This window comes from Streptomyces roseolus, assembly GCF_014649855.1.
GTDB classification, from domain to species: Bacteria; Actinomycetota; Actinomycetes; order Streptomycetales; family Streptomycetaceae; genus Streptomyces; species Streptomyces roseolus.
Map to the genome: position 1 here is coordinate 666 of NZ_BMTV01000041.1, position 55,681 is coordinate 56,346.

General features: G+C 75.2%; 19 protein-coding genes. 8 read left to right on the forward strand and 11 right to left on the reverse strand.

The window, feature by feature from the left end:
• The 7 genes from IE245_RS33150 to IE245_RS33180 form a co-directional block, all read right to left on the reverse strand.
• Positions 1-7,971 (reverse strand): non-ribosomal peptide synthetase (locus tag IE245_RS33150; protein WP_189954483.1); only part of this gene is annotated, 7,971 nt, incomplete at its 3' end.
• Positions 7,971-14,366, reverse strand: coding sequence for a non-ribosomal peptide synthetase (locus IE245_RS33155; protein WP_189954485.1), 6,396 nt, complete (start codon positions 14,364-14,366; stop codon positions 7,971-7,973). The genes IE245_RS33155 and IE245_RS33150, both read right to left, overlap by 1 nt.
• Positions 14,363-33,193, reverse strand: coding sequence for a non-ribosomal peptide synthetase (locus tag IE245_RS33160; protein ID WP_189954487.1), 18,831 nt, complete (start codon positions 33,191-33,193; stop codon positions 14,363-14,365). Before IE245_RS33160 ends, IE245_RS33155 begins: the two co-directional genes overlap by 4 nt.
• A gap of 112 nt (positions 33,194-33,305) precedes the next feature.
• On the reverse strand, positions 33,306-33,584 hold the full coding sequence (locus tag IE245_RS33165) for an acyl carrier protein (protein WP_189954489.1): 279 nt from the start codon (positions 33,582-33,584) through the stop codon (positions 33,306-33,308).
• A 239-nt stretch (positions 33,585-33,823) separates the two neighbouring features.
• Complete coding sequence (locus IE245_RS33170) at positions 33,824-35,620, reverse strand: fatty acyl-AMP ligase (RefSeq protein WP_189954491.1); 1,797 nt, start codon at positions 35,618-35,620, stop codon at positions 33,824-33,826.
• Positions 35,621-36,822: 1,202 nt separating this feature from the next.
• Positions 36,823-38,709 (reverse strand): CASTOR/POLLUX-related putative ion channel, encoded by a 1,887-nt coding sequence (locus IE245_RS33175; RefSeq protein ID WP_229851921.1) that lies wholly within the window; start codon positions 38,707-38,709, stop codon positions 36,823-36,825.
• Positions 38,710-39,516: 807 nt separating this feature from the next.
• Positions 39,517-39,828 carry a hypothetical protein gene (locus IE245_RS33180; protein ID WP_189954493.1) on the reverse strand — a complete coding sequence of 104 codons (312 nt, stop codon included), beginning with the start codon at positions 39,826-39,828 and terminating at the stop codon, positions 39,517-39,519.
• Between the two features lie 1,014 nt (positions 39,829-40,842).
• Here IE245_RS33180 and IE245_RS33185 point away from each other — a divergent pair.
• From IE245_RS33185 to IE245_RS33195, 3 genes are all read left to right on the forward strand, one after another.
• The gene (locus IE245_RS33185) at positions 40,843-41,655 is read left to right on the forward strand and encodes a bestrophin-like domain (RefSeq protein ID WP_189954495.1); all 813 of its coding nucleotides are present in this window, start codon (positions 40,843-40,845) and stop codon (positions 41,653-41,655) included.
• 699 nt (positions 41,656-42,354) lie between these two features.
• On the forward strand, positions 42,355-42,825 hold the full coding sequence (locus IE245_RS33190) for an RICIN domain-containing protein (RefSeq protein ID WP_189954497.1): 471 nt from the start codon (positions 42,355-42,357) through the stop codon (positions 42,823-42,825).
• Between the two features lie 1,135 nt (positions 42,826-43,960).
• A complete protein-coding gene (locus IE245_RS33195) occupies positions 43,961-44,776 on the forward strand; it encodes an SDR family oxidoreductase (protein WP_189954499.1) in 816 nt (271 codons plus the stop codon).
• Between the two features lie 94 nt (positions 44,777-44,870).
• On the opposite strand, the gene IE245_RS33200 is transcribed toward IE245_RS33195, so the two are convergent.
• Positions 44,871-45,503: a type III effector protein gene (locus IE245_RS33200; RefSeq protein ID WP_189954501.1), complete on the reverse strand. Its 633-nt coding sequence runs from the start codon at positions 45,501-45,503 to the stop codon at positions 44,871-44,873.
• A 127-nt stretch (positions 45,504-45,630) separates the two neighbouring features.
• On the opposite strand from IE245_RS33200, the gene IE245_RS33205 reads away from it, so the two are divergent.
• The 3 genes from IE245_RS33205 (at position 45,631) to IE245_RS33215 (ending at position 47,069) form a co-directional block, all read left to right on the forward strand.
• A complete protein-coding gene (locus IE245_RS33205; protein ID WP_189954503.1) occupies positions 45,631-46,062 on the forward strand; it encodes an Hsp20/alpha crystallin family protein in 432 nt (143 codons plus the stop codon).
• Positions 46,063-46,163: 101 nt separating this feature from the next.
• Entirely contained in the window at positions 46,164-46,559 is a 396-nt protein-coding gene (locus IE245_RS33210; protein ID WP_189954504.1) for a DUF2267 domain-containing protein, read from the forward strand.
• A gap of 72 nt (positions 46,560-46,631) precedes the next feature.
• Positions 46,632-47,069: a DUF2267 domain-containing protein gene (locus IE245_RS33215; protein ID WP_189954506.1), complete on the forward strand. Its 438-nt coding sequence runs from the start codon at positions 46,632-46,634 to the stop codon at positions 47,067-47,069.
• A gap of 307 nt (positions 47,070-47,376) precedes the next feature.
• Here IE245_RS33215 and IE245_RS33220 read toward each other — a convergent pair whose 3' ends face one another.
• Positions 47,377-48,111, reverse strand: coding sequence for a dienelactone hydrolase family protein (locus IE245_RS33220; RefSeq protein WP_189954508.1), 735 nt, complete (start codon positions 48,109-48,111; stop codon positions 47,377-47,379).
• A gap of 1,030 nt (positions 48,112-49,141) precedes the next feature.
• Positions 49,142-50,122: a glutamate ABC transporter substrate-binding protein gene (locus IE245_RS33225; protein ID WP_189954510.1), complete on the reverse strand. Its 981-nt coding sequence runs from the start codon at positions 50,120-50,122 to the stop codon at positions 49,142-49,144.
• A gap of 347 nt (positions 50,123-50,469) precedes the next feature.
• On the opposite strand from IE245_RS33225, the gene IE245_RS33230 reads away from it, so the two are divergent.
• Together IE245_RS33230 and IE245_RS33235 are read left to right on the forward strand one after the other, a co-directional pair.
• Positions 50,470-51,489, forward strand: coding sequence for a hypothetical protein (locus tag IE245_RS33230; protein WP_189954512.1), 1,020 nt, complete (start codon positions 50,470-50,472; stop codon positions 51,487-51,489).
• Positions 51,490-52,072: 583 nt separating this feature from the next.
• Positions 52,073-52,495 carry a DUF5959 family protein gene (locus tag IE245_RS33235; RefSeq protein WP_189954514.1) on the forward strand — a complete coding sequence of 141 codons (423 nt, stop codon included), beginning with the start codon at positions 52,073-52,075 and terminating at the stop codon, positions 52,493-52,495.
• Positions 52,496-54,104: 1,609 nt separating this feature from the next.
• On the opposite strand, the gene IE245_RS33240 is transcribed toward IE245_RS33235, so the two are convergent.
• Entirely contained in the window at positions 54,105-55,445 is a 1,341-nt protein-coding gene (locus IE245_RS33240) for an MFS transporter (RefSeq protein WP_189954516.1), read from the reverse strand.
• Positions 55,446-55,681: the final 236 nt, after the last annotated feature.

Consider the following 55,681-nt stretch of genomic DNA (forward strand, 5'->3'; position numbering starts at 1 on the left):
GGCCACGTCCAGCGGACCGGACAGGCGCAGCGCCAGCGGGACGGTGTAGGTGGCGCTCGGCCCCTCGATCCGGTGGAGGAGCCACAGGCGGAGCTGGGCGTAGGAGAGCGGGAGGCGGCCGGGGCGGGGCACCGCCGGGCGCACGGCGCCGTGACCGCGTCCGGGCCCGTCGAGCCGGGCGGCCAGCCGGGCCACCGTGGGGGCCTCGAAGAGCGCGTCGATGGCCACGTCCACGTCGAGCAGGGCCCTGATCCGGCTGATCACGACGATGGCGAGCAGGGAGTGACCGCCCAGGGCGAAGAAGTCGTCGTCCACGCCGACCGCGGGCACGCCCAGCACGTCGGCGAAGAGCCCGCACAGGATCTCCTCGCGCGGCCCGCGCGGCGCCCGGCCCGCGGGGCGGACCGGCTCCGCCTCCGGCGCCGGCAGCGCGCGCCGGTCGACCTTGCCGTTGACCGTCAGCGGCAGCCCGTCCTCCAGCACCACCAGCGCCGAGGGGACCATGTACTCGGGCAGCACCGCCCGGACCGCGTCCGACACCGCCTCCTTGTCGAGCGCGCCGCTTCCGGCGGCCGGTACGAGGTAGCCGACCAGGCGCTGGTCGCCCGGCTGGTCCTCGCGCAGCACCACCACCGCGCCGCCGACGGAGGGGCAGGCCTCCAGGACGCGGGCGACCTCCGCGGTCTCGATGCGGAATCCGCGCAGTTTGACCTGGTCGTCGCTTCGGCCGACGTACTCCAGCTGGCCGTCGCTCCGCCAGCGGACGAGGTCGCCGGTGCGGTACATCCGCTCCCCCGGCTCCCCGAACGGGCAGGCCACGAACCGTTCGGCGGTCAGTCCCGGCCGGCCCAGGTAGCCCCGGGCCACCCCCGTGCCGGAGACGTACAGTTCGCCGACCGGTCCCCCGGCGGGGACCGGGCGCAGGCCGGGGCCGAGCACGTGGACCCGTACCCCGGCGAACGGGCGGCCGATGGGCACCGGTCCTTCGCCGACCGGTTCTCCCTCCGGCAGTCGGTACTCGGTGCAGTTGACCGTGAGTTCCGTCGGCCCGTAGGCGTTGACGACCCGGGCGTCGGGGTGCCGTTCGAGCCAGGGGCGCAGCCGTCCGCCGGTCAGCGCCTCGCCGCCGAGGATCAGGGTGCCCCCGTCGCGCAGGGCTCCGGGCAGCTCGCTCAGCAGGGGCAGGTGGGAGGGCGTCGCCTTGATCAGGGTGGCTCCGGCGGCCCGGGCGGACTCGTCCAGTTCGCCCAGGCGCACGGCTCCGCCCGCGGTGAGCGGGGTGAGCAGGGTGGTGACGGTGAGGTCGAAGGCGAGCGAGGTGTGGGCCAGCGAGGTCCCGGCCGCGTCGGGGTGGCGGCGGCGCGCGCCGACGACGTACGCGGCCAGGGCGCCGTGGTCGATCACCACGCCCTTGGGGCGGCCGGTGGACCCCGAGGTGTAGAGGGCGTACGCGGCTCCGCCGGGCGTCAGGGGGCGTATCCGCTCGGCGTCGGCCGGGGCCTGGGGGCCGTGTGCGGCGAGGGCGGCCGGGTCCACGGGGAGCACCGTCGCGCCGGACTCCCGTGCGGCGTCGCTCCCGGCGCCCGTGGGGGCCAGCACGAGCGCGGGGCGGCAGTCCTCCAGGACCGTGCGGAGGCGCTCGGCGGGCCACTGCTCGTCGAGGGGGACGTAGGCGGCCCCCGACTTGAGGACGCCGAGGAGGACGGCGAGCACTTCGGGGCGGCGGGGGGCCAGCACGCCGACGCGGACCTCGGCGCCGGCGACGGATCCGGCGCGGTCGGCCAGCCACCGGGCGACGCCGTTCGCCTGCCGGTCCAGCTCGGCGTAGGTGAGGACGCCGCCGGGCGAGAGGACCGCCGGGGCGTCGGGGGTGCGGGCGGCCTGCTCCTCGAACAGCTCGACGTAGGTGCGCGGGGCGTCCTCCGGCGCGGCGCCGGTGCCCCACTCCAGGAGGCGGGCGCGCTCCTCGGCGCCGAGCAGGTCGAGGGTGCCGGCGGGGGCGGAGGGGCGGTCGGCGGCCTCGGTCAGGGCGGCGATCACCCTCTCGGCCAGGGAGCGGGCCCAGTCCTCGGCGAAGAGGTCGGGGCGGTAGTCGACGCGGACGGTCAGCTCGGTCCCGCGCATGGAGCCGACCAGGGTGAGGGGGTAGTGGTTGCGGCTGTGACCGGCCGTGCCCGTCGCGCGGAAGGGCGCCTGCCGGGCGGTGATCTCCGCCGGGTAGTTCTCGAACACCATGGTGGTGTCGAAGAGTTCGGGCAGGCCGCTCCAGCGGTGCAGGGTGGTGAGCGGGACGTGCTGGTGCTCCAGGAGTTCGAGCTGTTCCTTCTCCAGCCGCCGGACCAGTTCCATGAGGGGTTCGGCCGGGTGGAGGCGGACGCGCAGCGGGATCTTGTTCACCAGCATGCCGACCAGGTCCTCGGCCCCGGGGAGTTCCGCCGGGCGGCCCGAGACGGTGATGCCGAACGTGACGTCCGAGCGGCCGGTCTCCTGGGCGAGGACGAGGGCCCAGACGGCCTGGACGACGGAGTTGAGGGTGGCGCCGGCCTCGCGGGCGCGGGTCCGCAGCCGTGCGGAGACGTCCTCGGGCAGGTTCAGCCGCACCGACTCGGGGACGTCTCCGACGCGCGACGCGCCGGGCGCGAGCAGGGTCGGCCCGTCCGTGTCCGCCAGCGCACGCGTCCACGCCTCGCGCGCCGCCTCGAGGTCGCGTGCGGCCAGCCAGTCGGCGTGGAGGCGGTGGCCGGGGGCCGGGGGCAGCGGGTCCCCGCCGTAGAGCGCGAGCAGTTCGCGCAGCAGGATGGGGATGGACCAGCCGTCCACGACGGTGTGGTGGGTGGTGATCACGAACTGGTACCGCTCGGGGGCGGTGCGGGCCAGGAGGAAGCGGACGAGCGGCGGGCGGGTGAGGTCGAACCGCTCGGTGCGTTCGGCCGCGGCCAGCTCCTCCAGACGTCGCGCGGACCCGGCGTCCGCGGGGCCGCCGTGCGGGTCGAGCAGGTCGTGGAAGCGCCACGGCAGCTCCACCGTCCGGGCCACGGCCTGCACCCACTGGCCCGACTCCCGTTGGTGGAAGCCCGTCCGCAGGCTGGTGTGGCGGGCGAGCAGCGCGGCGGCGGCCGCCCGCAGGGCGTCCCGGTCGATCTCTCCGTCCAGGCGGAAGGCGAGCTGGCCGACGTAGACGTCCAGGGCGCGCCGGTCGTACACGCTGTGGAAGAGCAGGCCCTCCTGGAGGGGGGCGACCGGCAGGACGTCCTCCAGGGCGGTGCCGGAGCGGCGTTCGAGCTGTTCGATCTCGGCCTGGCCGAGGTCGGGGACGGCCACGTCGGAGGGGGTGAGGCCGCCCGCTCCGGCGGCGGTGGCGTGGTCGACGACGGCGTGCAGCGCCAGCGACCAGGACCGCGTGAGGCGGCGCACCTCCTCCTCGGTGAGCAGGCCGGTGGCGTAGGTCCAGCGGGTGATCAGCCGGGGCCCGTCCGGGCCCTCGGCCGTGACGACGTTGACCTCGATCTCGTGGTCGAGCGGGGTGTCCGGGTGCAGGCCCGCGGGGCCGCTGCCGAGCAGCGGCCAGCCGTCCTCGCCCGCGCCCTGCTCGGCGGCGAACCGGCCGAGGTAGTTGAAGCCGAAGCGGGCGCGGGCGAGGCCGTGGAGGCGGGGGGCGGTGTCGGGGTTCAGGTGGCGCAGCAGGCCGTGTCCCAGCCCTCCGTCGGGGACGGCGCGCAGTTGCTCCTTGATCCGTTTGATCGCGTCGCCGACGGCCGGACCGTGCTCGGCGAGGTCGGCGGCGGTGACCCTCCCGGCGGCGAGCCGCACCGGGTGGACGGCGGTGAACCAGCCGACGGTGCGGGACAGGTCCGCCCCCGGAACCAGTTCCTCGTTCCGGCCGTGGCCCTCCAGGTCCACCAGGACCGGTGCGTCCTCCTCGCCCCGCCAGTGGGCGACGGCGAGGGCGAAGGCGGTCAGCAGCAGGTCGTTCACCCCGGCGCGGAAGGCCGCCGGGGCGGGGCCGAGCAGGGCGGTGGTGAGGGAGGCGGGCAGTTCTCCGCTGAGGACGGCGGAGGTGGCGACGGTGTCCCGGGCCCGGTCCAGCGGGCGGCTGCCCGGTGCGGGGCCGTCGTCGGCGAGCGTGGCCGTCCAGTGGTCCAGCTGGGCGGTGACGGCCGGGTCGGTGGCCCGTTCGGTGAGCCGGGTGGCCCAGGTGCGCAGCGAGGTGCCGGTACGGGGGAGTTCGGGGCGGCGGCCGGCGCGCAGCGCCCGCCACGCCTCGCGGAGGTCGCCGAGCAGGATGCGCCAGGAGACGCCGTCGACGGCGAGGTGGTGGATCACAAGGACGAGCCGGCCCGGCCGGTCGCCCCGGTCGAACCAGACGGCGGCGACGAGGGCTCCGGAGAGGGGGTCGAGGGACGCGCGCGCGGTGACGGCCTCGGCTGCCTGCGCCCGCGCCAGTTCCTCGTCGGACATCCCGGTCGCGTCGATCCGGCGCAGGCACCGCTCGGCCGTGACCGTGCCGGCCTCCGCCACCCGCAGGTCCCAGAGGCGGCCGGGGCCGGCCGCCGGGGCGGCGTGGACGCGCAGCGCGTCGTGCCGGTCGAGGAGGGCCTGGAGCGCGTCGCGTACGTCGTCGGGCGCGGCGTCCGGCGGGGACCCGAGGACGACCGACTGGTTGTACGCGTGGACCGGGCCGCCGGCCGCGAGGGTCTCGACGACCACGGGGAGCGGCGGCAGCGGTCCGACGGCGAGGGCGGCTTCCTCGTCGCGTGCGGCGTCGGTCCTGCGGGCGGCGGCGGCCAGGGCCGCGGGGGTGCGCAGCTCGAAGACCTGCCGGACGGTGAACTCCAGGCCCGCCCGGCGGGCGCTGCCCACCAGCTGGATGGAGAGGATGCTGTCGCCGCCCCGGCCGAAGAAGTCGTCGTCGACGCCGACGCTCCCGGCGCCGAGGACGTCCGCGAACAGCGCGCACAGCTCCCGTTCCGAGGCGGTGCGCGGTCGCCGGCCGGCGGGGAAGTCCGCGGGGTCGGGGGCCGGGAGCGCGGCCCGGTCCAGTTTGCCGCTGGCGTTGACGGGCAGTTCGCCGATGCGTACGACCGCCGACGGCACCAGGTGGTCGGGCAGTCGGTCGCGCAGGCGTGCCAGCACCTCGGCGGGCCGGAGCAGGTGGTCGTCGGCGTCGGGGGCCCCGACGACGTACCCCACCAGTCTGCGCGTTCCGGGGGTGTCCTCGCGGACGGTCACGGCGGCCGCCGCGACGCCCTCCAGCTCCCGCAGGGCGGCCTCCACCTCGCCGGGCTCGATGCGGAACCCCCGGATCTTGACCTGCTCGTCGCCGCGTCCGACGCAGACCAGGTGGCCGTCGGGAAGCCACCGCGCCAGGTCGCCGGTGCGGTACATCCGCTCTCCCGGCTCCCCGAACGGGCAGGCCACGAACCGCTCGGCGGTCAGCGCGTGCTGCCCCAGGTAGCCGCGGGCGACTCCGGGTCCGGCGAGGTACAGCTCGCCCAGCACGCCGGGCGGGACCGGCCGCAGTCCCGCGTCGAGGACGTAGGCCCGCCAGCGGGGCACGGGCCGGCCGATCGTGCCCGGGGGCAGGTCGCCCAGGACGGTCACCACGGCGTCGACGGCGGTCTCGGTGGGGCCGTAGGTGTTCATCGCGGTCACGCGGGGGGCGGCCGCCCGCAGCCGCTCCCACAGCTCGCCGTCCATCGCCTCGCCGCCCAGGGCGACGAGGGACGGGCAGGGGGCGCCCTCCTCCAGCAGTCCGGCGTCGAGCAGGCTGCGGAAGTAGGTGGGGGTGAGGTCGACGTAGTCGATGCGGCGGTCGCGGAAGTAGGCCACCACGCCCGGCGGGTCGAACCGCAGGTCCTCGTCGATCATGTGCAGTTCGTGGCCCGCGACCATCGCGAGCAGCGGGTCCCACGAGGCGTCGAAGGAGAAGGAGGAGACGTGGGCGGCGCGGCCGGGGCCGCCGGCGGAGGGGCGGACGCGGGAGAAGGTGACCCGGCGGTGCGCCTGGAGCAGCCGCGACAGGCCCCGGTGGTCCACCACGACCCCCTTGGGCCGGCCGGTGGAGCCCGAGGTGTGGATGACGTACGCCGCGTGCCCGGGCAGGAGGGGCGCGGTGCGGTCGGCGTCGGTGACCGGGCCCGGGTCCAGGGCGTCGATCGCGGCCCGGGTGCCGGGGTCGTCCAGGACGAGGACGGGGGCGGCGAGTCCGGCGACCGCGGCCTCGGTGGCGTGCTCGGCGAGGACGAGGAGGGGGGCGACGTCGCGTTCGACGGCGGCCAGGCGCTCGTGCGGGGAGCGCGGGTCCAGCGGTACGTAGACCGCGCCGCTGCGCAGCACCGCCAGGACGGTCGTCGGCCACAGGGCGCCGCGGTCCAGGCAGACGGCGACGCGGACCTCGGGGCCGGCGCCCCGGGAGATCAGCAGCCGGGCCAGCCGGGAGACGCTGGCGTCGGCCTCGGCGAAGGTGAGCGCGACCTGGCCGGCGACGACGGCCAGGGCCTCGGGGGTGGCCGCCGCCTGGCGGGCGAAGGCGTCGCACACCGCCTCCGGTCCCTCGCCGGCCACGGACTCGCCGGCCACGGCTTCGGCGGCCGCGGGTACGGCGGCGAACTCCTCCAGCACGCGCCGCCGTTCGTCGGCGGAGAGCAGGTCGATGGAGAGCAGCCGCGCCTCGGGGTCGGCGGTCCCGGCCTCCAGGAGGCGGACGAGGCGTTCCCCGATCCCGCGGACGGTGGCGGCGTCGAAGACGTCGGTGGAGTACTCGACGGTGCCGGCGATGCCGTCCGGGCGGCCGTCGGGGCCGCGCTTCTCCAGGAGGTCCAGGGACAGGTCGAACTTGGCCGCCCGCCATCCCGTGTCCAGGGGGGCGATCTCCAGACCGTCCAGGAGGGCCGTGTGGTCGGTGGCGTGCTGGAGGCTCAGGCTCACCTGGAAGAGCGGGTGGCGGGCCAGGGAGCGCTCGGGGGCGAGGGCCTCCACCAGCCGCTCGAACGGCACGTCCTGGTGGGCGTAGGCGTCCAGGGCGCACGCGCGGGCCCGTTCGACCAGTTCGTCGAAGGTGGGGTTCCCCGAGGTGTCCGTGCGCAGCACGAGGGTGTTGACGAAGAAGCCGATCAGCCCCTCCAGCGCTTCGTCGGTGCGTCCGGCGACCGGGGTGCCCAGGGGGATGTCGGTGCCCGCGCCCAGCCGGGACAGCAGGCCGGCCAGGGCCGCCTGCACCACCATGAAGGTGGTCGCGCCGTGGCGGGCGGCGAGCGCGGCGATCCGCTCGTGGGTCCGGGGCGGGAGGGCGAAGGGGACGGTGTCGCCGCGGTGGCCGGCGATCGGCGGGCGAGGACGGTCCAGGGGCAGTTCGATGGCGTCCGGCAGGCCCGCGAGCCGCTGCTTCCAGTGCGCCGTCTGGCGGCTGAGCAGGCTCTCGGGGTCGTCCTCCGAGCCGAGGAGTTCGCGCTGCCAGAGGGTGTAGTCGCCGTACTGGACGGGGAGCTCCTCCCACCGCGGGGCGTGTCCGGCGCTGCGGGCGGCGTAGGCGGTGGCGAGGTCGCGGGCGAGCGGGGTGCGCGACCAGCCGTCGCTGGCGATGTGGTGGATCACCAGGCAGAGCACGTGTTCCCGCTCGCCGAGCGCGAACAGCTTCGCCCTGATCGGGACTTCGCGGGCCAGGTCGAAGGCGTGGCCGGCCTCGCGGGCCAGGGCGGCGGGCAGCTCGTCCTCGGTGGACCGGGTGACGGCCAGCTCGACGGCGGTCCCGTCGGCGGGCAGGACGTGCTGCCGGGCACCGTCGTCGGTGTCGGGGAAGACGGTGCGGAGCGTCTCGTGGCGCCGTACGAGGTCGCGCAGGGCCTCGCCCAGCGCGGCGACGTCCAGCGCGCCGGTCATCCGCAGCGCCGTGGGGATGTTGTAGGTGGAGCTGGGGCCGTCCATCGTGTGGAGGAACCACAGCCGCTGCTGGGCGAGGGAGAGGGGAAGCATCACAAGTCCTCCGACCGCGACATCCGTCGCAACGCGGGGCGGGTGTCAGGGCGGCCGGTCCGCAGCCGGGCCGCCAGCGCGGCGACCGTCCGGGCCTCGAACACGGTCCGTACGTCTAGTTCTTCGGCGCGTTCGGCCCGGATGCGGTTGACCAGCCGGGTGGCGAGCAGGGAGTGGCCGCCGAGCGCGAAGAAGTCGTCCTCGGCGCCGACCTCGGGCAGGCCCAGCACCTCGGCGTAGATCCGGCACAGGTCCCGCTCGCGCTCGTCGCGCGGCGGGCGGCCGCCCCGCGAGCGGTGCGCCGGGGCGGGGAGTGCGCGCCGGTCGAGCTTTCCGTGGGGCGTGGTGGGCAGTTCGTCGAGGACCACGACGGCGGAGGGCACCATGTAGTCGGGCAGGGTGCGGGCCACCGCGCCGCGCAGGTCGTCCTCGTGCGGGCGGGCTCCCGCCGCCGGGACCACGTAGCCGGTCAGCCGCCGGTCGCCCGGACGGTCCTCCCGTACGACGGCGACCGCGCGGGCGACCGACTCCTCGGCGGCCAGGGCGCGCGCCACCTCGGACAGTTCTATCCGGAAGCCCCGCAGCTTCACCTGCTCGTCCGTCCGGCCCACGTACTCCAGTTCGCCGCCGGGAAGGCGGCGGACGAGGTCGCCGGTGCGGTACATCCGCTCCCCCGGCTCCCCGAACGGGCAGGCCACGAACCGCTCGGCGGTCAGGGCGCGCTGCCCCAGGTAGCCGCGGGCCACCCCGGGCCCGGCGACGTACAGCTCCCCGGCCACGCCCGGGGGCGCGGGTGCCAGTGCCGTGTCGAGCACCATCGCGCGGACGCCGGCGAACGGGCGGCCGATCGGCACCGGCCCGTCCGGCACCGGGTCGCCGGGGGCGATGCGGTGCTCGGCGCAGTTGACGGTCAGCTCCGTGGGGCCGTAGGCGTTGACGACCTCGGCGTGCGGGTGGGCGGCCCGCCAGTCGCGCAGGGCCCGCCCGTCGAGGGCTTCACCGCCCAGGACGAGGGTGCCGTGCTCCCCGAGCAGTCCGGGACGCCGGTCAAGGAGCGGCAGGTGGGAAGGCGTCGCCTTGACGAAGTCCACCGGGTGGGCCTCCGCCGCACGGTCCACCTCCCCCAGGACGACGCAGCCGCCCGAGGCGAGGGGGGTGAACAGGGCGGTGGCGGTGAGGTCGAAGGTCAGCGGGGAGTGGAGCAGGGCCGTCGCCGCCGCGTCCGGGTAGCGGCGGACGGCCCCTTCCACGTAGTGCGCCAGTGCCCGGCGCTCCACGCCCACGCCCTTGGGGTGCCCGGTGGAGCCGGAAGTGTAGAGGACGTACGCCAGTGAGCGCGGGTGGCTCCGCCCGGCCGGGAGGGCCGGACCGCCGGTGGTGCGGAAGGCCGGGTCCGCGAGGCCGAGGACTTCGGTGTCCGGGCCGCAGGAGGGGCCGAAGGCGGCCCGGGCGGCGGCGGTGTCCCCCGCTGCCAGGAGCAGGCGCACCCCGGCGTCGGCGGTCACCCGCCGGCGCCGTTCGAGCGGCCACGCCTCGTCGATCGGGAGGTACGCGGCGCCGGACTTGAGCACCCCGAGGAGCGCGGCCACCACGTCCGGGTCGCGCGGGGCGACGACCGCGACCACGTCCTCGGGCCCGAGGGCGCGCCCGATGAGCACGCGGGCCACCGCGTCCGCCTTCCGGTCCAGTTCGGCGTAGGTCAGCCGGCCGCCGTCCCACCGCAGGGCGGGGGCGTCGGGGGCGGTCGCCGCCCACTTCTCGAAGAGTGCCAGCGGTTCGTCCGCGTCTCCCGCCGCGTCCGGTCCGCGGCTGTGCTCCCGCTCGCGCCGCGCCTCGCCGGGCAGGAGCACGTCCACCCGCCCCACGGGGGTGGCGGGGGCGGCGAGCACCTGGTCCAGCACCCGCAGCAGCCGGTCCACGAGCCCCTGCGCGGTCGCGCGGTCGAAGAGGTCGGCGCTGTAGGTGAGGACTCCGGGCATGTCGCCGCCCCCCGGTCCGCCCGGGGCCAGCACGAAGGACAGGTCGACCTTCGCGCCGTCGCGCCGGGTGCGGACCGCCTCGGCGCGCAGCCCGGGCAGTCCGTCCACCGGCGGCGCCGCCTCGTCGAGGTTCTGCAGGACGAGGGAGACCTGGAAGAGGGGGTGGCGGGCCAGGGAGCGCTCGGGGGCGAGCACCTCGACCAGCCGCTCGAAGGGCACGTCCTGGTGGGCGTAGGCGTCCAGGGCGGTGGCGCGGACCCGGCCCAGGAGTTGGGCGAAGGTGGGCGAGCCGCTCAGGTCCGTGCGCAGGACCAGGGTGTTGACGAAGAGTCCGACGACCCCCTCGACCGCGCTGTCGGTGCGCCCGGCGACGGGGGTGCCCAGCGGGATGTCGGCTCCCGCCCCCATGCGGTGCAGCAGGACCGCCAGTGCGGCCTGGAGGACCATGAAGGGCGTGGTGCCGGTGGTTCCCGCCAGCTCCCCGATCCGTGCGGTCACGGCGGCGGGGACGGTGAAGTCCACGTCCTCGCCCCGGTGGGAGGAGACGGCCGGGCGCGGCCGGTCGGCCGGCAGCGCGATCTCCTGCGGCAGGCCGGCCAGCTGCCGCTGCCAGTGGGCGAGCTGGGCGTCGAGCGGGCCGCCGTCCGCGTCGGGGCCGCCGAGCACCCGGTGCTGCCACAGGGTGTGGTCGACGTAGTCGACGGGGATCGGGGCGGGGGCGAAGTCCTCGCCGCGCACGCGGGCGGCGTACGCGGCGGCCACGTCCCGCGCGATGATCCGCAGCGACCAGCCGTCGGCCGCGATGTGGTGCACCACCAGCAGGAACAGGTGTTCTTCCGGCTCCTGGCCCGCGCGCGGGTCCGCCGGGTCCTCGGACCGGGTGAACAGCCTGCACCGCAGGGGCGGTCCGGCCGTCAGGTCGAAGGGCTCGGCCACCGCCTCCTCCGCCGCCCGCAGCGGGTCCTCGACCGGCTCCGGGACCAGGGTGATCAGCCGGGCGGCGGCCGAGGCGTCCCGGACGACCTGGCGGACGCCGTCGGCGTCCTCGTCGAAGACGGTGCGCAGGCTTCCGTGCCGGGCGACCGCGTCGGCGATCGCGCCGCGCAGCGCGGCCGTGTCGAGGCGTCCGGTGAGGCGGAGCGCGAGCGGGACGTGGTAGGCGGCGCTGTGGCCCTGGAGGCGGTGGAGGAACCACAGCCGCCGCTGGGCGAAGGAGAGGGGGACGCGGTCGGGCCGCTCGTGGACGCGGGAGACCGGCGGCCGGGCCGCCCCGGCACGGGCGATCCTGGCGTACAGGGCGGCCACCGTGGGGTGTTCGAAGAGGTCCCGCACCGCCAGTTCGGCTCCGAGGGTGGTGCGCACCCGGCTGACCAGGCGGGTGGCGAGCAGCGAGTGGCCGCCCAGGGCGAAGAAGTCGTCGTCGATGCCGGCCGGGCGTACGCCGAGCACGTCGGCGAACAGTCCGAGCAGGATCGTCTCGTGCGGGCCCCGGGGGGCGCGCGCCCGCGTGGCGTCGCTCCGGTCGGGCGGAGGCGGCAGCGCGGCGCGGTCCCGCTTGCCGTTGACGGTCAGCGGCAGTTCGTCCAGGACCACGAGCGCCGAGGGCACCATGTAAGGGGGCACCTGGCGTCGCGCGTGGTCCAGGACCGCGGCCGTGTCGGGCGTCGTGCCGCGGGGGACGACGTAGCCCACCAGGCGCGGTCCGGCGGGTCCGCCGTCGTGCACGGCGGCGGCGGCCCGCAGGACGTCCGGGTGGGAGGCCAGCGCGGCCTCCACCTCTCCCAGCTCGACCCGGTGGCCGCGCACCTTCACCTGGCCGTCGGCCCGGCCGACCAGGTCGATCTCCCCGTCGGGGCGGAGCCGCCCGAGGTCGCCGCTGCGGTACATGCGGGCGCCGGGCGCGCCGAAGGGGTCGGCGACGTAGCGTTCGGCCGTCGTGTCCGGGCGCTGCCAGTAGCCGCGGGTGACGTGGTCGCCGGCGATGTACAGCTCCCCCACGACTCCGTCCGGCACGGGGCGGAGCCAGGGGTCGAGGAGGTGGATGCGCACGCCGGGCAGCGGGCGGCCGATGGAGGGCGCGCCGTCGTCGGTGCCGTCCAGGAAGCGGGCGGTGACGAAGACGGTCGTCTCGGTCGGTCCGTAGAGGTTGGCCACGCGCGCCCGCGGGAACGCGGCGCGCAGGGCTCGGGCCAGCGGGGCGGGGAAGGGTTCGCCGGCGCAGAGGAAGGTGTGGACGGCGAGCGGCTCGCCGCGCTCGAGGAGCGCCTGCAGCGCCGAGGGGACGGCGTTCAGGAGGGAGGGTTCGCCGCCGGTCCGGTCGGCGACGGCCAGGGTGTTCTCCACGATCTCGATGCGGCCGCCGGTGAGCAGCGGGACGAGGGTGTCGAAGACCGACACGTCGAAGCTCTCCGAGGTGGAGGCCACGGTCCGGTGCAGCCGGTCGGCTCCGACGCCGGTGCCGGCCCAGGACAGCAGGGCGGTCACCTGGGCGTGTTCGACGGCGACCCCCTTGGGCCGGCCGCTGGAGCCGGAGGTGTGGAGGAGGTAGGCGAGGTGGCCGGGGAGCAGTGGCCCGGCCCGTTCGGCGTCGGTCGGCGCGGCCGGGTCGTACGCGGCGAGGAGCGCTCCGGTCAGGACGACGCGCTCGACGCCGCCCGGCGCGGTCTCGGGCCGGTCGTGCCCCGTGGAGGCGGTGTGCCGGGTCCGGGCGGCCTCGGCGTCGGGGTCGGTGAGCAGGCAGACCGGTGCGGTCTCGCGGAGGATGCGGGCGGCGCGCTCCCGCGGCAGCGCGGCGCCCACGGGGACGTAGCAGCCGCCCGCCTTGAGGATGCCGAGCACGGCGACGGGCAGCCAGGCGTTCCGGGAGACGGTGAGGGCGACCCGGCTCTCGGGTCCGACCCCCCGCTCCAGGAGCAGGCGCGCCAGCCGGTTAGCCCGGGCGTCGAGTTCGGCGTAGGTCAGCTCCTCGCCGTCGGCGAGGACGGCGGGGGCCCCGGGGGTCGCCCGCACCCGCGCCTCGAACGCGTCCACGATCGTGGCCGGGGCGCCCGGCGGTGCGGGGCGGGGTACCGGCGGGCGCGCCGCCCGTGCCGTCGCGGGGGCGGCGAGCGCGACGGTCGGGGTGTCGGGGGCGCTGTGGACGGCGGTCAGGGCGCGTTCCAGCAGGTCCGCCGCGTGGCGTGCGGTGACGTCGTCCACGGCGTCGGGGCGGTGGTCCAGGCGCAGGCGGAGCGCCGGGCCGGGGAGCGCGTAGAGGGAGAGGGGGAAGTGGTTGGTGGTGCGGCCGGAGCCTCCCTCGACGCGCAGGCCCGCGTGGTCGGCGGAGCCGACGGCGGACAGGTCGTCGGCGGGGTAGTTCTCGAAGGCGGTGGAGGTGTCGAAGAGCACGGTCCGGTCGGACCAGCGCTGGATGTCGGAGAGCCGGACGTGCTGGTGCTCCATGAGGGCGGTCTGCTCGCACTGGATCCGGACGACGAGGTCGCCGATCGGCTCGGCCGGCCGCATCCGCACGCGCGTCGGCACGGTGTTGATGAAGAACCCGACCATCTCCTCGGCGCCGGGCAGCTCCGGCGGCCGCCCCGAGACGGTCGTCCCGAAGACGACGTCGTCGCGTCCGGTGAGGCGGCCGATCACGGTCGCCCAGGCGGCCTGCACCGCCGAGTTCACCGTCACGCCGCGGGCACGCGCCCACGCGCCGAGGGCGCGGGTGTCCCGCCCGCCGAGCCGGGTCCACACCGACCTGGGAGGCGGGCCGTTGCGGTCGGCGTCCGGGGCGATCAGGGTGGGGCCGGGCAGTCCCGCCAGCGCCTGCCGCCAGGCGTGGGCGCTCTGCTCGGGCGGGCGGCGGGCCAGCCAGTCGAGGTGGTCGCGGTGCGGGCGGACGGGCGGGAGCGCGGAGGGGTCGCCGTCGCTGCCGTACAGCGCGGCCAGTTCCCGCATCAGGATGGGCATGGACCAGCCGTCGAGGACGAGGTGGTGATAGGTCACGGCCAACTGGTGGCGGTCCTCGCCGGTCCTGGCCAGCAGGAAGCGCAGCAGGGGCGGGCGGCCGAGGTCGAACCCGGTGCGGTGGTGCTCGTCCAGGAGCGCCTCCAGGTGCTTGTCCGCCTCCGCCGGGCTCCCCACGGACCGCAGGTCCAGCTCCTGCCAGGGCACCGCGGCGCGGGTGGCGACCAGTTGGAACCACTCCCCCGAGCGGCGCTGGCGGAAGGCCGAGCGCAGCGCCGGGTGGCGTGCCACCAGCGCCTGGGCGGCCCGTCGCAGCCGGTCGGCGTCCAGCTCCCCGGAGAGGGCCAGGACCAGCCGGCTGACGTAGGCGTCGGGGACGTTCTCGTCGAAGACCGCGTGGAAGAGCAGCCCTTCCTGGAGCGGGGTGACCGCCAGGACCTCCTCGACCCTGCGCTGCGGACCGTTCACTGCGTCTCCTCCCAGTCCGCGCCGAGCTCGTCCTCCAGCTCGGCGAGTTCGTCGGCGCTGATGGGCCGCGGGGCGGTGGCGTCGGGGTCCGGCGGGCCGCCGGTCGGTCCGCCCTCGGGTTCCCTGCCTTCCAGGGCCGCCGCGAGCGCGGCCGCGGTGTGGTGCTCGAAGACGTCGCGGGTGGTCAGCGGCAGCCCGTGTGCGCGGGCGCGGCTGACGAGGCGGACGGACAGGACGCTGTCGCCGCCGAGGCCGAAGAAGCTGTCCTGGACCCCGACCCGGGCGAGGCCCAGCAGGTCGGCGAAGAGCGCGCAGAGCAGCTTCTCCCGGGGCGTGTGCGGCGGGCGGCCGGCGTCCGTGCCCGCCGGGTCGGGGTCGGGCAGCGCGTTCCGGTCCACCTTCCCGTTGGCGGTCAGCGGGAGGGCGTCGAGGACGACGACGGCCGAGGGGACCATGTAGTCCGGCAGCCGTTCGGCCAGGTGGGACCGGAGCCGGGCGGCCAGTTCGCGGTGGTGCGACCCGGCGGTCGGGTCGTTCGTCTCCGGCCGGTCCGCGTCCGGCTCGCCGGGCCACAGCTCGGCCGGCGGCGCCACCGGCGCCGCGCCGTCCCCGCCGGCCGGGGCCAGCACGAGGTCCACGGTGTCCGGCGGGCCCTCGGCCGACCAGGTCACCCAGGCGGTGCGTCCGGCGGCGGCCGCGGCGTCGTACAGGTCCTCCGGATCCACTCCGTCGGCGGGGCCCTCAAGCAGCCGCCGCACCTCGGTGACCGGTCGCCCGCCCTCCAGGGCGGCGAGGGCGGCGGTCTCGCGCCGCACGCGGGCGTTGGGGATCGCGGTGACGCGCAGCGCGCCGGGGTGCGCCGCGCAGATCCCGGCCAGCCGCCCGGCGTCGCCGGCCTCCGGCGTCCAGCGCAGTTCGGTGGCCGGGGGCACGGCGGGGGGCGCGGCGCCGGGCTCCTGCTTGGCCAGCAGGACGTCGTAGCGGTAGCGCGTCAGCTCGTTGTACGTCCTTCCGCGCCGGAGGCGCACGTCCAGGAGGAGCGGTTCGCCGGCCTCCCGCCGCAGCCGCGCGAAGTAGCCGGGGGCGATGACGAGTTCGTTCTCCGCGGCCGTCCTGCGGTCGGCGGCGGCCAGCACCGCGGCGGGGGCTTCGGAGACGGCGCTGTTGCCGGTCTCCACCGAGGCGCGGAAGGCGCGCAGCAGGGCCAGGCTGCGGACGTCGCCGACGAAGAGCCGCCCGCCGGGGGCGAGCAGGTCGAGCGCGCCGCGCAGCACGCGGGTGAGGTAGCCGGCGTCGGGGAAGTACTGGACGACGGAGTTGAGCACGATCGTGTCGTAGAAGCCCCGGCGCAGGCCGCCGAAGTCGTGGGCCGGGCGGACGTGCAGCTCGACCTTCTCCTTCAGGGCGGGTTCCGCGTCGACCTGTTCGCGCAGCGTCTCGATCGCCCGTGCGGACAGGTCGGTCCCGTGGTACGCGACGCAGTCCTCCGCCAGCTCCGAGAGCAGCAGTCCGGTGCCGACCCCGATCTCCAGCAGCCGTGCGGGCCGCAGCGCCCGGATGCGGTCCACCGTGGCCGCCCGCCACTGGAGCATCTCGTCCAGGGGGATGGGCCGCCCGTCGTGACTGCTGCGCCAGATCCCGAAGTCGTGGCCGAGGGGGGCGGGCGCGGAGCCGCCGTAGAGGGTGTCGTACGCCTCCCGCCACTCGTCGAGCCGGTTCTGCTCCCGGCTGTCGTCGGGGGCGGCGCGGTGGGGCTCGGGGACCACGTAGGCCACCAGCCGTCGCGGGGCCGGGGCGTCCGGCACGGGGGCCGCGCCGGACGGCGTGCGGGCGACCACGACCGCCCCGGCGACGTGCGGGTGCGCGCCGAGGGCCGTCTCGATCTCGCCCAGCTCGATGCGGAAGCCCCGGACCTTGACCTGGTGGTCGGTGCGTCCGAGGAATTCCAGTTCCCCGTCCGCGCGGCGGCGGACCAGGTCGCCCGTGCGGTACATGCGGCCGCCCGGCGCGCCGAAGGGGTCGGCGGTGAAGCGCTCCGCGGTCAGGGCGCCGCGCCCCAGGTAGCCGCGGGCCACGCCGGCGCCGGCCAGGTACAGCTCGCCGGGTACGTTCTCGGGGCGCGGGTTCAGCCACTCGTCCAGCACGTAGGCGCGGGTGCCGCGCAGTGCCCGGCCGATGGGCGGGGCGCCGCCGGTGACCCGGTCGAGGTGGGCGGCGGTGGACCAGATGGTGGTCTCGGTGGGTCCGTAGACGTTGACGAGTTCGCCGCCCAGGTCGCGCAGCCGGGAGGCCAGGGAGGCGGGGAGGGCTTCGCCGCCGACCAGCTTGCGCAGCCCGCGCAGGGCGTCGGGGGCGGTCTCGGCCAGCAGCTGCCAGGTGGTCGGGGTGGCCTGGAGGAGGGTGGCACCGCTCGCGGTGAGCAGGGCGGCCAGTGTCTCGGGGTCCCGTGCAGCGCCGCGGTCGGCCAGGACCAGTCCGGCGCCGCTGACCAGCGGGAGGAAGAGTTCGAGGGCGGCGATGTCGAAGCTGACCGTGGTGACGGCGACCAGCCGGTCGTCGGCGGTGGGGCGCAGCCGGTCCCGCATGTCGGCCAGGAGGTTGGCGAGGTTGCCCCGGCTGACGACGACGCCCTTGGGGCGTCCGGTGGAGCCCGAGGTGTGCAGGACGTACGCGGCCTGGCCGGGCAGCGGGGCGGGGGGTTCGGGCAGGGGGCCCGCGCCGTGTGCGGCGTCGGCCGCGAGGAGGACGGCTCCGCCGGCGGCGGTCGCGGCCCCGGTGATCGCGGGGCGGCAGTCCGCCGTGGTGAGCAGCGCCGCCGGGCGGGTGTCGGCCAGGATCGCGGCGATGCGCTCGTCCGGGTACTCCGGGTCCAGCGGTACGTAGGCGGCGCCGGCCCGCAGGACACCGAGCAGCCCGGCCACCAGGTCGGCGGTGCGCGGCAGGCACACCGCGACCCGGCTCTCGGGGCCGGCGCCGTGCCCGGCGAGGGCCGCCGCGACCCGTCCGGACCGTTCGTCGAGCTGGGCGTAGGTGAGGTCCTCCCCGGCGCTGCGGACCGCCACCGCGTCGGGCGTCTCGGCGGCGCGGGCGCGGAAGAGGCCGATCAGGTCCTCGGCCGGGCCCGCGGCGGTGGCGTCCCATTCGGCCGTGAGTGCGGCGCGTTCCGCCGCGTCGAGCACGGGCATCCGGCTGAGCCGTGTCGTGGGCTCCTCGACGGCGGCCAGGAGCAGGTCGTGGTAGCGCTCGGTCAGCCGGGCGACGGTGCGGGCGTCGAAGAGGTCGGTGGCGTACTCGACCGCGCCCTCGACGGCGGTCGCCCCGTCGTCCTCGTCCCGGGTCTCCACGAGGTTGACGAAGAGGTCGTACTTGGCCGCCGCCTGGGCGGGGCGTTCGACGGTGACCTCCAGGCCCGGCATGACGGCCTCGCCGCGCTCGTTGTTCTGGAGGGCGAGGAGCACCTGGAAGACGGGGTGCCTGGAGAGGGAGCGGGCGGGGTTGAGCGCCTCCACCAGCTGCTCGAACGGGATGTCCTGGTGGGCGAAGGCGGACAGGTCGGCGTCCCTGACGCGGTCGAGCAGTTCCTCGAAGGTGGGGTCGCCGCCGAGGTCGGTGCGGAGCGGAAGGGTGTTGACGAAGAAGCCGACGAGGTCGTCGGCCGCCTCGTCGCCGCGGCCGGCGACCGGGGCGCCGAGGACGACGTCCCGTCCGGCCCCCAGTGCGGCGAACAGCGCGGCGAGTCCGGCCTGCAGGGCCATGAAGAGGGTCGCCCCCCGGGAGTGCGCCAGGGCACGCAGCCGGTCGCGCAGCGGGGCGGGGAGGGTGAAGCGGTGGATCGCGCCCCGGTGGCTCTCCATCGCGGGACGCGGCCGGTCGGTGGGCAGCTCGATCTGTTCCGGCGCGCCCTCCAGCGTGTCGCGCCAGAAGGCGAGTTGGCGGGCGAAGAGGCTGTCGGGGTCGTCCGCCGAGCCGAGCAGCTCCTGCTTCCAGAGGGTGTGGTCGGCGTACTGCACCGGCAGGGGCCGCCACTGCGGGGCGCGGCCCTCCCGCCGTGCGGCGTAGGCGGTGCTCAGGTCGCGGGCGAGCGGGGCCAGCGACCAGCCGTCGCCCGCGATGTGGTGGAGCACGAGGGAGAGCACGTGGTCGGCGGGGCCGGTGCGCAGCAGCACGGCCCGCAGCGGAAGGTCCTCGGTGAGGGTGAACGCGTGTCCGCGGGCCTCGGCGAGGGCGGCGGGCAGCTCCTCCTCGGTGACGTCCACGACGTCGAGGGCGGGCGCGGCCCGTCCGGGCGCGACCACGTGCTGGTGGGGGTCGCCGTTCTCGGCCGGGAAGACGGTGCGCAGGGCCTCGTGCCGGCCCACCACGTCGGCCAGGGCGGTGCGCAGGGCGTCGACGTCGAGACGGCCGCGCAGGCGCAGGGCGAGCGGGATGTTGTAGGTGGCGCTCGGTCCTTCCAGTTCTCCGAGGAACCACAGCCTGCGCTGGGCGGAGGAGAGCGGGACGCGGTCCGGTCGCCGGCGCGGGAGGAGGCGGGGCCGTCCGGTCCCGGCCGTGTCGAGGCGCCGGGACAGGGCGGCGGGCGTGGGCGCCTCGAAGAGCGTGCGGATGCCGATCTCCACGCCGAGCGCCGACCTGATCCGGCTGATGAGCCGGACCGCCGAGAGGGAGTGGCCGCCCAGGGCGAAGAAGTCGGCGTCGCGGCTGACCTCCTGGACGCCGAGGACGTCGGCGAAGGCGGCGCAGAGCGCTTCCTCGCGCGGTCCGGCCGGGGCGCCGCCGGTGGCCCACGCCGCCCGGTCGGGGGCGGGCAGCGCCGCCCGGTCCAGCTTGCCGTTGGGGGTCAGCGGCAGGGCGGTCAGCAGCACCACGGCGGCGGGGACCATGTAGCCGGGCAGGGCGTCGGCCAGGTGGGCGCGCACCTCGTGCGGGTCGGGGTCGGCGCCGGCGGCCGGCACCGCGTAGCAGACCAGGTACCGGTCGTCCGGTCCTCCGCCGTGCACGGCGGCGGCCGCCTGGGCGACGTCCGGGTGGCGGCGGGCGGCGGCCTCGATCTCGCCGGGCTCGATGCGGTAGCCGCGCAGCTTCACCTGGGAGTCGGACCGGCCGACGTAGTGGAGGCCGCCGTCCCGGGTGCGCCGGACGAGGTCGCCGGTCCGGTACATACGGCCGCCGGCGTCGAACGGGTCGGCGACGAAGCGGGTGGCGCTCAGGCCGGGGCGGCGGCGGTAGCCGCGGGCCAGGCCGGGGCCGGCGACGTACAGTTCGCCCACGACGCCCACCGGCACGGGGAGCAGCCCCTGGTCGAGCACGTGGGCGCGCAGGTCGTCCAGGGGCGTGCCGATCGGGCTGCCGCCGCGCTCCACGGCGGCGTCGTCCAGCTCCAGGTGGGTGACGTGGACGGTGGTCTCGGTGATCCCGTACATGTTGACCAGGCGGACCGGGCGGCCCCGCCAGGGGGCGAGTTGGGCGGTGTCCAGCGCTTCCCCGCCGAAGACGACGTACCGCAGCGCGGCGGTGGTCCCCGGGGGGACGCCGAGGTCGGACTCCGCCCGCAGGAGCTGGAGGAAGGCGGAGGGCGTCTGGCTGAGCACCGTGACGCGTTCGCGGCCCAGCAGCTCCAGGAGGTCGCCGGGTGACCTGGCCACGTCGTGCGGGACGACGACCAGCCGGCCGCCGTGCGCCAGGGGCCCCCACATCTCCCACACCGAGAAGTCGAAGGCGCTGGAGTGGAAGAGCGTCCAGACGTCGTCGGGTCCGAAGTCCACGGCCGCGCGGCAGGCGGTCAGCAGGCGTGAGACGTTGGCGTGGCTGACGACCACGCCCTTGGGCCGCCCGGTCGAGCCGGAGGTGTAGATGGTGTAGGCCGGGTGGTCGGGGAGCAGGGGGGACCGGCGGTCGGCGTCGGTGACCGGCGCGGCCGAGCGGCCGGCCGCCGGGCCTCCGGTCGGGGGCGCGTCGAGCAGCAGCCACGGGACCTCGCCGACCGCCTCGCCGACCGTGCCGTGCAGGGTCTCGCGGACGGCGGTCGTGGAGAGCACGGCGACCGGCCGGCAGTCGTGGAGGATGTACGAGGTGCGCTCGGCCGGGTGGTCGGGGTCGACGGCGAGGTAGGCGGCGCCCGACTTCAGCACGGCGAGCACGGCCACCACCAGGTCCGCCGAGCGGGGCACCGCCAGGGCGACGAAGTCCTCCGGTCCCACGCCGAGTCCGAGCAGGGCCCGGGCCAGGCGGTTGGACCGGGCGTCGAGTTCCGCGTAGTCCAGGGTCGCCGGGCCGTCGGTGAGGGCGGGGGCGGAGGGCGCGCGACCGGCGGCGGCGGCGAAGAGGGCGGGCAGGTCGGCGACGGTGGTGGCGGCGGCGGCCCGCGCCCGTGCGGCGGCGTCGGCCGGCCGCCGGCGTTCCTCGGCGGTGGTGACGTCGAGCTGCCCGAGCCGCAGGCCTGGCTCGCGCGTCACGGTGCGCAGCAGCGCCACGAACCGCTCGGCCAGAGCCGCCGCGGTCGTGCGGTCGAACAGGTCGGGACGGTAGCGCAGGGACGCGTCGAGTCCGTTCCCGTCGGCGTCCGCCGCGGTCTCGGTGAAGGTCAGTTCGACGTCGGTGTGGGCGGTGCCCTCGGCGGTCGGCAGCGGCTCCGCGCGCACGCCCGGCAGGTCCAGGAGGTGGTCGAGCGCTCCGTGGGCGGCGTTGTCGAAGGTGATCATCGTCTGGACGAGCGGGTGCCTGCTGGGCGAGCGGGCGGGGTTGACCGCCTCCACCAGCCGCTCGAAGGGCACGTCCTGGTGGGCGTAGGCCCGCAGGTCGGTCTCGCGCACCCGGTCGAGGAGTTCGGCGAAGGCCGGGTCCCCCGAGGTGTCGGTGCGCAGGACCAGGGTGTTGACCAGGAAGCCGACGAGGTCGGCGGTCTCGGGCCGGTCGCGGCCGGCGGACGGGGTGCCCACGGGGATGTCGGGGCCGGCGCCGAGCCGGTGCCACAGGGCGGCCAGGGCGGCGTGGAGGACCATGAACGGGGTGGCCCGGTGGCGGGCCGCCAGCGCCCGCACGTCCCGGTACAGCCCGGCGTCGACGCGGAAGGAGACCCGCTCGGCGTGGCCGGGGGGTGTCGTGGGGCGCGGCCGGTCGTAGGGCAGCGCGAGTTCGTCGGGCAGTCCGCGCAGTTCCTCGGCCCAGTGGGCGACGCGGCGGTCCACCGGGTCGCCGGCGTCGTCCCCGGCGTCGCGGTGCCGGCCGAGCAGGTGGGCGGGGCCGGGGGCCGGGGCCGGCCAGTCGGGCGCGCGGCCGGCGGCGCGGGCGCGGTAGGCGGCGGCCAGGTCCCGTGCCAGCGGCCCCATCGACCAGCCGTCGGCGGCGATGTGGTGGATGACCAGGAGCAGGACGTGCTCGCCTTCCGGGAACGCGAAGAGGGTGTGGCGCAGCGGGGTGTCGTCGGCCAGGTCGAAGGGGCGGCGGACGGCTTCGCGCACCAGGGCGTCGAGTCGGTGGGCGGCGGTGGGGACGACGGCCGGGGCGGGCGGGGCCCCCGGGGCCAGGACGATCTGGTGCGGCCCCTGCTCGTCCTCGCGGAAGACGGTGCGCAGGCTCTCGTGCCGGGCGGTCAGATCGCCCAGGGCCGCGTGCAGGGCGTCGACGTCGAGGTCGCCGGTGAGCCGCAGCGCGACGCTGATGTGGTAGCCGCCGGCCTCCCTGTCGTAGCGGTTGAGGAACCACAGCCTGCGCTGGGCGGGCGACAGGGGCAGCCGTTCGGCCCGCGCCCCCGGGTCGGGGGCCGGCGCGGGCGGCGCCGGGACGCGTGTGCCGGGGGTCTCCGCGGTGGTCTCGCCGGGCGTCTCGGCGGTGGTCCCCGTGGTGGTCCCGCCGGGGGTGAGCTGGGCGGCGATCTGCGGATCGGCGAGGAGGTCCGCGACCGTGCGGTGGTCGAAGATCGTCCGGATGTCGAGCCGCAGTCCGAGTTCGGCCCGGATGCGGCCGGCGAGCCGGACGGCGAGCAGGGAGTGGCCGCCCAGGGCGAAGAAGTCGTCGTCCAGGGTGAACCCGGGCACGCCGAGCACTTCGGCGAACAGGGCGCACAGGGCGGTCTCGGCGGCGGTGCGCGGCGCGCGTCCGGCGGAGGCGGTGCCGTACTCGGGCGCGGGCAGCGCCCTGCGGTCGAGCTTGCCGTTCTCGGTGCGCGGCAGTTCGGACAGGACCACGATGGCGGCCGGGACCATGTACGGCGGCAGGGCGGCCGCCAGGTCGCGCAGCGCGGCCGCCGGGTCGAAGTCCGCGTCCGGTCCGCCTTCGGGGACCACGTAGCCCGTCAGCCGCCTGTCCCCCGGCTCGTCCTCGCGCACGACGACGGTGGCGCGGGCGACGTCGGAGCGGGCGGCGAGCGCGGCTTCCACCTCGCCCAGCTCCACCCGGAAGCCGCGCACCTTGACCTGGTCGTCGGTGCGGCCCAGGCACTCCATGATCCCGTCGGGCCGCCAGCGTCCCAGGTCCCCGGTGCGGTACATCCGGGCGCCCGGGGCGTCGAACGGGCAGGGCAGGAAGCGCTCGGCGGTCAGACCGGGCCGGCCGTGGTAGCCGCGGGCCACCCCGACGCCGGAGACGTAGATCTCCCCGACGACGCCGACCGGCACGGGCTGGAGCAGGTGGTCGAGGACGAACATGTGGTTGCCGGGCAGCGGGCGGCCGATCGGCAGCAGGCCCTCCGGCACCCGGTCACCGGGTTCGAAGAGCAGGTCGGAGCAGTTGACGCTGGTCTCCGACGGCCCGTAGTCGTTGAAGACCCGGGCCCGCGGGTGGCGGGCGCGCCAGCGCTCCAGCATCTCTCCGGTGAGCGGCTCGCCGCCGAGCACGAGCGTGCCGGCGCGTTCTCCGGTGGCGTCGAGGACGCCGGGCAGCTCGTCCAGGAGGGCGACGTGGGAGGGCGTGCCCTTGACGAAGGTGACGCCGGAGTCCTGGGCGTGTTCGTCCAGCTCCGCGAGGAGGAGGGTTCCGCCGGAGATCAGCGTGGTGAACAGGGCGGTCACCGTCAGGTCGAACGCGACCGGGGAGTGCAGCAGCGACATTTCGGCCGCGTCCGGGTAGCGGTCGCGGGAGCGGACGGCGTGCGCGGCCAGCGAACCCCGGCCGACCGCGACGCCCTTGGGGCGGCCGGTGGAGCCGGAGGTGTAGAGGACGTAGGCGAGGGTGTCGGCTCCGACCGGGCGCGGCCGCTCCCGGTCGGTCACCCTCCGCTCCGCGGCGCGGGCGAGTTCGTCCGCGGGACCGGGCAGGTCGACGCAGAGGATCTGCCGCCCCGGCGCCTCGGGCACCAGGTGGGCGTGGGCGGAGGTGGTCAGGACGAGGGCGGGGTTCCCGTCGTCGAGGAGCAGCCCGATCCGTTCGGCCGGGTAGTCCACGTCCACCGGCAGGTAGGCCGCACCGGCCTTGAGCGCTCCCCACAGGCCGGTGAGCAGGTCGGCGCCGCGCGGGAAGACCAGGCCGACCAGGTCCTCGGCCCCGAGCCCCCGGGCGATGAGGAAGCGCGCCATGCGGTTGGCGCGGGCGTCGAACTCGGCGTAGCTCAGCCCGGCACCGTCACCGCCCTCGATCAGCGCGAGGGCGTCGGGGGTGCGGTCGGCCTGTTCCTCGAACAGGGCGACGGGGCACTCCCGTGCGCTCGCCGCCTCACCGCGCGCCCAGTCGCCCAGCAGCGTGGCGTGTTCGCGCGGCAGCAGGACGTCCAGCCGGCCCGCCGGGGTGTCGCCGGACGTCGCCATGGCGTCGAGGACCTGCTCGAACCGCGCCGCCAGGTCCTCCACCCACGGGGGCGCGAACAGGTCGGGGCGGTGGATGAAGCGGAGCTGGAGGTCGGGGGCGGGGCCGACGGTGATGCTGAGGGGGTAGTGGTTGCCGTCGTGGCCGCGCGCCCCGTGCAGGCGGAGTCCGTCGCCGTCGCCGAGGCCGTCGGCGGGGCCCAGCGGGTAGTTCTCGAAGACGAGCGTGGTGTCGAAGAGGTCGCCCGCCCCGAGGCGCTGCTGCACCTGCGCCAGGGGGAGGAACTGGTGGTCCAGGAGGGCGGCCTGCTCCCGCTGCACGCGCCGGACGAGCGCTTCCAGCGGTTCGGCGGGGTCCAGGGTGACGCGCACCGGCACGGTGTTCATCAGCAGGCCGACGATCTCCCCCGCGCCGGGCAGGTCGGTGGGGCGGCCGGAGGCGGCGATGCCGAAGCTCACGTCGTCCCGGCCGGTGAGCCGGCCCAGGAGGAGCGCCCACGCGGTCTCGACCGCCGAGTTGAGGGTGACGCCCGCCCGGCGGGACCAGGCGGTGAGGCGGGAGACGACGTCGGGGTCCATGGTGCGGTAGTGCGCGAGCGGGGCCGCGCCGTCGCGCGGGGCGTCCGGGGCCATCAGGGACGGCTGGAGCCCGGCGAGCGCCCGTTCCCAGGCGGCGTGGGCCGCGTCGGCGTCCTGGTCCGCCAGCCAGGCGAGGTAGTCGCGGTACGGCCGTACGGCGGGCAGGGCGGCGCCGTCCGTGCCGTACAGGGCCATGAGGTCGCGCACCACCAGCGGCAGCGACCAGCCGTCCAGGATCAGGTGGTGGTTGGTCACGGCCAGCACGTGCCGGTCCGCCGCCGTCCGCAGGAGCAGGAAGCGCACCAGCGGCGGCCGTGCGAGGTCGAACCGGCGGGTGCGCTGCCCGGCCAGCAGCGCGTCGAGGCGTCGCTGCCGCTCCTCCCCGGCCAGGGCGGACAGGTCGTGCTCCTCCCAGGGCACCGGAGTCCTGGCGGCGATCGCCTGGCTCCACTCGCCGGAGCGGCGCTGGAGGAAGGCCGCGCGCAGCACGTCGTGCCGGTCGAGGACGCGCTGGGCGGCCTCCCGCATGCGGGAGGCCGACAGCTCGCCGTGGAACTCCAGCGCCAGCTGGCCGACGTACACGTCCTCCGCCGCGTCGTCGAAGGTGCTGTGGAAGAGCAGGCCCTCCTGGGCGGGCGCGAGGGCGAGCAGGTCGGCGACCTCGAAGTCCGCCGCCGCCTCGCACTCCTCGATCCCGTCCTGGTCCAGGTCGCCCGCGCCGGTCTCCGAGGGGATCAGGCCGGCGCTCCCGGCGGTGCCGGCCAGGGCGGTCAGCTCGTGCAGCGCCTTCTCCCACTCCTGTGCCAGCGCGGTCAGCCGCGCCGCGGTCAGGCAGCGGGCGGAGGCGTTCCAGCGCGCTTCGAGGACCGGTCCCCGCGGGCCGTCCTCCAGGACGACGGTCAGCTCCACCTCGTGCGCGAGCGGCAGTTCGGGCGGTTGCGCGGTGACGCTGTGGCCCGCGAACGCCCAGGCACCGGCGGGCTCGGTGCCCCCGTCGGCGAGGGCTCCGGCCACGGCGACCCGGCCGAGGTAGTTGAAGCCGAACTGCGGGCGGGGCAGCTCACGGCCGCCCTCCTCCGGGGCGGACGCCGCGCCGCCGAGGCGGAGCAGGTCGTGGCCGAGACCGGCCTCCGGCACGGTGCGCAGCCGCTCCTTGGTCTCCTTCAGCAGCCGTGCGGCCCCGGCTCCGGGCCGCAGGCGCACCGGGTGGACGGAGGTGAACCAGCCCACGGTGCGGGACAGGTCGACACCGGGCAGGAGGGCGTCCTGGCGGCCGTGGCCCTCGGTCTCCACCACGAACACGGGCCGGTCGCCCAGGGCCCGCGACGCGGCGAGCGCGTAGGCGGCCAGCAGCAGTTCGCCGGTGTCCGCGCGGAGCGCCGCGGGCGCGGTGCGGACGAGCGCGTCGGTCAGGTCGGGTGACAGGCCGTGCGCGTGCTCGCGCGCCGTGCCGTGGGTGTCGGCGTCGGGGTCGAGCCGCGTCTCCAGGGCGACCACGTCGCCGTCCGGGTCGTCGAGGCCCGCCAGGGTCGCGCGCCAGTGGGGGAGCCGGCCGGTCACGGCGGGCTCGGTGGCGCGCCGGGCGATCCGGGTGGCCCACTCCCGCAGGGAGGTGCCCTCCGGCGGCAGGGCGGCCGCCGTGGCGGGGGCGTCGGCCGGGGTCCAGGCCTGGCGGAGGTCGTCCGCCAGGATGCGCCAGGAGACGCCGTCCACGCTGAGGTGGTGGGCCACCAGGACCAGCAGGCCGCTTCGGTCCTTGCCGCGGTCCAGCCAGGCCGCGCGCAGCACGGCTCCGGTGCTCGGGTCGAGGGCGTCGCGCGCGTGCCCGGCCTCCCGCTCCACCGCTTCCCGCAGCGCCGCGCCGTCGAGTCCGGCGGCGTCGCGGTGGCGCAGCAGGTCGGCGGCGGCGACCGTCCCCGGTTCGGTGATCACCAGGCCGTCCGGCGAGCCGTCCCGGTCCGCGGCGGTCCGCAGGCGCAGCGCCCCGTGGTGGTCGACCAGCGTCTGGAGCACGCGCCGGACGTCGTCGGCCGTCGCGTTCGCGGGGGTGGTGAGGACCACCGACTGGTGGAAGCGGTCGGCGCCGCGGGCGCGCATCGAGCCGGTCCTGGCGACGAGCCGCGCCGCGGCCGGGACGTAGGGCAGCGGCCCGCTCGGGGCGAGCGCCTCCGGCGCGGGTCGGTCCGCGTCCCCGTCCGGTCCGGCGGGCCGGGCGGCGGTCGCGAGACCGGCGGCCGTGGGGTGCTCGAAGACGTCGCGCACGGTGAGGCGCAGTCCGGCTCTGCGGGCGCGGCCGACGAGCTGGATGCTGACGATGCTGTCGCCCCCGAGCGTGAAGAAGCTGTCGTCCGCGCCGACCTCGGGCACTCCCAGCACGTCGGCGAAGAGCGCGCAGAGCAGTTCCTCCTTCGGCCCGTTCGGGGCGCGGCGGCCCGTGTGACGGCCGAAGTCGGGCGCGGGCAGGGCGCGGCGGTCGAGCTTGCCGTTCGGGGTGAGCGGCAGGGCGTCGAGGTCCACGAGGGCGGCGGGCACCATGTGGTCGGGCAACCGGACGCGCAGCCGCTCGAGAAGGGCGGCCTGGCCGGCGGTGGCGCCGACGACGTAGCCGACGAGGCGGGCGGGGGCGGGCGTCCGCCCGGGCGTCCCTTCCGGCCCTTCGACGAGGGCGACGGCCGCCTCCCGGACGCCGGGGAGGTCAAGGAGCGCGGCCTCCACCTCGCCGGGCTCGACCCGGAAGCCGCGCACCTTCACCTGGGCGTCGGCCCGTCCCTCGTAGACCAGTTCGCCGTCGGCGGTCCAGCGCATCAGGTCGCCGGTGCGGTACATCCGCTCTCCCGGCCGCCCTTGCGGGCAGGCGACGAACCGTTCGGCGGTGGCGGCCGGCCCGGCGCGGTATCCGCGGGCGACGCCGGGCCCGCAGACGTACAGTTCGCCCGTGACGCCCGGAGCGACGGGGCGCAGGCGGTCGTCGAGGAGCAGCACCCGTACGCCCGCCACCGGCCGGCCCACCGGCACGGGTCCCGGGGGCACGTCGGCGTCCGGGGCGATCCTGTGCTCCAGGCAGTTGACGGTGGTCTCGGTGGGTCCGTAGCTGTTGAAGACGGTGGTGGCGCCGTGGCGGGTCCGCCAGCGGTCGAGGCGGGCGCCGATGAGTTGCTCGCCCGCCAGGACGACCGTCCCGGGGGCCGTGGAGCCGCCGAACTCCTCAAGGAGCGCGAGGTGGGAGGGGGTGGCCTTGACGAAGGCCGGGCGCTCCCGCTCCCACCGGGCGATCCCGGACTCGTCGAGGTCGCCGGCCCGGACGCACCCGCCCGCGGCCAGCGGCCCGTAGAGGGAGACGACCGTGAGGTCGAAGGCGACCGGGGAGTGCAGCAGGACCCCTCCCCTCAGCGCGTCGCCGTAGGTGTCCAGGGCGCGTTCGACGAACGCGTCCAGCGAGTCCCGGGTCACGACGACGGCCTTGGGGCGGCCCGTCGAGCCGGAGGTGTAGATCGTGTAGGCGGCGTTGTCCCCGGTCACCGGGCGGACGAGGCCGGCGCCGTCGCGCGGCAGGGGGGCGAGGTCCGCCAGCTCCCTCTCGGCGTCCTCCTCGCCCAGGACCAGCGCGGCGCAGCCGGTCGCTCCGGGGAGCGCGCGCAGCCGCTCGGCGTCGGTCACCAGCAGGGCCGGGGCGGAGTCCGAGAGGGCCCAGCGGTTGCGGCCGGCGGGGTGTCCGGCGTCGAGCGGGAGGTAGGCGGCGCCGGCCCGCAGGATCCCCAGCAGGGTGGCGACCAGTTCCGCGCCGCGGGGCAGGAGCACGGCGACGAGGTCCTCGGCGCCGATGCCGCGTGCGGCCAGGGCCGCGGCCACCCGGTCGGCGCGGGCGTCGAGTTCGGCGTAGCTCCGGACCCGTCCGGGCTCGGCCACCGCGGGCGCGTCCGGTGTGCGGGCGGCCTGGCCGGCGATCCTCGCGGCGACCGGTTCCGGGCGGCCGCCACGGGGGCGGGGCGCGCCGGTCCCCCAGGCGCGCACGAGGCGGTGCTCGGCGGCGCTGAGGACGTCGAGGGTCCCGACGGGCCGGGCGGGGTCGTCGACCATGGCGGTCAGGACGTCGAGCAGGCGTTCGGTGAGCCGGTGGGCGGTGGCGTCGTCGAAGAGGTCGGCGGCGTGGACGAGGGCCCCCTCCAGCGCCCGGTCCGGCCCGTCACGGTGGGTGAAGTGCCAGGAGAGGTCGAACTTGGTCTCCCCCGGCTCCACCGTCTCGACGCGGTCGGCCAGTCGGGGGAACCGCGGCCGGGCCCGGTCCTGCTCGGGGCCGTTGAGGATCAGCATGACCTGGAAGAGGGGGTGCCGTGCGGTGGAGCGGACGGGGTTGACCGCCTCCACGACCCGGTCGAAGGGCACGTCCTGATGGGCGAAGGCCTCCAGGTCGCCGTCGCGCGTCCGGGCCAGCAGTTCGGCCGTGGTCGGGTCGCCCGAGACGTCGGTGCGCAGGACGACGGTGTTGACGAAGCAGCCGACGAGTCCGTCGAGCGCCTCGTCCGGGCGGCCGGCGACCGGCGTGCCCAGGGGGATGTCCGATCCGGCTCCCATCCGGCTGAGCAGGACGGCTATCGCGGTCTGGAGCACCATGAACGGGGTGGCGCCGACGCTTCCGGCCAGCTCCGCGAGCCTGGCGTAGAGGGCGGCCGGCACCTCGAACCGGGTGGTCCCGCCCCGGCGGACCGGCTCCTGCGAGCGGGGGCGGTCGGCGGGGAGCCGGATGTGGTCCGGCAGCCCGGCCAGGGCCCGGCGCCAGTAGTCGATCCCCTCGGCCTGCGCGGCGGAGCGCTCCCGGCTCCCCCGCTCCCACAGCGCGAAGTCGGCGTACGTCACCTCGGGCGGCGGGAGGACGGGTGCGCGCCCCGCGAGCCGGGCCGTGTAGGCGGTGGCCAGGTCGCCGATCAGGGGTCCCATCGACGCGCCGTCGGCGGCGACGTGGTGGACGAGCAGCAGCAGCGCGTGCTCCTGCTCGCCGGTGCGGTAGAGCGTGGCGCGCACCGGAAGGTCCCGCGCGAGGTCGAAGACGTGGCCCGCGGCGGCGCGGAGCTCCCCGGCGAGCGCTTCGGGGGCGACGTCGAGCACCGGCAGCGGGGGCCGGTGGCCGCCGGGGGGCGCGACGTGCTGCTCGGGTGCGCCCGACGGGTCGTCGTCCGCCGGGGGCCGCAGGGTGGTGCGGAGCGTCTCGTGCCGGTCCGTCACGTCGCCCAGCGCGGCGTGCAGGGCGGGGACGTCCAGCGGTCCTTCCAGGTGGAGGACGGTCGGGATGTTGTAGGCGGCCGACGCGCCGTTGAGTTCGCCGATGAACCACAGTCGGCGCTGCGCGGACGAGAGCGGCACCCGCTCCGGGCGGGGCCGGGCGGGGCGGACGCGGTCGTCCGTCACGGCCCCGTCGCCCAGTTCCTCCGCGAGGCGGGCGACGGTCGGGGACCGGAAGACCTCCCGTACGGTGACCGCCCTGCCCAGCCGGCCGCGGATGCGGCTCGCCAGTCGGGCGGCCAGCAGGGAGTCGCCGCCCAGGGCGAAGAAGTCGAGGTCGACGCCGACCTCCTCGACGCCCAGCACCTCGGCGAAGAGCGCGCACAGGGCCTCTTCGCGGGCGTCGCGCGGCGCCCGCCCGGCGGTCGGGGGCGGGGGCGCGGGGGCGGGCAGCGCCGCGCGGTCCACCTTGCCGTGGGCGGTGCGCGGGATCTCCGCCAGCTCCACCAGGAGGGAGGGGACGAGGTGGGCGGGGAGCCGGTCGGCGAGCGCGCGGCGCAGGCGTTCGACGTCCAGTCCTCCCCGGTGCCCGGGGGCGGGCGTCAGGTAGCCGACGAGCCTGCGGTCGCCGGGCCGTTCCTCGCGCACGGTCACCAGGGCCTGGTCGACGCCGTCGAGTTCGGCGAGGGCCGCCTCGACCTCGCCCGGCTCGACCCGGAAGCCCCGGATCTTCACCTGGTCGTCGGCCCGGCCGACGAACCTCAGCACGGTGCCTCCGTCGCCGGGCACCCGGCGCACCAGGTCCCCGGTCCGGTACATCCGCTCGCCCGTCCCGGTGTACGGGTCGGCGACGAACCGGTCGGCGGTGAGGCCGGGGCGGCCCAGGTAGCCGCGGGCCAGACCCCTGCCGCGCAGGTAGAGCTCTCCCGTCACCCCGTCGGGCACGGGCCGCAGCGCGGCGTCCAGGACGTAGGCGTCCACCCCGGCCTCGGGGTTCCCGATGTCCGGCGACCGGTCGCCGCCGGCCGCGCACCGCCCGGAGGTGGCCTGGACGGTGGCCTCGGTCGGCCCGTAGACGTTGAACATCCGTCGGCCGGGCGCCCAGCGGGCGATCAGCGCGGGCGGGGGCTGCTCGCCGCCGGTGACCAGGTCGGTCAGGTCGGGGAGGTCGCCGGGGGGCAGGGTGGCCAGTACGGCGGCCGGGGCGAGGGCCGTGGTGACGCGCCGGTCGCGCAGGAACGCGGCCAGCTCGTCGCCGGCGAGGCCGTGCGGCGGGAGGACGAGGCAGCTCCCCGACGTCAGCGCCATCACGAGTTCGGCGACCGCGACGTCGAACCCGAGGGCCGCGAGCTGCGCCACCCTGGAGCCGGGGCCCAGTCGGTAGCGTTCGATCTGCTCGGCCGCCAGGGCGGCGATGCCCGCGTGGGTGACCACGACCCCCTTGGGCCGCCCGGTCGAGCCGGAGGTGTGGACGACGTACGCCGGAAGGTCCACCGGGAGGCTTCCGGGCGGGGGCACGTCGGCCTCGGCGCACCGCGTCCCGGCGTCGAGGAGCTCCTCGGCCGGCACGCGCGGGCAGTCGGCGGCGGGGAACTCGGCCCCGGCCCCGCCGACCAGCAGGGCGGCACGGGCGTCGCGCAGCAGGAAACCGACGCGTTCCGCCGGGTACTCCGGGTCGAGGGGGAGGTAGGCCCCTCCGGCCCGCTGGACACCGAGGATCAGCGCCGCCAGCTCGACGCCCCGCGGCACCGCGAGGGCGACGACGCTCTCCGGCCCCACGCCCCGCGCGGCGAGCCGCCGGGCCACCCTCTCGGCGTGGGCGTCGAGTTGGGCGTACGTCCAGGTGGCACGGTCCGAGGAGACGGCCGGGGCGTCCGGGGTGCGGGCGACCTGCCGGGCGAAGAGGTCGGGCAGGGTCCGGGCGCGCAGGTCGCGTCGGGGGCTGCGCCCGGAGGCCACCGCCCCGGCCTCCTCCTCCGCGTCGAGCAGCCGGGTCCGGCCGAGGGGCGCCTCGGGGTCCTGCCCCGTGCGCGTCAGGAACTCCGCGAGCCGTGCGGCCAGCGAGGCCACCGCGTCCGCCGAGTGGAGGCGGGGGTTGGCGGCGAGGGTGATCTCCAGCTCGCCGCCGTCACCCGGGGTGCCGAGGAGATTGACGACCAGGTCCTCGACCGGTCCGGCCGAGAGCTGGTGCACCGGCGCCCGGCAGTCGCCGAAGTCGAGCACCGGGGCGAACGCCATGACGTTCACGAGGGTGGTGGCCGGCGGCGCGCCGTGGAGTCCGAGCGCCCGCCCGATGTCCTCGGTGCGGTGGCGCTGGTGGCGCAGTGTGGTGCTGATCTCGGCCGCGGTCAGTTCCAGCAGCGCCGCCATCGACATGCCCTGCCGGACGGGCAGGCGAAGCGGTACGACGTTGGCGAGCATCCCCGGCGTGCGCACCGCGGCGGGTGTCGCCCTGGCGGTGACGGGGAGGCCGACGACGACCTCCTCCCCCGGCGCGAGACGGCTCAGGAAGGCGGCCACCGCGGCCGTGGCGTACACGGGCCAGGGGTGGCCGCTCCGGTCCGAGGCGCGGCGCAGCGCGGCGGATCGGGCGGCGGACAGGCGCACCGTGCGCCGCAGTTCGTCGGGCGCGGCGGGCGCGGTGGCGTCGGCGAGGCTGGTGGGGCGCGGGAGGTCCGCGAAGCGGTCGCGCCAGTGGTCGGCGTCCGCGCGGTGACGGGCGGAGCTCCGGTAGGCGCGGTCCTCCTCGACCAGGCGGGCCAGCGGCGCGAACGCGCAGGGGGGCGGTTGCTGGCCGGTGCGCAGCGCGCGGTAGACCGCCGCGAGCCGGTCCAGGTAGAGGGCGGCGCCGTACCCGTCCAGGGCGAGGTGGTGGTAGCGCAGGTGCAGCAGGGCGCGGTCGTCGCCGAGCGGGATCAGGGTGTGGCGGCAGGTGTCGCCCGAGGCGAGGTCCCAGGGTTGTGCCCGCTGCCGGTCCATCCAGTCGAGGGACGCGGAGCGGGAGGGGGTTCCGCCGTTCGGGTCGGCGCGGAAGAGGCGGGTCTGGCTGCTCGGCGGCCGGGCGAGGACGTGCTGCTCCAGTGCGCCGTCCGCGTCCTCCCGGAACGCGGTGCGCAGCGCCTCGGTGTCGGCGACGGCGCGGCGGACCGCCTCGCTCAGCACCTCCTCCACCACGTGGTCGAGTTCGAGGTAGAGGCCGCAGGCGTAGAGCCCGTCGTCCGAGCGCAGACGCTGTGCCGTCCAGATCCCGGACTGGGCCGACGTGGCGGCCACACGGTGTGCCGGGGACTCCAACATGCTTCTCCCGCTCTCGGACTGAAGGGGTGTCGTCACCTCCGGACGCGCGGAGGCGTCCGGGCGCACGCGTGCCGGGGCACGGGCGTGTGTGGTGCGGGGGGGGCGGCGGCCGTCAGCGCACGGTGCGCGAGGCCAGCCGGGAGGTGAGCCCGTCGATCGTCGGCTCCTGCCAGAGCAGTCCCAGCTCGCATTCGACGGCCAGGTGCTCCTCCACCATGCCGCACAGGGCGGTGCCGGTGACGGAGGTCATCCCGTAGTCGGTGAGGGGGACGTCCGTGGCGAGGGAGTCCACGGGGACGCCGAGGCAGTCGGCGCACAGCTCGCGCAGCCGCTGCCGCAGGGCGTCGGGGTCGCGGTGGGCGGGCGGGGAGGGGGGCGGGGACAGGGACATGCGGGGAGGACCTCTGCCTTCGGTGGGCGCGCACGGTCGGTTCTCGGGACGGCGCCAGGGTCGGCCCTCGGGGGAGCGGGCCGGCGCCTCGGGGTTCGCGTTGCCGGGGGGGTCGGAGCAGCCCGCCGCCGGGAGCGGTTCAGGGCGGGGGGACGGTCATGTCAGGGGCGCGGTCATGTGGGGAGGACGGTCATGGCAGGGGGACGGTCATGGCAGGGGGACGGCCGCGTGGGGCGCGGTCATGTGGGGGACGGGAGGGCGCCGTCGCGGTCGTCCGCCTCCCGGAGTGCCGCCAGGAGGCGGTGGGCGCCGGGGTCGGCATGGACCTGGGCGAGTTCCCCGGTGCTGAAGAGCCGGGCGGTCAGACGGCGTTGCACCTTGCCGCTGCTGGTGCGCGGGATGCGGCCGCGGCGCACCAGCACCACCCCGGCCGGGGCGAGGCCGAACTCCCGCGCGAGCGTCGCCCGCAGGGCCGTCACCAGCTCGGGTCCCTGCTCGGGCCGGACGGACGGGCTCACCTCGTGGGTGACGACCACGGCCTCTCCCGACTCGGTGCGGAGGAAGAACGCCGCCCCGACCGTGCCGAGTTCGGGGTGGCGGGCGCGCAGTTCGTGCTCGATGTCGTGGGGGTAGATGTTGCGGCCGTGCACGATGAGGAGTTCCTTGATGCGGCCGGTGACGTACAGCTCGCCCTCGTACAGGGCGCCGAGGTCGCCGGTGCGCAGCCAGGGCCCGGAGCCGTCCGCGTCCCTGACGAACGCCTCGGCGGTCGCCTCCGGTTTCTGCCAGTAGCCCCTGGCGACGCTCGCGCCGCGCACTCTGATCTCGCCCACTCCGTCGTCCGTGACGGGCTCGCCGGTCTCGGGGTCGACGACGCGGATCTCCAGGGCCGGGGGCCGGCCGCAGGACACGACTTCGCGGGAGGGGCGTCCCGCCGCCGCCTCGACGAAGCGGTGGTTCTCCAGTTCCGCGACGTCCACCCGCCGGGTGCGCAGCTCCCCCGCGGACAGGGACACCAGCAGGGTCGCCTCGGCCAGTCCGTAGCAGGGGGTCGTGGCGTTCGGGTGGAGTCCGGCCGGGGCGAACTCCTTGGCGAAGGCGCGCAGCGTCTCGGCGCGGATGGGTTCGGAGCCGTTGGCCGCCCAGCGCCAGCGCGACAGGTCGAGCCGGTCCGTCTCCTCGGGCTTCACCCGCCGCACGCAGTAGTCGTAGGCGAAGTCGGGCGCCGCCGAGAAGACGAGGCCGAAGCGGTCGATCAGCGTCAGCCACTGGGACGGGCGGCGCAGGAAGGCGCTGCCGCTCATCAGCACGGCGGCTCCGCCGCTGAACAGTGCCGGGCTCAGCAGCCCGAACAGTCCCATGTCGTGGTACATCGGCAGCCAGCCGCCCAGCCGGGCGCCGGATCCCAGATCGAAGCCGGTGAGCAGGCTGCGCACGTTGTCGGCGAGCGCGCCGTGGGTGACGACGACCCCCTTGGGGCTGCCCGTGGAGCCGGAGGTGTACTGGAGGACCGCCACGGTGTCGGCCCGGATCTCCGGTTCCCGCCACGTGCCGGGGTCGGCGTCGTCGGGCAGTTCGTCGACGGAGTGGAGGGGCAGTGCGCCCAGGCCCGTGCGGGCCGCCCACTGCCGGACGTCCGCCTCGGTCTCGGAGACGGTGAGGACGGCGCCCGCCTCGGAGTCCTTCGCGATGCCGACGACGCGTGCGGCCTCCAGGGAGGTTCCGGTCGGCAGGGGCGCGGGGACGGCGACCATGCCCGCGTAGAGACACCCGGCGTAGGCCGCCGCGAACTCCGCGGACTGCGGGAAGAGCAGCAGCACGCGTGCGCCCGTGCCGAGTCCGGCCGCGCGCAGGAGGACGGCGACGCGGCGGGCGGTGTCGTCGAGCCAGGCGTAGCTCCGCAGCGCCTCCTCGCCCTCGCGCTCCGGATCCCGGACCAGGCCGACGGCCTTGCGCCCCGGGTCGGCCTCGGCCGTCGCGGAGATCGCGGCCACCAGATGGGGGCCGGCCAGCGGGTCCACCGAAGGACCGCTCACAGCAGCGGCCCTCGTCTCCCGCCGGGACGCGGCCTCGTGCCCGCGACCGACCCGCACGGCGTGCTCCCGTGGCTTCGGGCCGTCCGGCCGGCGGGGTCGCCGCCGCGGACAGCCGGGGTCCCCGGCGGTGCGGGCGGCGGATTCCGGTCCGTCGACCGGGCGGCTAAGTAATACGGATCTTCGTGGTCGTACACTCTCTGCTGACCCCCGTAAAGCGGCGGATTTTACAGGTCGTACGCACGCGCTGATCCTCATGGAAAACCACTCGCCCCGATTCACTCACAGGGAATCGGACCGCTCGACAACACCATACAGGGCTGATCCTCTTTTGAGATCAGGACCGCCCTCTTTTGCTTGAAAGTCCCTGCGGAACGAAGGGAAAAGCCATCCCGCTCAGCAAATCCTTACACCGCCCACCGCATAAGTGCGATAAGGCGACGACTCCACCACGGACAAGGGAAATAACCCTTTATGTCCGCTTTCTCCTTCCCTGTCGCCCCGTGGGGCGCACCAGGAAACCGTATACACGACTTCGATCTCGCCACAAGAGCCCATCGAAGAAAGGCCCCCTTGACAGAAGGGCCACCTCCCTTTACCGGTACACTGCGGCGATTTCACTGGCACCGGTCCATTCTGGACATACTGGATCAATCCTTTCGGAGGGACCGTCTCGTTTTTTCGCCAGGGTCGAGACGTGCGCCCGGAGCGCATTCGACGCACGAGCGCTTCCGAATTACTTCACCGGCAGGAAATGTTCAGTTCAACCCGGGCCGGCGGCAGAAAAGGGATAGTGCTTCCCGGCCGGACCGTTCTACGGCGAAGTCCGAAGACGGTCCACCACGGCGCCCCCGTGCCGGAGCTGCCGGGTGCCGCCGAAGGACCCGCTGAGGAGACGTTCGACGACGCGCACCGGCACGTGGTCGAGGTCTGGACGGAGCACGGCACGCACTCCCCCTGCTGCCGCACCACGCCACCTCCCTGGACAACTGGAACGGGCATCGCCGCGGCCGGCCGACCGCTGGGATCGCACCGCTGTTCCGTGCGGCCTCCGACCGCGCGCCCGCCGGCCGCGTTCCACCGCCCGGCCCACGTGCGCCCCGGCGTCCACCGTCCCGGAGCCGCAGCAGTCGTTCCCCCTGCCGCCCGGGCCGACGACCGGGACCGAGAAGCTCTCCTCGATCCCCACGAAGGAGAGGCACCGATCAGGGGCACAGCCCCGGGAGACGCCCCGGGGTCGGCCCGACGACGATCAGGACGTCTCCGGCGCCCCAATGACGGGTCTCGGTCTTGAGCGGGTTGAGGCGGGGGCGGGGAGCGTCGCGGGGACGGTAGCCGATGGCGGCGGCGCCCTGGCGGGCGGCGGCGGTGACGAGGGAACCGAAGGGGGCCTCGGTGCCGGGCGGGACGAAGTCGGTGGCGGGGCGGAGGCGGACGCCGTCGCCGGTGGCGGCGAAGAGCGCGTCGAAGACAGCCGCGAGGTGGACGTCCTGGGACACCTGGGCGATCAGGAGGGCGGCGAGCCGGCCGGTGAGCAGGAGGTCGGTGCGGGGTCCGGCGGGGGCCAGCCGTCGGTTGCGGGCGTCGGTGAGCTCGGCCACCGTCGACACGCTCCGGCCCGACTCCCGTGCCCTCGCCCGGAGGTGGAGCAGGGCTTCGAGGGCCGGACCGTCGGGGTCGGGGTGCCCGTCGCCGTCCGGTCCCGCGAGGACCACCACGTGGTCGTACGCCTCCGGTGCCGGCGGCCGCCCGGCGCCGTCGTCCCGCACCGCCGCTACGCCGCCCCGCGCCAGGCCCTCCAGGACGCGTTCGCCCCGGCGGTTCCAGCCCAGGACGAGGGCCCGGCGGGGAGCGGCGGCGGTCGGCGGCCGGGTGGGGAAGGGGACGGTGACGGGCGCCGGCGCCGGCGCCGCGGGGAGGACGATCGCCCGGTGGTCCTCGGCCAGGACGACGAGGCCGTCGCCGGGGGCCAGGACGGTCTGCGGGGGCGGGTTGAGGCGCGGGGTGCCGTCCGCGCGGGCGATCCCGACGGCGCAGGAGTCCGGGCAGGCGGCGGCGAGTTCGCCGTAGCGCCGGCCCGGGAGGCCGGGCGGGCGGAGGATGTGGAGCTCCGCGCCGGCGAAGTCCACCAGGTCCTCCAGGACGAGCGCGAGGCCGGGCTCCAGGACGCACTGGACGAGCAGCCGGGCGGCGAGGTCGTCGACGTCCAGGACCACCGCGCCGGGCCCGGCGGCGAGGCGGGCGGTGGCCAGGTGGGCGCCGTCCCTGACGGCCGCCACGATCCGTACCGGACACCCCTCCCCCACCACCGCCCGCAGCGCCAGGAGCGCCCTGGTCACCTGGGCGTCGGCGCCGGGGGCGTCCGGCGGCAGGACGACCACCGCGCCGGCGGCGGCGGGGGTGACCCGGGCCAGCGCGCCGGGGTCGGCGGGGCGGCCCCGGCGGCACAGCAGCCGCACCCGGGCGCGGGACGGCAGGACGTCCCGTAACTCCCGCTCCATCTCCCCCTTGTCGCGGTCCGCGAGGACCACCACGGCACCCCGGCCGTGCTGGGCGTGGGCGGCCAGCAGTTCGGCGACGACGGTGGGGGTCTGCTCGGACCAGCCGAGGACCAGGGTGTGGCCGCGCTCGACCACCGTGGTCTGGCCGCGTTCCAGCTCGGCGAGGCGGTCGGTGAGGGCGGTGGTGACGATGCCGACGAGGAAGGAGACGTACAGCAGGGACACCAGGGCCAGGAAGACCGAGAGGACCATCCGCAGCGGCGGGCCCACCTCGCCGCCGAGGCGGAGGGTCTGGCCGACGGTCCGCCAGACCGTGGCGGCCTTCCCCTGGAGGGTGTCCGGGGCCTTGCTGTCGGTCCAGACGAGGAGGGCGCTGACGGGGGCCACCAGGCCGAGGCAGGCCAGGGCCAGCCAGCCGACGAGGGCGGTCACCCCGCGCACCACGGTCCGGTCGACCCAGTAGCGGGCCCGGGCCCGCAGGCCCGGGCCGGCCACCGGTTGTCGCACCGGCCGGGCGGGCTGTCCGGCGGCGGGCCGGGGACGCCGGGGCGTCCGCTGGGAGGGGACCGTGGACTCGCGCTCCTTACGCACGGCAGCAGGGTGGCGGCGGCCCCGGCGCGAAACGCCGCCGACCGCCGCTGTTCATCCTTTCGGGCAAGCGCGCGGGAGGCAGGCGTTCGAGCGGCGCGCGCCGGGGCGCCACCGGCCGAAGAGCGGCGCGCGGGTGTGGTGCCGCGGACGTCGTGGGGGCCCGGGCAGGGGCCCGGCCGGGGGTGGCTTCGATCCGGCGTGGGGCTCACCGGTGACGGTGAAAGGCGCCGCTGCTCATGTTCTGAGGAGCCTTCGCGGCCGGCCGTATCCAGCGGCGCACCCTGGGGTCCCTGCCGCGTGGGGTCCCCACCGCGTCATCGGGAGGACTCGGAGCAGGTGGCCCGGTGCCTGCGGGCGCCGCGCTCGATTCCTCGGGGCCTGCGGGCGCCGCGCTCGATTCCTCGGGGCTTGAGGTAGCTGCCAAGGCCCCACCTCGCGCTGATGACAGACGAGGGGCCATCCACACGCGGGTGGGGAGCGGGCCTCACCGGTACCGGACCGCAGGGGGTTCTGGGCCCCCGCGCGCGGGAGCAGCCCCCTTCTCAGGGACGGTGATCGATTCCAGCCGCCTTCGGGCCGCTCGACGGAGTCGGCTCCCGGCGCTCCCGGCGACCGGGCGGAGGCCCGCGCCGACGGCCTCAAGAGCGCCTTGCTCGCCGTGGAACCGTCCAGTGCGTCCAGTGCGTCCGGCGCGGAGGTCACGGCGTCCGGCCCTCCCGCGCGACGGCGGGCGGGCCACAACACCGACGCCTGACGAAACCACCAGGTCGGAGCCGTGCGTCCCCACCGCCCTCGCGCACCAGCTCGTCAGTCGGTCTGCTCCCGCGGCGCCGGGGTCCCCGGACCGGCGGGCGGACGGCCCCCGCCCCGCGCCTCGGTGTCCTCGTGCGGCTCGCCGCCCTCGTGCGACTCGTCGCCGGTGCCGCCCTCGTGCGACTCGTCGCCGGCGCCGTCCTCGTCGGACGCGCCGGCGCCACCGGACTCCTGGGACCGGGGGCGCTCGCCACCGGCGCTCCGGATGTCGGGAGCCTTCGGGCCCGGCGGAGGCAGGTCGGGCGTGACGGCGTCCGGTGTCGCCGGGACGGGGTCGGGAAGCTCCGGCTCAGGAGTGCTGTCCATCGGATTCTCCTTGCTCGATTTCCCACGGGTCTCCCTCTCGGCTGCCCTCCTCCGCCGCCCCCATTCCTTCGCCGTCACCCGACGCCGTCCGCCACGGTCCGGCTGTCGTCCGCCGCCGCGGACGGTGGCACCGCTCGAAGCCCGGCCCGCGCGGGGAGAGCCGGCGTCCGGCCGGACGGAGCGGACCCCGCCGATGATCACCAGCGAAACGGAGGGCGGGGAGGCCGCGCGGGGCAGGAGGTCACCGTGTCCTCGAACACCCTCCACCCGCGCCGGAACCCCCGGGGAACCGGCTCGCCGGGATGCGGAGACCCGGGCCGGGCCGATCGGTACGCCGGACGCCGCGCCACTCCTCTCCCGGAAGCCCCGCACGACGCCGCCGACGACCTCGGCGAACGCGGCGCGCGGGCTTCGCTCCCCCGCGTGGAGGCCGAGGTGCGGTCCGTGACCGCCCTGACCGTCCGGGGCACCACACCGGCCGAGTGCGACCAGCACGCCCGATCGACTCAGAGCCGGAGTCACCTGACCGCGAAGTGCCGCTCTTGGCCGCTGTCGTCGGGGGCGGAGCCGGGGGCGGAGCCGGGGAGCGGAGCCGGGGAGCGGAGCCGTCCGCGGCGCTGATCGTCGTATCGGCCGTGAACGTCTCGCCCGGGCGTCTCCTGACTTCTGATCATCGGTGTCGGGACGACCGCCCACCTGGCGCAGGGGGGCGCTCCGCCGCGCTCACCTGGACGCACGTCCGCGCGTCCGGTTCCCGATGGCCGCGTCACGTCCGGTCGCTCACCCGTAATCCGTGGTGTCGAAACGCTTCGGCAGAAGCAGCCGGGTGATCCCCGCCCGGCGCGGTCGGCGATCCGCCCTCGCGCCGCGAGCACCTGATGCGATGGGCCCGGGCAGGGCGTCGGCCCGACGAGGAACCCTGCCCGGAGGCACCTCTGTCGCACGCGGCACGACCCGATGGCGGTCCGTGGGCCACAGCGGTCCGAACAGTCGATCTCCCGGGGTGGCCCGTCCATGACCATGATCCTCACCGTCGTCATCATCGCCACGGCGCTCGCCGTCGGCCTGTTCGCCAACCAGGTCCGGCGCCGACGCCGGGCGGCCGACGGAGGCGACGGCGAGGAGGCGTCCGTCAGCGACCTGGTCAGCCCCCTGGAAACCCTCGCCGTCCTCCTCGTCGCCTTCGTCATCGTCCTGGCGGCCGAGTCGTACGGGGCCGCATCCACCGCCGTCGAGGCCGAGGCCGGTCGGGTCGACCAGCTCTACGAGGTCGCCGACCACGCCCCCGAGCCGCAGCGCGAACGTCTCCAGGCCGCCGCCGTCTGTTACGCGCGCGCCATCCAGGCCGTGGAATGGCCGCTCATGGCCGACGGCGGGGAGAAGTCCCCCGTCGCGTCCGTGTGGTCCAGCGACTTCCGCACGCACTTCAAGGCGCTCGCCCACCGGGACGACCCCACCTTCGACCTGCTCGTCGACGCCGACGACGACCGTTCCAGGGCCCGCCAGACCCGCATCTCCGAGGCGACCCCGGCCATCCCCCCGTCCGTCTACTGGTTCATGGTCGTGGCCCTGGCGGCCACCGTCGGCGCCTTCGCCTTCGGCCTCCCCCGCGACCGTGGACCCTCCCACCTCACCCTCCTGTGCGTGCTCGCCGTGCTGTTCACCGGCTCGCTGCTCCTGATCGAGGACATCGACACGCCCTTCTCCGGCCAGATCAGGATCACCAGCGAGACGATGGCGCAGACCGCCGAGGACATCTCCGAGGACTACGCCACCGACCACCCCGACCACGCCCTGCCGTGCGACGCCGACGGAAACCGGACCTGAGCGCCGCCCGGTTCCGGCATCCACGTGGAAGGTCGCTCAGGCAGCCGTCGTGCGGGAGGTGGGCCCGGTAGCGGCTGGTGGGTCGAGGCAGGGCTCGACGTACAGGCTCGGACGGTGGGCCGGCGGCGCAGACGGCCGCGAGGTCCAGGGCGTGGGCGAGGAGGGCCAGGGCGAGGGAGCCGCGAAGCGGGGCGGGGCCCTGCCGCCCGTTCCACGGGGGAGCACGTGCCGGTGCTCAGAGCCTCAGGTCCGTCCCCGCACACACGGGTGTTCCGTTGCGGCGGCCGTCGTCCGCCCGAACGGTCAGTTGGTCCCCGCTCAAGGCGAACTCCCCCACGGGAAGCACCGCCCTCTACACGTCTGTCCCGAGTGCACGGACGGCAGGAAGGAGTCCGTGCCCCCGTACATCCAGTTCGAAGCGTTCGACAAAGACGGAGAGGAGACGGTCGGCCCGCCCGGGCCGACGCGGCCCCCTCGCCCGCGCCCGGCCCGGGCGGTCCGCTCACCGGTGCCACTGCCATCCGGCACACATCACGAGGTGAGGGTCCGAGACCGGCCAGGGGACGGAGCCCGGCAACCGATCACGACAGCACACAGGCCCGCTGTCACTCCCGCCGATTCCGGGTGCTCCGCCCCGTCCCCGGACTCCTAGTTTGTGTCCCAGCCAGTTCCACGGACACGAAGGAGACGACGGATCACATGCGCGTCGCAACCACGCTTCTGCTCGGCGGAACCCTCGCCCTCACCTCCCTCGCCCCGACGACCGGCGCCCTGGCCGCCGCCCCCGGCCCTGCCGGCCAGGCGAGGACGTACGACGCCGTCCAGTCCTTCAGGAACCAGGCCACGGGCCGGTGCATGGACGACACCAGCAACGGCTTCCGCACCTGGAGCTGCAACGGCTCGAATCCGCAGCAGTGGAACGTGCGCGTCTGGGGCGACGGAACGCGTCAGTTGAGGAACGTCAACACCGGCCGCTGCATCGAGGACACCGACAGCGGCTTCCGCACCGCGGTCTGCAACTCCAGCCCGGAGCAGAGCTGGTGGGTCAAGGTCTGGAACGACGGCACCGTCCGCTTCCAGAACCAGCACACCTCGCGCTGCATCGACGACAGCTCCCTGGGCTTCCGCACCTGGGCGTGCAACAGCCTTACGTACCAGAGCTGGTCCTGAGCCCGATGGCGACGCGCGCCGCGGCACTTGTCGCACGGCAAGCCGGCCCGCGCCGACCACGCACTGCCCGCACCCGCGTCGTGAGAGTGGGAGGACGCGGTCCTGGTGCCCTGCGACCTGCCCGGAGCGGGATCACGCACCCCGCCGGGTCCGTACGCCGGGAGCGATCTTCACGCAAGAGCACCCGGGCGGCGCATCAGGCCTGCACGGCACCCGTTCGCTCGGCATCCGCGCCGATCCGCAGGTAGTCCACCCATGCCGCCCCCACGCGCGTGGGGGTCTGCGGAGGCCGGCAGGTCCACGGCCGCCCGGCGGCCGCCGGGAACATCGCCGGCACGGCCGCCGGTGGCCGGGTCGACCGCCACACCTCCGGCGTCCTGGGGCTCTCCCCGGCAACGGCAGAAGTGGCTTTGCCACCCGGGTACAGGCCGGCGGCGGCCGGGGCGGCTTCAGGGAGCTCGCCGGTGCCCCAGCGACAGCGGCCTCGACCACGACTGACGCCCCGACCTGATCGCGTACGGGCCGGGCAGCGCCTACGCCTCGTACGTCTGTCGCTCCACGGGCCACGTCACCGCACCGCTCAACCGCCGGATCACCGACCTCTTCGGGGCACCTGACCGCTGCCTAGGCGGGTCTGCTTCGTAGCGGTGTTCGTGAGCAGCGCGGGTGGCGGCGGCTTGGGTGCTCGGCAGGCGCGTGGAGTGATCTTCCCGTTCCACGGGCGGGCGGCCTCGGCGGGGCGGTGGGCACGCCGCTCACTCTTTGCCGCCTGGTGCGGGCCTGGTGCGGCAGGGGCTTCCGGCGGGAAGGTGACCGCTGGTCCGCTGCTGCCGGCGCAGGGGCGTCCGGCGGGCCCGGCCCGGCCCGGCGGAGGACCGCCACGTGGAATCAGATCCGACAGCGCGTGGGCCGCCAGGTCACCGTCATGGCGCAGCTGATCTCCCTCTGGGCCCGGCCTCCTGCCCACCGAACGGCACCCGCCTTCACCGGGCAGGTTCCCCTCGCCCGACACGCCGAGCCGCGAAGGCGCCGCCTGCTGTCCGGGGCGGCCTGTCGGCGGGCATGGCCTCGAACCCGCCGGGTAGCCGCCACGAAGGGTCGCGCCGCGGCTCGTACCGGGAGAGGGGAGTCAGTCATGGCCGGATCGAACCTCGCGGGGCGAACGACGCCCGCCGCGCTCGTCACCGGATCCGACTCCGGTATCGGCCGGGCCGTCGCCGTGGCCCTCGCCGCACGGGGCATGGACGTGGGGATCACCTGGCACACCGACGAGGAAGGGGCGGAGAAGACCGCGGCCGAGGTCCGGAGCCACGGAAGGCGCGCCGTCGTGGCGCGGCTCGACCTGACCCGTCTGCCGGACGCCGCCGACGTGATCGACGACCTGGCAGAGCGGCTCGGCCGTGTCGACGTCCTGGTCAACAACGCCGGAACCGGGACCGCGACCCCGTTCCTGGACATCACCCACGACACGTTCCGCGACGTCCTCGACGTCGACCTGACCGGACCGTTCCTGTGCTCCCAGCGTGCGGCGCGCCGGATGATCGCCCAGGGTGACGGGGGCCGGATCGTCAACATCACGTCCGTGCACGAGCACCAGCCGAGGGTCGGGGCCGCTCCCTACTGTGCCGCCAAGGGCGGCCTGGGCCTGCTCACCCAGGTGATGGCCCTGGAACTCGCCGAGCACGGCATCACGGTGAACGCGGTCGCGCCCGGCGAGATCGCCACGCCGATGACCGGGCAGGAGGACGAGGACGTCTCACGGACCGCCCGGCCGGGCGTCCCGCTGGGCCGTCCCGGGGACGCCCGCGAGGTGGCGGCCGTCGTCGCGTTCCTCGCGGGAGGGGAAGCGTCGTACGTCACCGGGGCGTCCTGGGCCGTCGACGGCGGGATGCTCAGGATGGGCCCCATGGCCGGGTCCCACCTGCGCGACGACGGATGGCGTCGGCCCTGAGCCCCTCGTCTGAAGGAGCGCGGTGGTGCCCCCGGCGGCGGAGGCGACGTGCGGTGCCCTGAGGCCGCGCGGTGCCCTGAGGCGAGGGGCGGGTTCAGGGGGGTGTGAGGGTGTCGAGCCGGGCGGCGAGGTCGGGGTGGGCGGCGGTCAGGTGGGGGCGGGCTGCGGTCAGGGGGGCGATGAGGTCGGCGGGGTCGTCGTGGGCGAGGGCCGCGTGGAGCTCGCCGAGGGGGCGGCGGGCGGCCGGGGGGAGGTCGGTGAGGGCGGTGATCTGGCCGGCGAGGCGGCGCAGGTCGGCGGCGTTGGCGCGGGCCCAGGTGGCGGTGGTGCGTTCGGCGGCCCGGGCCTGGCGGGTGGCCGTCACGCGTTGTTCGCCGGTGGTCCCGGCGGGGCCGGGGCGGCCGCGCAGATAGCGGCGCTCGGCGGCCTGGCGGCTGGCGACGCCCAGGGGATCGGCGAGGTCCGCCCAGCTGGCTCCCGCGTCCCGGGCCGTTTCGATCAGGCCGGTCTCCCATCCGGCGAGCTGCTCGCGCACCTGCCGCAGCAGCATCAGGGAGGCCAGCGCCTGCTCCGCGCCGGGGCCGGGCACGTCGGGGGCGGGCGGGGGCTTTCGCTGGGCGTCGCGCAGGGCGTCGTCTATGGCGTGCAGGGCCGTCGCGGCGGCGAGGAACGAGGCCGGGCCGTGGGGGCCGGGGCCGGCCTTGAGGGGGTTGTCGGCTGGGGTCACGGGCACTCCCGTCTCGTCGTCATCATGTCGACGACATCGTGTTTGTCATCCATTGGATGACATGTTACAACGGTGTCAGTGAGGCGCATTGGCAGCAACTGCCTGAACCGCTGGAGGTGTTTTCACGATGTTGATGCGCACTGACCCCTTCCGTGAGCTGGACCGGCTGACGCAGCAGCTGATGGGTCCGGGCACCTGGTCGAGGCCGTCGGCGATGCCGATGGACGCCTACCGCGAGGGCGACGAGTACGTGGTGGCCTTCGACGTCCCCGGTGTCAGCGCGGACGCGATCGACATCGACGTCGAGCGGAACATGCTGACCGTCAAGGCCGAGCGCCGGCCGGTGGTGAAGGCCGACGACGTGCAGATGGAACTGTCCGAGCGGCCGCTGGGCGTCTTCTCCCGCCAGATCGTGCTCGCCGACACCCTCGACACCGAGCGCATCCAGGCGGACTACGACGCGGGCGTGCTCACCCTGCGTATCCCGATCGCCGAGCGCGCCAAGCCTCGGAAGATCACCGTCGGCGTCGGCTCCGGCCGCAAGGAGATCGCCGGCTGACACGGCCGGACGGGCGCGGAAGGCGGGCACCTGATCTCACCGCCGCCCGGCCTTCCGCACCCTTGCCGCGCAAACCGAAGAAGAAGAGGGGTGGCGGCGAGATGACCCTGCGACGCGAAGCGTTCCTCGGCCACGTGACCGAACGCGGCCGGTACGACACTCCGGAGGAAGCCGAGCGCGCGGCCCGCGTGGTGCTCGCACTGCTCGGCGCGCACCTGGTCGGCGACGTCCGTGCCCGGTTGGCGGCGCGCCTGCCCGAGGCTTTCGCCCTGATCCTGCTCAATCCGCTGCAGAGCGCCGAGCCGTTGTCCCCGGAGCGGTTCGTACGCGCCACCGCCGCGTGGATCGAGGGCGCCACCGAGCGGACCGCGGCCTGGGACGTCAGCGCCGTGCTGTCCACCGTCGCCGACGCCGCCGGGGAGGAACTGCTGGGCCAGATCCTGCTCCAGCTCCCGGCCGGCTACGACCTGCTCTTCGGCCGCCCGCGTCCCATCTGACCACCAGACCACCAGACCGTCCCGCATGCCGGTGCCTGGACACCGGCCAGAGCAAGAAGGGCAACCATCCCAGTGATCTCCGACCGGCACGCATCGCTCCAGCAGCCGTACGGGACGCCATACGAGCAGATGCTGGAGAAGGTCCGCTACGAGGGCGCCTACCCCACCCGCGAGAAGGCCGACGAAGCCGTCCGCCTGGTTCTCGCCGGACTGGGGCGCCAGCTGACCGGCGACGAACGCGTCGACCTGGCCGGCCGCCTGCCCCTGGAAGCCGCACGCGTGCTGACCATGCAGATCCCCGCCACCGAGCCCCTGACCGGCTGGGCCTTCGTCAAGGACCTCGCCGCACGCACCGGCGCCTCCCTGGCCACCACCCGCTGGGACACCGGCTCCGTCCTCTCGGCCGTCGCCGCCTACGCAGGACCCGACCTGACCACTCGTATCCTGCACCAACTCCCCACCGGCTACGCCCTGCTGTTCGGCCGCGCCGAACTCACCCCGGCCGCGTAAAGGACGATGTGCGCGCGTGCTCGGGGCGGGCGCGACGACCCGTACGTCGCTGTCCGCCCCGGTCCGCGTCCCGGCGCCGCGGGGCGTGCGGCACGAGCAGGGGGCGCGGGCTCCGTCCTCGCTGCGGGTCGGGACGAAGCAGGAGCGGGGCTCGGTGGCAGCCGGCCGGGACAGTACCCCCCTCTGGTCGGCCAGAGCCTGCGGCATGGACAGCGGAGGAGTACCAGGACGTTCCCTCGACGCGCCCTCGACGCGGAACGTCCCGGCGGCAAGGCTCACCGCCGACCGGGGACCCGCCGGTCCGGCGTCACTTCAGATGCCGGGTGAAGAACCGGGCCGCGGCGTCCCCCGCGTGCTGCGGGACGCCGGTGTGCCCGCCCATGTTGGCGTGCAGGGTCTTCTCCTCGGAGCCGAAGGCGTCGAACAGGTCGAGGGCCGCCTGCCGGTCGTTCCCTTCGTCGTCCCACTGCAACAGGACGTGCAGAGGAATGGTGACCTGCCGCGCCTCCTCGAACATGACGCGGGGCACGAAACTCCCGGCGAACAGAACAGCGGCCGAGACGCGCGGCTCCACCACCGCCAGCCGGACTCCGATGGAGATCACGCCCCCCGAGTACCCGACCGGGCCGCCGATCCCGGGCAGCGCGAGAAGGGCGTCCAGGGCGGTCTGCCATTCCGGGACCGACCTGTCGACCAGCGGCAGGACGAGGGCGTCGATGATCTCGTCGCCGACCGGCTCACCGGCCCTCATGGCCCGGCGCAGGTCGGCGACCGCCTGCTCGGCGGAAGGCAGGCGGGGCCGGTCGCCGCTTCCGGGGAGCTCGAGGGTGGCCGTGGCGAAGCCGTCCGCCGCGGAACGCCGGGCCCGGGCCGCCAACCGGGGGTACGCCGTGCGCAGGCCGAGGGGAGGAGGACCGAGCAGGATCAGCGGCGCCGGCGCGGATGCCGGTACGGGCGTCCAGAGGATGCCGGGAATCCCACCGAGGGTGAACGCGCGCTCAAGGACACCATCGTCGAGGAGGTGTTCGGAAGTGAAGTGCATGGCCGTGCCTTTCGGAAGTGCCATGGAACGGCGCTCCCGGACGACCTATCGCCCGACCGTGACCCCGGAGGAGAGCACCCCTGTCGATACGTTCACGGGTACCACCTCCTCGTTCTCTCGCACGGCCGCCGAAAACGTAGCAGCGGCCATCCCGGTCCGCCAATGATTTTCCGAAAGGCCCCGCGGCCGAGGCCCACGGCACCGGAACACCACGCGGCGCCCGCGGGCGTCGTCACGACTCCCCCATGACGGCCCTGCCACCACCAGGCACCCCGGCGCTGTCACTTCTCTTCGCCGTCCGGCAAGACGCCACGGACGCCGGCCCGCTCCCGCGCGGACGGGGCGGCCCTCGCCGCCTTCCGTACGGTCCCGCGGGAGGTGTCGGCCCTCCCCTCCCGCGCGGTGACCACCCCCGCAGACGGGTGGGCGCGGGGGCACGCCACGCCGGCGGCCTCCTTCCGGCCCTGATACCGGCCGCCGCACCTCCACGACCGGCAGCGACCCCAGCGGCCGAGAACCCGAGCGGCTGGGGATCGGAGCGTCTCGCACGCCGCGCCCCGACGCGCTCCTGACCAGGGTGAGTTCCGCGGTGAGGGGCGGGGTGGGGACCGGGGCGTGATCGCCGGAGCGGCGGGGGCGACACCCGGTTTGGGGGGGCGATGGGGCGGGCCCGTCGCCTGCGGCCCGAAGGCTTCGGGTGTGCCGAGCCCGGCCGCCGACAGAGTGGACGCGGCGGCCGTCGCGGGAACGTTCCTGACCTAAAATCTTTGGTCGGATTCGACTTTCACCATTGATCGAAAGACGTGGGGGCGCGGCGGCGCCTTCGATCTTGAGGTGTGGGAGCCAGGTGTCCAGGCGTACTGCTTCAGAGCGTGCGGGGATGCCCGGCACCGTTCGATGGGTTCGGTGGACGCCCGGCCCCGGACCTGGCCCCGGTCTCGGCCCTGGACCGGGACCGGGGCCGACACCGGGTTGCGCAATGCTCACGAGCGGCCGGGGCGGGGGCTTGCGGCCGCTCGGGGGCGGAGTGTCAGTCCTCGATGGCCGGCGGGGGTTCGCTCTGGTAGCTCGACAGGCTGAAGTGCTTCCTCATGAGCTTGCGCCAGGTGCCGTCGGAGACCATCTCCCCCAGAGCCTTGTTGATCTGGGTTTTGAGCTCGGCGTCGCCCTTCTTGAGGCCGATGCCGTAGTTCTCGTCGCTCAGGGAGAGGCCGACGAGCTTGAACTTGCCCCAGTGCTGCTGCTGGGAGGCGTAGCCGGCCAGGATGGCGGCGTCCGTGGTCACCGCGTCGACCTTCTTGTCCTCCAGACCCTTCAGGCACTCGGAGTAGCCGCCGAACTGCTGCAGGGCCGCCTTCGGGGCCAGCTTCTCCTTGACGTTGAGCGCGGAGGTCGAGCCGGTGACCGAGCAGAGCTTCCTGGAGTTGAGGTCCTCGACTTTGGTGATCGAGACCTCGTCGCCGCGGACCAGCAGGTCCTGGTGGGTCAGGAAGTACGGGCCCGCGAAGTCGACCTCCTTCAGGCGCTTCTCGTTGATCGAGTAGCTCGCCACGACGAACCTGACGTCACCGCTCTTGATGAGGTTCTCGCGCTGCGCCGACGGGGCTTCCTTCCAGACGATGTCGTCCTCGGAGTACCCCAGCTTCCCGGCGACGTACGTGGCGACGTCGACGTCGAAGCCCGTGTGACCGTCCGCGGTCCGCAGACCCAGGCCCGGCTGGTCGAACTTGATGCCGATGGCGATCTTCTCGTCCTTGCCGTCGAGGTCCGACCCGAGGCCGCACGCGGTGGCGGTCAGGGCGAGGACGACGGTGCCGGCGACGGCGCCGACCGGGCGGATGCCGCGGAGTTTCGCGGGAGCGACGGCGGCTTCACCCCGGCCGTGCGCGCGGCTCGTGTCCTGTCGCACGCGCAGCACGCCGCAGCGCTTCTTCGCTCCGGACGGGACGACCGGATCCTCCTGTGCCCGGGATGGTTCCTCGTGCTCCTCGGACACTGCCACTGCGCTCATCGGTCTCTTGCTCCGTCTTCCTCGATTGAGAGGACACTAGAGACCCATTCGAAGGATCGTCATCACATCTGAGCGGAAATTGAGGTGGCACACCGCCCGCGACCTGCGCACCCGCGTGCGAGGCGGTCGTCCTCGCCCCCGCCGCACCCGCGCTCCCGGCTGCGCGGAGGCCCCGTCCCCGCTGCGCCTGCCGCCGGACTGCGGGGGGCTCTGTACGCGAGATCGGACAGCACTTGTTCACCAGATCGGGAGTCATGTGGTCCGCTCTCTCGAATCAAAAAGCTCACGAGTTCGTACGGCACGGGTGCGGGTGATCATGGCCGATGTGGTGACTTAGGGTTTCCGCCATGAGCAGAACTACGCCGCCGCGCCCGGTGCACATTGAGGGGCTCTTCCCAAAGCTGGGGGCGTTCCGTGGTGTGACGACCCGCCTACACCCGCGGCCGGGGCGTCCGGACGCATCGGTCAGCTCAATCGGCGGACCTCTGCTGTGGCCGGCCGACGAACCGTGGCCGGTCTGCACCGAGCCGCACAAGCGCAGTAGTGGATACCGCGTCGCGGACATCCGTCGCGCGCGTCAGGTGCTCGCCGACGCCTGGGCCCGTGACCGACCCAGCGACGAGGAACGGGTCCTGCTCAAGGACCTCGGCCGCAGGCACCGCGAACGGGAGATCGCCGACACCGATCCGATCCCGCTGATCGGCTTGGTCCAGCTGTACCGCCGGGACGTGCCCGGCCTTCCGCCGGGCCCGGACGGCTGCGACCTGCTCCAGGTCCTCTGGTGCCCGTTCGAGGCACATGGCCCGAGCCGCTACGGCGTGGCCCCGCACGTGCACTGGCGCCGTTCCGACCAGGTCACTGTGCCGCTGGACGCTCCGCCGCTGCCCGCGCTGGTCGGCTTCGAGGGCGCGGTCGCCGAACCGTGCGTGCTGCACCCCGAGCAGGTCGTCACCTACCCGTACGCCAGCTCGCTGCCGGCCAGGCTGTGGAGAAGGGTCGACGCCTGGGAGGATGCGGAGGAACGCAAGGCGGAAAAGCGCGGCCTGGACGACAAGCTGGTCACCTACCACCATGACCTGTCGATTCCACAGGGCTGCCGGGTGGGGGGATTCCCCTCCTGGCGCACGACCGACCCCCACCCGATGACCTGCGATGCCTGTGCCGCACCGATGGACCTACTGCTGACCGTCGACAGCCGCGAGTGGGACGGCGCCGACGGCAGCTGGATGCCCGCCGAAGAGTGGGATGTCGCCGAGCACCTTCGGGACAGCCGCCCCACACAGCTCACGATCGGCCGAGACGGCCTGCTGAACATCTTCGCCTGCCCCACCGAGCCGGGGCACCCGCACCGATGGAGCCTCCAATAGGCGGGGGCGAGCTTCTCGGACCGGGCGCTGTCACCTCCCGTGAACATCGAACACACCGCGCAGGTGCCTCCCGAACTCGTGAGTAACTGACTTCACAACTCGGAACAGAGCCACTGCGGGGCCGCTCGCCGTCCTGCGACCAGGATCGCCGGCGGGTGGGGCGCGGGTGGCGGCCTCCCCGCCGGGGGGCATCGGGGGTCGGCCGCGCACACGGCCGAGGAATTCTGTTCCAGGTCTGTCGGCACTCCGCTCCGACGTCCGCTCACGGCAGCGTCTCGTCGTCGCGGGCCGCCCGGCCGGGCCCGCGGGAGCGGAGAGCAGGGCGCCACATCCACTGTCCATCACACGGCAAGCTCGGAAGCGGGAAGCGGGAAGCGGGAAGCGGGAAGGGGACAGTTCTGCCCTCCTTGTGGAGGGGCGGGCCTGTCCCTGCGGGCAGGGAAGCGGAGCATACCGATCACGCAGGCGCTACGACCACGGCTTGCCGCGGCAGGCCGGCGGGATCAGCGACGCCCGCCCCGGTGCCCTGTGTGTCAGTGGGCCGGGGAGTGATGCTTGCGTTCGAGGCCGGTGGAGAGGGGCTGTGGCGGAAGACGATCTGGGCACGCTGATTTATCTGGCCGATCCGCCGGGGACGAGCGGTCACGTCGTCTCGCTGCGGGTGCTGGAGCCGCCGTCCCCCGGCAGGGCCTTCTTGGACTGCGAGTTCGTCGTGGAGACCGATACGGTCAGGGGCAGCTTCCCCGTCCACGTGACGTCCGACGACCTCGATGATTGGGAAGAGGCTCTGGAGGCACTTGCGGGGAATCGGTTCGTGTCGTGGCTGAACTCGGGACGAACGGTGCAGTTCAGGATCAAGCCGGTGAGCCCTGATGTGATCACGGTGTCCGTCCATGACGGCCCGTCGTCACAGGTGACGGTCAGCGTGCCCCTCTTTCCGGCGACCGGCTGGATCGATGATCAGCGTGCGCGTCTCGAAGAGGTGCGACGCCTGTTCTCCGGCTGACCGCCCTGTCCGGCGCTGCTCACCGTGTTCGTCAACCGGCTGTCTGCTGTTCGGCGCGTGCCCGGACAGTGGCGAGGCCGTAGGAGCGGTGCCCGTTTCCATGACGCTGCCGCCGAAGGCGAGCCGGTCGAGGATCGCCGCGCAGGGGGCGGTGAAGAGCCTCCTCGCACCTGAAGGAAGCAACTCCGTCGAGCCACCGGATGCCTGGCCTTGCCGGGCCGTCCCGTCCCGTCCCGTGCGGGGAACGGAAGGCCGGTCGGGAAACGGGGGCCGGTGGTCGAGGGCGCCCACAGGCTCAGGCAGCAGCGGCGTGCCGCCGACTGGAGGTCCTGAGGACGGGTCACCCGTACGCGAGCAAGAAGCGTGCCGTACGGACCGAGCCGCCCTCGCGCTTAGGGAGCAGCTCCGGCTCGCGTCCGCCCGAACTCTGCGTTCAGGCCCCTCACGGGTACGGGGCAGGTCCATGGGCTGCAGTTCCGCCCAGCACGAGCCGCCTCCTGAACCGTTTCCGGCGAAACGGACGGAGTGCCCGATGTGGACTGCCCCCTGGCCAGGGCAGGGTGCCGTTGTCCGCCGACCCCAAGAACCGGGGTCGGTCGCCGGGCTCAGGCATGCCGGGCCGCCTGCTCTGCGGCTGCGGGGCGGGCGGTCCCACGTCCGGACGGAGGCCGTCCGCGCAGCCGGCCTCACCATGGGGCGACCCGGGGCAGGTGGGCGGGCGAGGAGCAGGTGACGTAGAGAGCGACGGGCCGACCTCCTGGGCCCGCCGGGGGCCGCCCTTCCCGGCGAGCCAGACCGTCGCCCTCACGCCGTACGGCGTCCTCCCGGTCAAAGGCCCGGAACCTCGGAGAGGGAGAGGCGGCGGCCCGGTCCGGGGGTAACTTCCTTTACGAACTGGGCGGTTCGGGCACGGGCGGGCTTTCATCCGCCACCTTTCGCCAGGGCACGCAGACGCGTCGCACGATCTGTGCCGTCGTTGTCTCGATCATGGATGGACATGGCGACTCCGCACCGCTGGCCAGCTTGACCGGTGCCTACTGGCTCGATTCCCCCTCGTTCTCCTGCGGGAGCACGGCGTTCGGTGTACCGCCGCCGAAGCGTCTGTGTGTCTGCTCTCCGAGCAGAAACGTAACCTCCGGCAGCGTCCCCGCTCGGGGAACGGCCCGGTGGGCTGCGGTCACCACGGTCCGGGGGCGTGACGGCCCAGGGGGTTCCGTCGGGGCCGGCGGACGCGAGGGCCGACTTGCCGCAGTAGCGGTGCCCCGTGGCGTTCGCACGTCGACGTGACGGGGCATCGTGACGGCCATGCTCCTGCGGAGAGATCCGCGGGAGCATGGCCTGGCTGAGGGGGCGGTGCTTCGCCCGCTTCCTCCTGCCCGTTGTCAGTTGCCGGTTGCCTGCTGCCTGCTGCCTGCTGCCTGCTGCCTGCTGCCTGCTGCCTGCTGCCTGCTGCCGGGGAAGCCTTGCCGGATTCGCGTACGTCCTGGACGAGTCGGGTGGTGGCGCCGTGATCACCGAGGGGGTGTGCGGGGTCCCTGTCTGGGGACTGGGGACGGGAGGCTTGCGGCCCCCATGGGGGCCGGTGCGTTCACGCGGGGGTGGGTGGGGGTCAGGCTTTGGCCGGTGCGGGTGCCGGGTCCGGCGCCGGGGCGGCAGGGGCCGGGGCGGGATGGGGGGCGGGCTTGCGGGGCCTTAGGTCGGGGATGAGGCGCAGGCCGGGGCTGAGGGTGCTGTAGCAGGCCAGGGCCAGCAGGAGGGCGGAGTTGGCGAGCAGGACCGTGGCCGGGCCGGTGTGGGCGAGCAGGGTGCTGGTGAGCAGGGGGCCGAAGGGAATGATCAGGGCGGGGATGAGACCGCAGGCGGTCTGGACGCGGCCCTGGAGGTGGTCGGGGATGGCGTGCAGGCGGGCGGCGGAGATGACGGCGTTGGCGGCCGGGGTGGCCAGGCTGCACGCTCCGATGACCAGGGCGAGGGCGACGGTGTTGTCGCTCAGGGCCAGCAGGGGGGTGAACAGGGCGGTGCTCCAGCACACCAGGAGGACCAGGGTGCGCGGGGGCAGGGTGGTCGTGGTGCGGGCGGCGATCAGGGAGCCGACGAGGTTGCCCGCGCCGGAGGCGGCGATGATGACCGCGTTGTGGAAGCCGCCCGAGGCGGCGTGGGCGCCGCCGGCGACCAGGACCAGGACGATGCCGCTGAACGCGAGGTTGACCAGGGCGGCGTTGACCAGGGTGTAGCGCAGGAAGGGACTGCGGCGTACCTCCCGCCAGCCGGTGCCCAGGTCTTTGACGAGGCTCGGGGCGGGCGGGGCGGTTGTGGTGGTCGGGCGTCCGGCAGGCAGGCGTACCAGTGCCACGCACACGGTGGAGGCGAGGTAGGACAGGGCGTCGACGAGGAAGGGCAGGGCGGGGGCGACGGTGTACAGAGCAGCGCCGATGAGCGGGCCGGCGAGGGTGACGGCGGCCGAACGGGCCTGGCTCAGGGAGAGGGCCGCCGGGAGCTGCTCGCGCGGGACGACGTGGCGCAGGGCGGCGGAGGCGGCGGGGTTGAAGGGGGCGCTGAAGACGCTGTTGACGACGGCCACGCACAGGGCGAGGGGCAGGCTGACCCGGTCGGTCAGGACGGCGGCCGTCATCACCAGGTAGGCCAGGGCGCGGGCGACGTCGCTGATGATCAGGACCAGTTTGCGCGGCAGACGGTCGACCAGGACGCCGGCGGGCAGGCCTGCCAGGACGGAGGCGAGGATCTCGGTGAAGGTCACCAGGCCGAAGGCGGTGACCGATCCGGTGGCATGGAGCACCACCAGGGGCAGGGCGATGGCGCTGGCCTGGGAGCCGAAGCCCGAGAGGGCGTGCGCGAGCCACAGCCGCTGGTAGTCCCGGTTGCGGTGCAGGGGGGTGGGCGCGAGGGCCTGCGGGGGGAGGGGGGCGGGGGCTGACGTGGGGTCCGGCATGGGTCTGCTCTCCTTTCCGGGTTCGGGAAACGGCCGAAGTGGCCGGCACCGGGGTGCCGGCCACTTCACGGGTGACGCCTAGGAGGTCAGGCCTCGACCTTGGTGTTGTTGCAGCCGCTGCTGATCGTCGACCACTCGGCGACCTGCTGGTCCTCCGAGCCCTCCGGCTCGCCGAGGGACAGGGTCTGGAGCTTCAGGATCTCGGACATGAGGGGTTCCCTTCGTTTGATGGGGTG

What these genes read in the sequence shown, in the direction of transcription:
- IE245_RS33160 (WP_189954487.1), bottom strand. Translation starts at nt 33,193, where the DNA reads ATGTTGGAGTCCCCGGCACACCGTGTGGCCGCCACGTCGGCCCAGTCC.
- IE245_RS33190 (WP_189954497.1), top strand. Translation starts at nt 42,355, where the DNA reads ATGCGCGTCGCAACCACGCTTCTGCTCGGCGGAACCCTCGCCCTCACC.
- IE245_RS33185 (WP_189954495.1), top strand. Translation starts at nt 40,843, where the DNA reads ATGACCATGATCCTCACCGTCGTCATCATCGCCACGGCGCTCGCCGTC.
- IE245_RS33210 (WP_189954504.1), top strand. Translation starts at nt 46,164, where the DNA reads ATGACCCTGCGACGCGAAGCGTTCCTCGGCCACGTGACCGAACGCGGC.
- IE245_RS33220 (WP_189954508.1), bottom strand. Translation starts at nt 48,111, where the DNA reads ATGCACTTCACTTCCGAACACCTCCTCGACGATGGTGTCCTTGAGCGC.
- IE245_RS33225 (WP_189954510.1), bottom strand. Translation starts at nt 50,122, where the DNA reads ATGAGCGCAGTGGCAGTGTCCGAGGAGCACGAGGAACCATCCCGGGCA.
- IE245_RS33240 (WP_189954516.1), bottom strand. Translation starts at nt 55,445, where the DNA reads ATGCCGGACCCCACGTCAGCCCCCGCCCCCCTCCCCCCGCAGGCCCTC.
- IE245_RS33230 (WP_189954512.1), top strand. Translation starts at nt 50,470, where the DNA reads ATGAGCAGAACTACGCCGCCGCGCCCGGTGCACATTGAGGGGCTCTTC.
- IE245_RS33205 (WP_189954503.1), top strand. Translation starts at nt 45,631, where the DNA reads ATGTTGATGCGCACTGACCCCTTCCGTGAGCTGGACCGGCTGACGCAG.
- IE245_RS33195 (WP_189954499.1), top strand. Translation starts at nt 43,961, where the DNA reads ATGGCCGGATCGAACCTCGCGGGGCGAACGACGCCCGCCGCGCTCGTC.
- IE245_RS33180 (WP_189954493.1), bottom strand. Translation starts at nt 39,828, where the DNA reads ATGGACAGCACTCCTGAGCCGGAGCTTCCCGACCCCGTCCCGGCGACA.
- IE245_RS33165 (WP_189954489.1), bottom strand. Translation starts at nt 33,584, where the DNA reads ATGTCCCTGTCCCCGCCCCCCTCCCCGCCCGCCCACCGCGACCCCGAC.